We start from the raw sequence: 57334 nt of genomic DNA, 5'->3' as shown, positions 1-57334 counted from the left end.
TTTATAAATCTGATTTTTTCCGCCTATATATACGATAGGCTGGCTGCCGCTGTATCCGTGAATCGTCAAAACGGACATGCTTTGTTGAGCCATTCCTCTAGCAGTCGGTTCATCAAAATTTTCTGAGGTTATGTGTAGAACTCCGTTGTTAGTGGACTTGATGCCTTCAAATAAATAATAAGAAGCGGAAAAGCGATCAGCAAGTTCTTTGGCAACTTCTGATGTGCCCGGTTCAATTCCTCCGCCGTGAATGGCCATAATGGATAGGTAGCTAAAGCGCTGTTCGTAGCGAATATCGTAGTCTTGATGGAGAATCTCGTGCTGTTGCAGTTCTGCATAGGAAGAGTAAGAGTCACCGCTTGCATAAGAGGGAGGGAGAATCAAAAAGCAGCACATCAAAGGCAACAAAATGCTTGTACTCCATTTGAATAAACGGTTCATTAATAATCACCTCTATTTATCCTATGATAGGTAGAGGTGATTATTAATATTTTCGCTTTTTGATAAAGTGCCAGTTTGTTTGAAATTCAATGGGCTCGCGTTCTAATCGTCCTCACTCAAGAAATATGCTGTAATAACTGATAATTTTATCTAATTTGATTAGCCTCCACTTCAAAAATTGGTTATAGTAAATTATAACAAAAATAGAAATAGTTAATAGGTCCATTTATAAAAAAGTGAAGAGAAAGGAGGGGGGAAATGACCGCAGCTTTTATTAGTCGTCTCGCGCTATCAGGTTTGTTAGGAGCTTTGGTTGGTTTAGAAAGAGAGTTTAGAGCAAAAGAAGCGGGTTTTCGCACTCATTTTTTAGTTGCTGTCGGTAGTACGCTCATTATGTTAATTTCCAAATATGGCTTTTCAGATGTGCTTCATCAAGATCATATGGCTCTTGATCCGAGCCGAGTTGCCGCACAAGTAGTAAGCGGTATTGGTTTTTTAGGAGCAGGTATGATTATTATTCAAAAGCAGCATGTTAGAGGGCTCACAACAGCCGCAGGCGTATGGGCAACGTCGGGAATTGGTTTAACCATTGGGGCGGGTATGTATACAGTCGGCATTAGCGCAACTATACTGGTGCTGATTGGCTTAGAAATATTGAACGTAATGTTTACATCTCTTTCTACTCATTCCCTTTTAATTAAGTTTCGTGCAGCGAATCAAGAGGATATTTATGAGCTCCTTGATAAGATTGAAAGGGAAAATATTATGATTTCATCCTATGAAATTCACCAGGATCATCATCAAGGTGAACTGCTTTATTTTGTTGAAATAAAAGGAAAAGCAAAAAAGAAAGGGAATAAAGTAGAATTGATTAAATCCATTCACTCTATGGCTCACGTGTTATTTATTGAAATTGAATAAGCACTTATTTATTTTTTCAAAAGAAACTGGAAGAAACATATTTTAGTTGAAGGAAGAGCAGGGCCGAACGATGAATGGAGGACGTAGATTTCGTGTATGTAGGTGCTTCTAGCGGTTGATTGGAGGGTAAGGCGAAGACTCCTGCGGGAAAAGCGGAACAGGTGAGACCCCGCAGGAGCGCAAGCGACTAGGAGGCTCAGCGGCCGCCCGCGGAAAGCGAAGCCCTGCACGGAAATCAACCGCGGTGTTAAAAGTAATCCATACTAACTCATTTATCCAATTTGTTCTCTCTATCTTGCTTAAACCGTTTTGCTGTGTTTTATCATAGCAAAAAAAGGCTATTACCTAAATATAGAGAATTTTACTGGAGGTTATAAAATGAAAATTGGAGTCGTAGGTGCTACAGGAAAAGCAGGAAGTTTTATCGTGAAAGAAGCTTTAAATCGCGGCCATGATGTAACGGCAATCGTACGTGATGCGAGCAAAGTAGACGAACGAGATGTTCGTACACTGGAAAAAGACATCTTTGATATCACGGCAAAAGATATCGAAGGCTTGGATGCAGTAGTGAATGCGTTTGGAGCTCCTGAAGGAAAAGAACATCTGCATGTAGAAGCGGGACAGTCGTTAATTCGTGTATTTAAACAAGCTCCGGACGTTCGTCTTCTTGTTGTAGGAGGGGCAGGCAGTTTGTTTGTCGATGAAGAGAAAACGACGCGTCTAGCAGATACGCCTGATTTTCCAAAAGAGTATAAAGCGACAGCTGACAATCAAGCTCAAAATTTAAAAGATTTAGAAAGTACAAGCGATATTAATTGGACGTTTATTAGCCCAGCAGCATTTTTTAATCCTTCAGGAAAACGAACGGATGCTTATAAAACTGGGAAAGATCATGTTATTTTAAACTCAGAAGGAAACAGCCATGTCAGCTATGCTGATTATGCCATTGCTGTCATTGATGAAATTGAGCGAGGAGAGCATGTAAACGAACGCTTTACCGTTGTATCCGACGCTAGATAAAGGAAAAGCCGCTTTATGCGGCTTTTTTTGTGCATGTTATACTATGGGAAAAGGAGTAAGGTATAGAATGGATAATACAGTAAACGTAGAACTAGCGTTTTATAGTGAAGCCTACGAGTCATCTATACATAGCTATACGCTGCCTGAAGCGCAGCTCATTTATACGGCACTTCCCGCTGAAGCCTTAGCTAAGTGTGAGCGGGAAAAGGACAGAACGCCTGTTTTGATTTTGGCAGAAAACAAACTAGCCGGCTTTTTCGTGCTCGACGCAGGGAAAGCTGTTAAAGAATATACTAAAAGCTCCGGCGCGCTTTTAATACGGTCGTATTCCATTCATCCTGATTATCAAGGAAAGGGAGTTGGCAAAAAGTCATTGAAACTTCTTCTTTCTTTTATCAACCAGCACTTTCCGACTAAAAATGAAGTGGTGCTAGGCGTGAACTATAAAAACACGGCCGCGCAGCAGCTGTACAAAAGAAGCGGCTTTATCGACACAGGCGGGCATATTTTTGGAAGCCAAGGAAAGCAGTTTGTTTATGAGATGGACATAAAAAAAGCTTGAACAAGAGTTCAAGCTTTTTTCTTATATAACAAGTAGGAAGCTAGAGCAAATAGGCAGTGCTACAAGGGACGTTTTTAATACGGGAGCAGGGACGCGATTTGTGAATTTTGCTCCAATATATGAACCGACCATTGTGCCGACTACTACTTGGATCAACAGTGGAATATCTAAAAAGCCCTGCTGATAATAGCCCATTCCTCCGCCGATGGCAATCGGAATAATAACGAGCATTGTCGTTCCGGCTGACTGACGAATAGACAAGCCTAACACCATCATAAGGCCAAGCTGAATAAATGGAGTTGATCCAATTCCAAACATTCCTGATAGAGCGCCGGTTATTAAGCCAATTAGTAAAGAATAGACGACAAATTTAGCTCCTGTTGGAACAGTACGTTCTTTTTGCTGACGGGAAAATAAAAACATACGCAGCCAAAGTAAAACACCAGATAATAAAAGCATACCGGCTGTTAGCCATTTTAGCTCGCCTTCTGGGATAAAGGATGAAAGGTTAGACCCAATCCAAGCGCCTAATGCACCGAGGATACCAACAGAGATACCGGATTTTAAAGATACGTTACCTTCGCGGTAATGACTGACGGCGCCAGATAAAGAAGAGAAAATCATTGCGGTAAGAGCCGTTGCGAGTGCAACGTGTACAGATACGCCGTACAGCAGCGTTAAAATCGAAATAATAAAACCTGATCCGCCTGCTCCGACAAATCCTAAGATTAGTCCGACGGCTAACATTGTTAAAACAATTGAAACATCCATAAACTAATTCCTTCTTTCAACACTTATTCTATGCAGACACATAACATTTTTAGCAAGTGCTACGTTCTTCATTTAAACATGAATTTTTTATGACGTCCAATGTATAATTTATATGAAATTGATAGTATTATGTAATAAGTAAAGGATGTGAAAAAATGGAATGGCAGCAGCTTGAATATTTTAATATTGTAGCTCAAACGGAACATTTCACAAAGGCAGCGGAAAAATTATCAATCGCACAGCCTACGCTCAGCCGCTCAATTTCTAAATTAGAATCAGAGCTTGGCGTGCCACTATTTGAACGAAAAGGAAGGCAAGTTATTTTAAATCGATACGGACGGCTTTTTTACGAACGAACGGCTAAAGTATTAAACGAAATGGAAGAAGCTAAACGTGAGCTTTCAGATTTAATCCACCCTCACCGGGGCAGTATTTCGTTTGCTTTTTTAAAATCATTAGGCGCTTCGTCCGTCCCAAAACTAGTTCATGCTTTTTTACAAGAGTATCCGAACGTTCAATTTCAAATTTTTGAGAACGCCACGAACATCATGCTCGATCAGCTTCAAACAGGGGAAATTGATTTTTGTATGTCTTCCGTAACGGAATCTAGGGCAGGAATTCAGTGGGAATATTTATGGAAAGACGAGCTGTACGCGTATGTTCCTGATACGCATTCTTTTGCTTCAAGACAAGTGCTTTCGATTTCAGAGTTGGCTCATGAATCGTTTATCGCGTTAAAAAAAGGATACGGAAGCCGAACAATTTTTGATCAGCTGTTTGAAGAAGCTGAGATTGTCCCAAATATTACGTTTGAAGGAGAAGAATTTTTAACGGTGATTGGTTTTGTAGCGGCTCATTTAGGGGTTGCCTTGCTTCCTGAAATAAAGGGAGTGGACTTGCGAGGCATTAAAAAAATAAAAATTAAAGAAGACACAGCTTCAAGGGTAATTGGGATTGCGTGGAACAAGGATAAATATTTAACTCCTGTTGCGAAAAAGTTCCAGGAATTTTTAATTCAGTATTTCAAAGACCATCATACGGGAGGAAAACAATGAAGAAAATTGCTTGCCTGCACGCTCATCATTCGAACATCTCTTATATAGAAAAAGCGCTGCCGTTTGCGAACTGTATGCATTTCGTAGACCCCGGCCTTGTACATCGGGTAACAATCGACCCTAAGTTTGCAGCGGAGTCAGCAGCTGCAAAAGTAGAGAAGCAGTTAAAGTGGATGGAAGAATGTTCAGCGGATGCCATTTTACTTACGTGTACGAACTACATTGCTCTTTTACCAGAAGCATTTACAAGCGATATTCCAATTATTAAAATTGATGAGCCTTATTTTCGCCGAATATGTGAAATAGAAGAACCGCAGCTTATCGTGTTTACAAATCCGGAGACCGTAGAAGGAACAATGAAGCGCCTAGACGAATTTGCATTTCATCAAAATGTAAAGATAAAGGTTCGTCCTGTTGTGATAGAAGGTGCTTTTGAACTAGTAATGACTGGGAACCTAGAGAAGTATAAACAGAAGGTAAAACATGTCTTACATGAGCTAGTAAAAGAGCGTAACACTGTTGTTTCAGTAGCGCAGCTCTCGATGGTAGAAGCGGCGGAGGAGGTAAGCGACCGTATTATTACGCCTCTTCAACCGTTAGCGGAAGAAGTAAGAAAAACAATTATTAGGTCATAAGAAATGAAAAAAAGAAAAAATAAATGGTAAAATATTCACTTTATTTTGACAAAAATTTCATTTCCTTATATGATAAGTAGTGTTATAGAAACCACTTATTATATAGGGGAGGCATCGTTTTGTGAAGAAAGCAAATGCACGCGATAAGATTTTAGAAACAGCATCGCGGCTTTTTCAGCTGCAAGGCTATCATGCAACAGGATTAAATCAAATTATTAAAGAGAGTGGGTCGCCAAAAGGGTCTCTTTATTATTATTTTCCAAAAGGGAAAGAAGAACTGGCGATTCACGCTGTTCAATATACGAATAAATACGTCCAAATCCAAATTAAAGAAAGTTTAAATAAATCTTCTGACGCAGCCCAGGCTATTCAGTATTTTATTGAAGAATTGTCCAAGCAGTTTGAACACGAAGAAAGTATTGCTGGTATGCCTGTTGGACTGCTGGCTGGAGAAACGGCGCTTATTAATGAACCGCTGCGAGAAGTCTGCTACGCAGCGTTTCAAGATTGGGAAAAACTTTTTAGAGAAAAAATGATAGAGAGCGGATTTCAAGAAAAGCAGGCAGGAGAGCTTGCAGTTGTGATTAACTGTATGATCGAAGGAGGAATCTTGCGTTCGTTAACCGAGAAAACAAGCGCTCCTTTGCAGCAGATTCAGCAGCAGGTTCCAGTTCTTGTTCGTAAATAAAAAGTGAGGCTGGGACATCACAAAATGAATCTAAAGACTAACAATCGGGATACATGAGCTGGACTGCTTGTGACCCTGCTGTTGATTTCCGTGCAAGGCTTTGCTTTCGGCGGGAGGCCGCTGAGCCTCCTCGTCGCTTGTGCTATTGCGGCGTCTCATCTGTGCCGTTTTTCCCACAGGAGTCTTCGCCTTGTCCTCCAATCAACAGCTAGAAGTAGCTACCTACATAAAACCTACGTTCACCATAATCATAAAAAACACGAACTATTCATCCTTTGTGATAGATAGTTCGTGTTTCACTTTAACTAGACTACTTTGTCCTCGACTCTTTTTTATAGATTGACGGAATTTGGCATATATTGATAAAATTTAAAGTATATTTTCCGAAAATTCTATTTCTTGCGAAGAGAAAGAAAGGAGTAGCTTGTGATTTTTACTATTATTCAAGCTGATGATACGTGGGCACTATGGGGAATTCTAGCGATTTGGGCTTCTGTTAGTATTTTTCTCGAACAAAAGTATAAGTGGGCTTCTTTTCTGTCAGGAGCTATTATTGCGCTAGCAGGAGCGCTTATCCTATCAAATTTAAAAATCATTCCAACAGAGTCTCCGGTTTATGATGCGGTTTGGGCGTATCTAGTACCGCTTGCTATTCCATTATTGTTATTTCAAGTCAATATGAAAGAATTATTTCAAGAAAGCCGGAAACTTCTTTTTATTTTCTTAATCTGTGCAGTAGGAACGGTTATAGGGAGCACGGCAGGCTTCTTGTTATTAAAAGATTATATTCCGGAACTAGCAAAAATTGCAGCAGCTATCGGCGCTTCTTATGTAGGCGGAGGGGTTAACTTTGCTACCGTTACGGCTAAATTTGAACCATCAAGTCAAATGGTTTCGGCGACGGTAGTTGCTGATAATATGGTCATGGCTTTACTGTTTGCCGTGTATATGTTCGTTCCTTCTATGAAGTTTTTTAGAAAACATTTTAAGACGCCTCATATTCAAGAAGTAGAGGCTGGGCAATATGGAGAAAATGATCGTCATACGCTTGCAGAAAAATATTGGGCAAAAAAAGAAATTTCGTTAAAAGACGTTGCGGCTTCAATTGGTACATCATTTTTTCTAGTGGTTGCATCGTTTAAATTAGCCGAATGGTTTGGAACAATCATTCCAACCGGTCCAAATGTTTCGGTAGTTCAAACATTATTACATACTATTTTGAGCGAAAAATACTTATTGCTTTCCACACTTACGTTTCTTGTCATTTATCTGTTCCCTTCTTATTTTAAAAACATTAGCGGAAGCCAAGAAATCGGCACGTACTTCATTTATATTTTCTTTGTTGTCATTGGAGTACCGGCGTCTATTCCATTAATTGTTGAAAAAGCACCTCTTTTGATTCTATTTGTGCTCATTGTGGGAATGAGTAATTTAATAGTGGGACTTATTCTAGGAAAAGTATTTAAAATTGATTTAGAACATATTTTACTAGCGAGCAATGCAACGGTAGGAGGGCCTACGACAGCAAGTGCAATGGCGATTGCTAAAGGATGGGGAAGTTTGGTTGGTCCTATCTTGGTAGTAGGAACGCTTGGCTATATTATTGGTAACTATATCGGTTTTGCACTTGGCTATTGGTACTTAACATTTTAAATAAAAAAGCGCCTCCTCTGATGACTCGGAGGAGGCGTTTTTTTATTTAGCATGCTTGGCTGCTGAAGATTGATAAAAGCGGCCTTTAAAGATATACGTAGCTGTAATAAATAAATAGATAGCTAGTGTAATAGTCGTAATAACAATGGAGGTTGTGCAGATAACGCCAATTAAAATAGCGCTTAGTGCAATTAGGGCAGCCCACGTCGTATAAGGAAACCATTTAACAGAGTAGCTGCTCGATGCTTCTGGCTGAACTTTGCGGGACTTTAAGTGTGCGATCGCAATAATCAACCAAATAAACAACACGGTATATCCTAAGGATCCCATCAAATAATCAAATGTTTTACTTCCTGCAAATAAGGAAATCAACACGCCCACATAAAGAGATGATGTACACATTAAGATTGCATAGACAGGAACTTTGTTAACAGAAAGTTTCGAAAATATCTTCGGCACTCGACCGTCTACTGCTTGCGTATACAAAATACGTGATGAACCGTAAAGCCCTGAGTTCATTGAAGAAATGACGGCTAACAAGATCACGGCATTCATAATATGATCTGCTCCGGGAATTCCAATCATTTTAAATACCATTACAAAAGGGCTTTGAGAAACGCCGTTCACTTCATTCCAAGGAATCAAGCTCACGATGATAAAAAATGGGAACAGATAAAAAGCAATGATGCGCGTTAATGTGCTGCGCACGGCTTTTGGTACTACTTTTTCAGGGTTTTTTGTTTCAGCTAGCGTTACCCCGATGATTTCAGTTCCACCGTAAGAGTAGATGACAACTAGCATCGCTGTAATTAACCCAGTTGGTCCTTTAGGGAAGAAACCGCCGTGATCGCTCAAGTTTGAAAAGCCCGCTGCGGTATGGTGACCAAATGATACAAATAGTAACAGAAGTCCAGCGATGATAAAGATTACAATGACCGTAATTTTAATTAATGCTAGCCAGTATTCCGTTTCAGCAAATGCTTTGACCGAAAGCAAGTTAATAACTGTGACAATAACGGATACGCCTAAAGCAAGCATCCAAATTGGATAATCAGGAAGCCAGTACTGAATAAAAATAGCTGCTACAACAGCTTCAGCTGCAATGTTTAACACCCACATTTTCCAGTAAATCCAGTCTAAAAAATAAGCGGGGTAGCTTCCTAAAATCGACTGAACTAAATCACGAAACGTTCGTGCGTCACTGTTTCGAACCGCCATTTCAGCAAGACCTTGCATAATGAATAGTAAAATAATTCCGCCAATTAAATAAGCAATGATAACTGATGGTCCTGCCATATCAATAGCTGAGCTGCTTCCTTTAAATAAACCAGCGCCAATTGCTCCACCTAGCGCCATCATCATAATGTGACGTGAAGTCATTGTTCGCTGCAAACCTTGGTTGTCCTTCTTCATGACTTTTCCCTCCACTTTTTTATAAAATAAAAAAAGCTTATCGTCTCCTACCTCATTATCAAATGAGAGAAGAGACGATAAGCTTTAGCTAACCGCGGTACCACTCTTGTTGGCTCTTAAAGAACCCTGCTTAAAACCTGATAACGAAGGTTAGACGTTAAAACTTAGAGAATACTTCTGCATTCTTTCTGAATTACCACTCCTGGGCGAGTTCAAAGTATTATTGGACTACGTTACACCAACCCGTAGCTCTCTTGACCGAATAATAAGCTTCTACTACTCCCAATCGCTGTGTTTTTGATTAAAATCTGAAAGTTCTTGATGAATAACCATTACTATACGTGCTTCTTTTTTCTTTGTCAACAGCTATTTTCTAAAAAATAAAATGATGGAACTTTGTTTTTTATAGAACTCAGGACTGGTTATTTTGGTAAAAAAACCAGTCGTTTCACCTAATTTTCACCAACTCTGCTTACATTAAGAAATATGAAAAAGAGGTTGTTTTGACAAATACATAGCTGAGGAGAATGAATAGAGTGAAAAAGATGATGTACGTCCGATTCGGACTGGATCTTTTAATGGCCGTTACGTTTGTTTTATTTTTTAACAAACAAGTATTGGGAGGGTTAACGTTTCATGAAATTGCGGGGCTAGCGATTGCCGTCGCGTTTTTTACCCACGTGCTGCTAAACTGGCAGTGGGTAAAGAAAGTTACGGTTAAATTATTTGACCGCAAGCTTCCGCGCAGAACAAAGTTCGGTTACTTTTTAAACATCATGCTGTTGATTACGATGTCATTTATTATGATTAGCGGTATTTTTATTTCAAGAGTAGTATTTCCGAATATTAATGTTGGCAATGAACAATGGTTTAAGGTTTCACATATTTCGGTATCGTTTTTAGTGTTAATTTTAGTAGCCGCTCACATAGGCCTTCATTGGCAATGGGTTATAAATGTATGTAAAAACATAACGAGATTCAAAAAGTCAAAGAAAAGTTTAAGCATAGCAGCTAAGCTCGCAACCGTTGCCCTGTTAGTCGTTGGTATATACGAAATAAATGAGACGAGTTTTCTTGGAAAGCTTGGAGGAGTAGTGAGAGTGCTGAATTTAAGTTCCTCAGATATACCGCAAAAAGGCGGTGGAAAGCCGGATTTTGATCGCCATTCATTTAGCGAAAACAAATCTCCTGCGACGGCATCTGCTGGTCACAAACGCCCGAACTTTGATCATGATGGCGAAGGTTTTGAAAGAGGGATGAAAGGAAAAGAAGGCGGTTTTGAAAGTCCGAATCCTTTTATTGTAATCGGTACTTATTTTGCTATTATGTCGGTTTTTATTATTGTTATTTATTATATTGAAAAAATATTGTCAGGAGTAAAAAGACGTAAAAAAATGGCGGGTCCGGCTGCGGAAATTTAAAATAAAAAAACTCTCTATTTCACTGTTTTTTCATCGTACAGAAGTAAAATCATTTATGTAAAAGCGAATGCTTTGCAAAATTAAAATGAGATAAACTTAGGTGGTGGAAATGGTGAAACAACACACACAGCCTGAAACGGAACATAAGAAAAATTGGTTTATTAATGCGCTATTGAATTTTGGTATTTATAAAAAAGGAAATCGGCACCTATACGAACTGACACTTCAAGAGTTAGAAGCTCAATATGTAAAAGTAAAAGCATTCATGTATAATCAGGGACCTCTTTCGCAATGATAAAAAAGCACTCAGTATATGAGTGCTTTTTTATATGAGAAAGTCTTATTCTTTGACAGGCGAAACTGTACAGATTAAAATCACAGTATATTTTAAAGTTACAGTTTTAAATGACACATATTATTAAGAAGGAAAAACAGTTTCTACCTATAATATGCCAATATTTTTGACCGTATCATTTTTGGAGGGAAACAAAATGACAAATAAAAAGTATGAGCCGCTTTTACAGCCGTTTACTTTTTCAAATGGCATCAAATTAGATAACCGCGTTATTCTTGCGCCTATGACAAATTTTTCATCAAATGAAGATGGAACAGTATCAAATGCAGAAGTAGACTACTATGTACGACGTTCAAACGGTGTTAGCATGGTCATTACAGCATGTACATACGGAACGCCGAACGGCAAAGGATTTCACGGAGAGTTTGCTGCAGACAGCGATGAAATGATTCCTAGCCTGCGCCGCTTAGCAACAGCCATTAAAGATCAAGGAGCAAAAGCAGTTCTTCAAATTTTTCACGGAGGCCGCATGTGTCCGTCTGAGCTTGTTCCAAATGGAGAGGTTGTTAGCGCAAGTGCTGTTGCTGCAGAACAAGAAGGAGCACCGGTGCCTCGAGAGTTAACAAATGAAGAAATCGACGGCATTATTCATGATTTTGGTGAGATGACGCGCCGTGCTATTGAAGCAGGATTTGACGGAGTTGAAATCCACGGAGCAAATAACTATTTAATTCAGCAGTTCTTTTCTCCGCATTCTAATCGCCGCGAAGATAAATGGGGTGGCAGCGTAGAAAAACGATTAACATTCCCGCTAGCAATCGTAGACGAAGTAAAGCAAGCCGTTTCTAAACATGCAAAAGAGCCATTTTTAGTAGGCTATCGCTTCTCGCCAGAAGAGCCTGAAACGCCTGGAATTACAATGGCTGATACGTTGAAGTTAGTTGATGCACTAGCAGAAAAAGACCTTGATTACCTTCACGTATCGCTAATGGAATTCTGGTCAAAACCTCGCCGAGGCGTGGAAGATACTCGTTCACGTATTGAGATTATTCAAGAGCGCGTAGGAAGCCGCGTACCTGTGATGGGCGTAGGTTCTATTCATACAGCAGACGAAGCAGCAGCAGCTCTTGAAACCGGCATTCCACTGCTTGCGATTGGCCGTGAATTAATTATGGATCCAGACTGGGTTCAAAAAGTCAAAGAAGGCCGTGAAAATGAAATTGTGACAACATTAAGCAAAAAAGATCAGGAAAAGCTTGTGATTCCTGACCCGCTGTGGCAAGCCGTTATTAACACACCAGGCTGGTTTCCGGTTGAAGATTAAAAGAAAGACAGAAAAGCGCAAAGACGATGGGACTGACCCCGTGTCTTTGCGCTTTTTGCTTATTCATGGAACAGAGCTTATGAACCATTAATTTACAAATAGACTTCTTTATGTTTGAATAGTAATAGTTTTCTGAAAGTGAGGTGGAAAAATGAAAGCAGGCCCAATGGTAAAAATGATGGTTTCAATGAGTATTTTTGGTTCAATTGGCTTTTTCTCCACACAAACTGGACTTCCTTCTTTTGATTTAGTATTTGTTCGCTGTATTTGTGCAACGCTTTTTCTCGGAATGTGCTGGTTTGTAACCGGTGAATATAAAAGAGAGAAATGGAATGCCAAAGAAATAAAGCAGATTTTACTGTGCGGCATATTCCTTGTGTTTAACTGGGTTTTTCTATTTAAAGCATTTGAAATGATGTCCGTTACGGTAGCTATTTCTATTTATCATCTTGCACCCGTCTTAGTATTGCTTCTGGGAAGCTTTATCTTTAAGGAGAAATTAACAGTTCTTGGCGTTATGTCTATTTTCACTTGTTTTGTGGGAACACTTCTGATTATTGGGGTGAAGGAACTTACGATTGATGGCTTCATGTCTTCAGGAATACTGTGGGCGCTTTTAGCCGCTTTGTTTTATGCATGCACAACGCTGCTTGGCAAAGGAATTATTCATACGAGTGCTTACGCTGTTACATTTATTCAGACTTTTGTAGGGATTTTTCTATTATTGCCGTTTGTTCATTTTAGTGATTTTCATTTCTTAACAGCGGCCAATTGGACAGCTATTTTGGTAACGGGCTTTGTACATACTGGTTTAGTGTATTATTTGTTTTTCGACAGCCTGCGCTATTTAAAAACTCAGGTGATTTCGGTTCTAGTGTTTTTAGATCCAGCCGTTGCTATTTTATTAGATACAGCATTCACGGGATTTCGCCCGACGCTTTTTCAGCTGGCAGGCATTGTTTTGATCTTTTTAGGAATGCTTTTTACTTTGAAGCCAAAACCTTCATCTAAAAAAAGTATTTCCAATAGCAAGATTAAAAAAATCACATAGAATTTCTATTTCAACTGCAGGTCTTCATTTATTAGAAAAAGGGGAGCTAGTCATGAAAGTCAGTAAGCAAAACGCAGAACACTACGTGTGGGGAGGAAAATGCGATGGGTGGCACCTAGTGAAAAATAAAGACGTAAGTATTATTCATGAGCGCATGCCTCCTCATACGAAAGAGGTAAGGCATTATCACACGAGAGCACAGCAATTTTTCTTTGTGCTAAAAGGAACAGCTGCTCTAGAAGTAGACGGAATTATTTATGATGTAAAAGCACATGAAGGAATAGAAGTGCTTCCGTTCATTCTTCATCAAATGATGAATCGTTCGAGCGAAGAGATTGAGTTTCTAGTTATTTCACAGCCCTTTGCACACGGAGACCGCATAGCTGTTGATGAAGATAAAGACTAAGCATAGATCAGTCTATTTTTACTAGTCCTAACAGTAAGCGAAGAATAACGTCCAGTACAATAGTACCTTTTCATTCAGTATGTGAAATATTATGCCTAATAAAATAAAAATACTTTTATTGCAGAGCAGAAATGTGGTAAATTAATATGTATGCAATATAGGGAGAACAAAATTTACAAATTAACAATTGTGTAATATTAACATCACGATAAAAAATAAGAGATTACAAGTTGAAATGTAAATTTTGTAGATGACTAAAAAAAGAGATGAAGATGATATTGTTTGACAAATTGAATCATTTTCAGGTAATCTTTTGCAGGACGTAACCGTTACGATTTAATGTAGGGGACTTTCCTGAGGTTAGCTGAACATGAAATCTCTACTTTTTAGTGAAAGGAATTTGAAAATGAAAAAACTATTTTCAAAGCCGTTGTTTTACTTTTTTATAGCGGTTTTATTCATGTGGATCAAGTCTTACATGTCTTACAAAGTGGAGTTCAACTTAGATATAAGTGACTCAATGCAAAAAACGTTATTGTTTATTAATCCAATTAGTTCAACTTTGATCTTTTTAGGGTTAGCATTGTTTGCAAAAGGGAAAAGAGCCATCGTTTGGACGCTTATCCTTAGTACAATCATGACGGTCATTTTGTACAGCAATATTTTATATTATCGATTCTTCAATGACTTTGTGACATTGCCTACTTTAACGCAAACAAGCAATGCGGGTCATTTAGGAGGCAGTATCGCTGATTTAGTAAAAGCTCACGATATTTTTTACTTTGTAGATATCGTTTTACTGATTGCGCTATTGTTTGTTAGAAAAATCGAATGGCCAAAAGCACGCCTTAAATTCCGCTATACGTTCATGGTACTAGCGGCAGGAGCTATCGCTTTTGCAATTAACTTGCACTATGCTGAAAAAGATCGCCCTGAATTACTAACAAGAACATTTGATCGCAACTACCTAGTGAAATATTTAGGAGCATACAACTACACGGTGTATGATGCAGTTCAAACGTTTAAAAACTCAAAGCAGCGAGCATTCGCAAGCAGTGATGACTTAACAACAGTGAAAAACTTCAGTACAAGTCACTATGCAGCTCCAAATATTGAGTATGCCGGTAAAGCAAAAGGAAAAAACATTATTAAAATTCATCTAGAATCATTTCAGTCATTCCTGATTAACTACAAGTTAAACGGGCAAGAAGTAACGCCGTTTTTAAACTCATTAGCAAATGGAAATGAATTTATGTATTTTGATAACTTCTTCCATCAAACAGGACAAGGTAAAACAGCTGATGCAGAGCTTATGATGGATACATCATTATACGGCTTGCCTCAAGGATCAGCATTTAGCTTAAAAGGCCGCAACACGTACCAAGCAGCACCAGCGATCTTAGATCAAGAGGGCGGCTATACAAGTGCCGTTTTACACGGAGACTATAAAACGTTCTGGAACCGTAATGAAATTTATAAACAGTTCGGTGTGGATAAATTCTTTGACGCAAGTTATTACAATATGACTGGTGATAACAAAGTAAACTATGGATTAAAAGATAAGCCATTCTTCAAAGAATCTATGCCAATGCTACAGTCATTGAAGCAGCCTTTCTATGCGCATATGATTACATTAACAAACCATTTCCCATTTGTCCTTGATAAGGGCGATGCTAGCATTGAGCCGGCAAACACAGGAGATGGAACGGTAGACCGTTATTTCCAAACGGCTCGTTATTTGGATGAATCACTGCAAGAATTCTTTACAGAGCTAAAAGCTTCAGGCTTATATGACAACTCAGTTATTATGATTTACGGTGACCACTACGGTATTTCTGAAAATCATAACAAAGCAATGGAAAAAGTTCTTGGCGAGAAAATTACGCCATATAAAAACGCTCAGCTTCAACGCGTACCGTTCTTCCTTCACGTACCAGGCGTAAAAGGTGGAGTGAACCATACGTACGGCGGTGAAATTGACGTAGTACCTACGCTTCTTCACTTAGTAGGAATTGATAGTAAAGAGTATGTTCAATTCGGTACAGATTTATTATCAAAAGACCATGATCAGGTAGTAGCATTTAGAAACGGTGATTATGTTTCTCCGAAATACACGTCAATTGACGGCAAGTATTACGATACAAACACGGGAGAAAGAATCACAGCAACAGACGAAGCGAAAGCTTATAAAAAGAAAGTTGGAAGAGAGCTAGAACTTTCTGATAAAGTGTTATACGGTGATTTATTACGATTTAATAAATTAGATGACTTCAAACCGGTCGATCCATCAAAATACATGTATGGAAAAGACCAAGAAACAGAAAAGTAATGTAAGCTTTCACACCATACAATCCAAACAAGCAAGTAGAGGAGCTTTTTAAAAGCTTAGCTACTTGCTTGTTTTATGAGAACTTCATTGAAAAAGAAAGCTGGTGACAGAAACGTGGAGCGAACAAGACGCAAAAGAAGAAGAAGAGTTCGATGGGGCAGAGTGTTCTTTGCTTTGTTGTTTCTTTTTCTTATCATTGGAGGCATATACAGCTATTTCCAATATAAGCAAGGGCTATCGATGGCAAGCGATGGTAAATTTGCGGATGACGGCACGACATTTGAACAGTTTCAAGGCAGTCTCCCAAATAACGGAGAAGTAAATATGCTGCTGTTAGGAAGTGACTCGCGCGGGGAAAAGCATTCTCGTACAGACTCTATTTTAATTGCCCACTACGATTCTAAAAGCAAACACCCGAAAATTGTTTCCCTTATGAGGGATATGTACGTGGATATTCCAGGACACGGCAAGCAAAAGCTGAATGCTGCTTACGCGTTCGGAGGTCCTGAGCTGCTGCGTCAAACGATCAAACAAAATTTTGATATCGATATTAACTATTATGCAGTTGTGGACTTCGAAGGGTTTTCAAAAATTGTAGATACGATTGCACCTGATGGCATTGAAGTAACCGTGCCTCACGATATGTCTTCAGGAATTGGTATGACGCTTCACAAAGGTACCCAAGTTTTACACGGTGAACAACTGCTTGGCTACGTGCGTTTTCGCCATGATAACATGAGTGATTTTGGACGCGTTCAACGTCAGCAAGAAGTCGTTTTAAAGCTTAAAGATGAAGTAGCAAGCATAAACAGCGTGTTTAAAATACCGAAGCTTCTCGGCGTAATGGATCCTTACATCGATACAAATTTAGATACAAAAAGCATGATGCTTCTAGCTAAAGATGTGGTAACAGGAAACATGAAAGATGTTCAAAGCCTGCGACTGCCGTTAGACGGATCGTTTGAAAACAAAACGTATAGCGGTGTTGGTATGGTCCTTGATATTGATTTAGATAAAAATAAAGAAGCGCTGCAAGAATTCTTAAATGACAAATAAAGAAAAGCCTCGAGATGCGTGTCTCGAGGCTTTTTCCTTATACATAGACGATGATGCGTTTGAATGACGTAATTAAACTGGTCACTATACCGGAGCATACAACAATAAATAATGAATAAATAGCTGTATCATTTTGAAGCAGTAAAATACCTGAAATAATAATAGATGCGTCAATCACTAAAATGATGATGCCGGGGTTTAAAGATAACCATTTCGCAAGTATCAGAGAAAATAAGTCGACCCCACCTTGACTTGCGTGCTGCCGGAGCATGATGCCGGTTCCGATTCCGTTAAAAACACCTCCAAGGCAAGCGCTTAAGATAATGGGAAGGTGAAAAATCCCGTGAAGCGGAAACAGCAAATCAATCATAACGGCTGAGAGAACCATGCCATAGATAGCATTTAAAAAATAAGAGCGGTTAAAACCCAGGGCGAGAAGGTAAATCGGCAAGTTCAAGCAAAAAATCATCACACCTACTTTATAGCCGAGTAAATAATTAAGAATTAAGCTAATTCCCGTAATGCCTCCTGTTACAAGCTGAAGCGGAAGAATAAAAACGTTAATTCCGATACTAACAAACACACTGCCAATTCCAATTGCAATCAATTTTTTATACATGCTGTCTCATCCTTGTCTATGAATCTCTTTATATGTATATGAAGACAAGCAGAGTTTCAGCACAAAGACCGCTTCAGAAACCATAATGAACGGATTAAATATATGCAAAGGAAGCTGTTTGAAAATGCAAATGTGTTGCATAAACATGGTTCACCATAGACAATAAGAACTAACGAAGAAGGTAAATGGAGGAGAAAAAATTGATCGTTCGAAAAGCTAGAGAAGAAGAAACATCATTTATTGAAACAGTGACGCTTGCTGCTTATGAGCAGTATGCAGCTGTAAAATCAGAAGCACACTGGAAAAGATATCGAAAGGGAATTTTACATACCCTGAGTGAAGAAAAGAAATTTGAGTGCATTGTAGCTGAAATCGATGGAGAAATGGCAGGAAGCGTTTTGTTTTATCCGCCGAATACGGATGTATACGGAGGATTGTTAAAGCCATTTCCATGGGCCGAAATTCGTCTGCTGGCAGTTGCTCCGTCTCATCGCCGAAAAGGAGTCGCCAACGCGCTTCTTGAAGCGTGTGAAAAAAAATCTCGGGAGCTAGGGTGTTCTTATTTAGGTTTACATACAGATCATTCAATGGAACATGCCATTAAGCTGTACACTAAAAGAGGTTACGTTCGCTTTCCTGATAACGATTTTTATCCGGTAAAAGATTTGCACGTTATGGCATTTAGAAAATCCGTTTAATAAAAAAGCCTTTGAAATCATTGATTTCAAAGGCTTTTTTGAGATTCTGAATTTAAAATGACAAAAGCGAGAAAAAGAATAGCAGAAGCTAGCCAAACTGCTTTTGTCCCCAGGGTAAAAGTAGAAATAGAACCTAACAATGCACCGCTCAAAAAAGAGAGGATAATGGCGGTAAAACGAAGGCACTGATAAGCAGCGTTTTCATCGTGTTTGAATATAGCATAGTATGCTGCTTGAGAAGCAGTACGAAGGTTTCCGGTTGTCATGGTTGTATTATATGACCATTTTATCAAAGTTCTAAATGAAGAAACTTGAAGAGCAGCAACAAATGAAATTGTTACTGTAACCAACATATTAGAAACACTAGACGGTAAAAAACCAACGATAATGAGTACGACAATTTCTAAAAGCAATACGATACGAGAAGTATCAGGGAGTACAGATACAAATCGCGGCTGCTTAAATGTTTCGGTTACAGCAACACCTAGGATAAAGGCTACAATAGGGGGGATATGAAGAAAAGCTTCTGTCCATTGACCTTGCGCTGCCTTTACACCTAATAAGACGATATTTCCACTTTGTGCATTTGCGAATACTCCGTTTCTGCTTATATACGTATAAGCATCAAGAAAACCTCCCACAATAGCTAACAAAATTCCAAGGATAACTGAATTTGCCGTTGCAGCTTTTTTGAATCGTTTCGTTAATTGTAAAAAGTAAGATGATTTATTTGTGAGCATGTCTTCTTTCTGCCTCCTGAAAATCTAAGGTGCATTATCTAGTATAAGCAAAAGAGAAGCTTTTCTTCAATTACTGCGATTTCATAGAAAAAAGATAGGGTAGGTCCCTATCTTTTTTGTTATTTATATAACGTGACGATTCCAGTGGCGGTGAGCTGAAATAGCTTCAATAAATTCATCTGTAAAGCGTGTAGTTTCTCCAGTTACGACACCGGGACTGCTATCTAAACCAGCAGCTTTTAGCCACTTAACACCTTCATCCGTCGCGCCAATTGGTTTAAAATGCTCGAATGCTTCTTGAGCAAACGTCAGTGCTTCTTTACGAAACTTCTCATCAGCCGAGGCGCTTCCGACAACATAAATCGCATCGAATAAAACAGAATCACTTGTTAAGAACGTGTGCTGTACTTCAAGTTCTGACCCGTCTGTTCCTTTTACGTTTTGGAGGGTTGTGCTTACAATTTCAGGCTGAATGCCCTGTTGTTTTAAACTGTTTAACACTTGTGGTAGGTCACTGCTAAAGTCATTCGCTACAATGACAGCTACTTTACGCGTATTCGGCTTTTTAATCGTCTGTTCCTGACTAAGAGCCGGAGATGACTTGGTCACTGGCGCGTCTGTTCCTGATGGAGGCGTTGCACCAATCGCTTGTGCTACTTGTTTAGCTAGCACTGTACTGACGTTGGCAAACATATCAACAACTTGCTGCTGAACAGACTTGCTTTTCACTTTTCCAAGCTCAAAGCTAAAAGCACTGATAATATGCTCTTTTTCAGTGTCGCTCATGCTATTCCAAAATAGCGTTGCCTGTGAAAAGTGGTCTTTAAAACTTTCGCTTCGGCTTCGAACTTTTCTTCCTTCCACTTTTTCTTGATAGTGAGCATAACCGCCCTCTGACTCTGGTACAGGAGCCGGGGTATTGGCTGCTAGAGAGTTTCTGTGATAGCTGACAGGCCCTTTGTTAATCGTTTGACGTCCGTAACCGTCTCGTTGATTGTTATGAAACGGGCATACTGGACGGTTGATTGGAAGTTCGTGAAAATTCGGACCGCCAAGACGAATAAGCTGGGTATCCGTGTATGAAAACAATCTTCCTTGTAAGAGAGGGTCATTGGAAAAATCAATTCCCGGTACCACATGCCCCGGATGGAATGCGACTTGTTCCGTTTCGGCAAATACGTTGTCTACATTTCGATTTAAGGTCATTTTTCCAACCAATTTGACGGGAATGTCTTCTTCTGGCCAAAGCTTAGTTGGATCGAGAATGTCAAAGTCGAACTTAAATTCATCTTCTTCATCTATGATTTGAATGCCTAGCTCATATTCAGGATAGTCTCCGTTTTCAATCGATTCCCATAAATCGCGGCGATGAAAATCAGGATCTTTCCCAGAAATTGTTTGAGCCTCGTCCCAAACAAGGGAATGCGTTCCGAGCACAGGCTTCCAGTGGAATTTGACAAAATGAGCTTTTCCTTCTGCATTAACTAAGCGAAAAGTATGTACGCCGAAGCCTTCCATCATACGCAAACTGCGTGGAATTGCACGGTCTGACATTGACCACATGACCATGTGAGCAGACTCTTGGTTATTGGCGACAAAATCCCAAAACGTATCATGTGCTGAAGCTGCCTGCGGCATTTCATTGTGTGGCTCAGGCTTAACAGCGTGAATTAAATCTGGGAATTTGATCGCATCTTGGATAAAGAACACGGGAATGTTATTTCCAACTAAGTCATAGTTTCCTTCTTCTGTATAAAATTTTGTTGCAAAACCACGGGCGTCGCGCACCGTTTCAGCTGAACCTTTAGAACCTGCTACAGTAGAAAAACGGACAAATACAGGTGTTTTTACAGACGGATTCTGTAAAAATTTAGCTTTTGTATATTCACTGAGCGAGTGATACAGTTCAAATTCTCCGTGAGCAGCAAAGCCTCGTGCATGAACGATGCGTTCAGGAATGCGCTCGTGGTCAAAATGCGTCATTTTTTCACGGAAATGAAAGTCTTCCATAAGGGTTGGACCGCGTTCACCTGCTTTTAAAGAAAATTCATCTTCGGAAAGCTTTAACCCTTGATTGGTTGTGAGCGCTTGGTTTCGATCATCTGTTTTAAACTGCTCGAGCTGTTCTTGCTTGCTTTTTTCATTTACAGGGTGCTTTTTTGTCATACATGTCTTCCTCCTTGATCTTCAGTTAATAATCATTACAAAATGTGTACCCTATCAAAAGTTGAAGCAAACAGAAATGTTGGAATTTTTTCGTAGGAAATCCGTTATTTTCTTGTTATGATTATGAATAAGTATTCATAAATACAAAAATAAAAGGAGAGGGGATACATAGATGAAAACACGGGTAACAGATTTATTAGGGATTCAATATCCAATTGTACAAGGAGGTCTTGCGTATTTAGCGTACGCAGAACTTGCGGCTGCTGTCTCAAATGCAGGCGGGCTTGGACAAATTACGGCTATGACGCTCCGAACACCTGAGAAACTTCGAGCTGAAATTAAAAAAGTACGTTCTTTAACTTCGCGTCCTTTTGGCGTTAATTTTGCTGTTGGAGGTCAAACAGAAGGTTCTTATAAAGAACTTCTCGATGTAGCAGTAGAAGAAAGTGTGCCGGTTGTTTCCATAACAGGAGCAAATCCCGCACCTATTTTTGAGAGATTAAAAGGAACGGGAATTAAAACGCTCGTACTGGTAGCCAACGTGCGTCAAGCTCAAAAAGCTGAGAAGCTGGGAGCAGATGCTGTCATGGCAGTGGGGCAAGAAGCAGGAGGACATATCGGACGTGAGGATCTAGGCACAATGGTATTAATTCCTCGAGTAGCTGCGGCTGTGTCAATTCCGGTCCTAGCAAGCGGAGGGATTGGAAACGGACAAGGATTATTGGCAGCGCTATCATTAGGCGCTGAAGGGATAGAAATGGGAACACGTTTTATTGCGACAAAAGAATGTGTAGATGCCCATGATGCGTATAAACAAGCCATTATAGAAGCGAAAGAAACCGATACTGTGGTTATTAAACGTTCGTTCGGAGCACCTGGACGCGTATTGAAGTCCCACTACACTCTTGACATTATTAAGCGTGAGGAACAAGGAGAGAGGTACGAAGAGTTAAAAGACGTCATTAGCGGAGGGGCAAACTGCAGGTATATTTATGAAAATAAAATTGATGAAGGCTATGGATGGGCAGGCCAAGTCGTTGGACTGATTGATAGTATTCCAACGGTGCAAGAGCTCTTTGACAGTATGAGAGAAGAAGTAGAAGCCGGTTCTGAACGACTGCTGAGTATCGTAGAAAAGAAGTAGAGATACAAGCCGTCATACTGCAGCAATTATTCGCATATTTATAATCTATATCTCTAAATGAGGTGAGAGAATGAAAAGGATGCGAGCATTTGCTATTATGACGTTTTTAGTAGTAGGTTCAGGGTATGCAGTTTTCACTAAAAAAGAAGAAGTTTTCAAGACTCAGCAAGCACAAGTGTACGAAGAAGCAAAGCCTGTTATTAAACAAATGGACAAACTGGATATTTGGCATAAAATCAGCAGCGGTTTAACTGAAGCGGGCTATGAATCAAGGGGCGTGAATTCTTCCCTTTATTCAAAAGACAGAGTAGAGCTGGATGTGTATATGGAGCCTTCCGTTTCAGCTGATGCCAAAACGCAAGAAACGATTAAACAAATGGTATATAAAATACTCGAAGAAAATAAGTTTCAGCAAAAGGCCTTTCATGTAACAATTAAATTCCTGCCCGAAAAACAAGAAAAATAGACTTGTCTCGGCCAGGAAATTTTTTTGTTAAATTGCTTTTTCATTGGCGGCTGGAATACTCTCTGGGAGAGAAATTTCAGCATTTTTGGGCTGATACGCAATTTTTCCGTCCAGCACATCATTTGCTTTTTGTAGATCTAATAAATTTTCCCATTGTGCGATAATAAAAGCAGCTACTGCATAACCAATAATATTAACTGTGGTCCGGTAATTACCCATAAAGCGATCAGGAGCGAGCATCAGAGCAACGGCTGCTACGGGAATGGATCCGGTTGCTGCTGCAGTAGCAGAGAGAGCAACAAAGGCTGAGCCTGGAATGCCAGCCATTCCTTTAGATGTAAGAAGAAGAACACCAAGCATTAAAAGCTGATCAGTGAGGCTCAAATCCACGCCCGTTGCTTGTGCTAAAAAGACGAGGGCGAGAGACAAGTAAATGGAAGCACCGTCTAGATTAAACGAATAGCCCGTAGGTACAACAAGGCCAACGACTGCTTTGTTGCATCCTGCTTGTTCGAATTTATCCATGAGCTGCGGCATAACGGCTTCAGTGGAACCCGTAGCAAATGCCAGCATAATTTCTTCTCGTATATATAGAATGACTTTCCACAAACTTAATTTTAAATAGATTCGTAAAATAACAGCTAAAACGAGAACAAATGCGAGACAAGCAATTGTCATAGCGATAAATAGCTTTCCGAATGCAGCAAGTGTTCCAAGACCGTACTGACTAACTGCAAATGCCATGGCACTAAACGTGGCAAGAGCCGTTAATTTCATAATGTATCCCATAATTTTAAACAACACATCATTTACTTTTTCCAATACATTTAAAAGGGTCTCTGCTGTTTTTCCACCTATATGGACAAGCGCGATGCCAAACAAACAAGAAATTAAAAGTACTTGAAGCATGGAGTTGCTTGAAAAAGCACCAACTGCACTGTCTGGAATCATATTAAGAAAAAAATCACCTTCACTTGGAAGTTCGGAGCCGTTAGTCTTCGCGTCTACTTCGCTTGTGCTTAAGCTTGAAGGATCAACATTCATACCGGTGCCGGGATTCATTACGTTTGCTACTAATAGACCGATCAATAGAGCGAATGTTGTGACAATTTCGAAGTAAAGAATGGTTTTTCCGCCGATACGCCCAACTGTTTTAATGTTTCCAACCTTGGCAATTCCAACAACGACTACTCCAAAAATAAGAGGAGCAATCAGCATTTTGATAAGCTTAATAAAACCGTCTCCAATCGGTTTCACAGCATTTCCAAAGCTTGGCCACAGATATCCTACGGCTATTCCAAGTACAATTGCCATCATAATTTGAAAGAAAAGACCTTTATAAAAAGGTTTTTGCTTACTTTTTGCCGCTGCTTGTGTCATGTGTTCTCCCTTCGTCGTACAATTTTTAAAATATCACAATAGATGTTATGTTTTTTTACATTTTAACGTAAGGTTGTTTGGAGTGTCATTGGTCTCTTTGACTAAAATTCAATAAAAATATTAGTTGAAGTGTATAAGAAGGGAAAGGAAGTGGTTTAAAACACTATTATTTTTAATGCAGATCTTTAAAAAAACTAATAAAAAGCACATGCAAAGGCATGTGCTTTTTATTAGTTAAATTAATTTAATTCCGCTAATTAGAATGATGGTTGCCATAATGGCTTGAAGCGGTCTTGAAGGCACTTTCGTTGATAAACGGCTTCCGATTAACACACCTGGAATAGATCCAGTTAATAGGTTAGCAGTCAACATGTAATCCACGCTTCCAAAGCTTGCATTTAAAATACCAGCCACCGTAACGAGAAGAAACGCGTGTGCAATATCAGTTCCAACCAGCTCAGATGTTTTGAGCTTAAATAAGTACAGCATCGCAATCGCAAATAATGAGCCCGACCCAATCGATGTTAGTCCGACAATGAATCCAAAGACTACGCCAATTCCGATTGTTAATCCTTTTTTCTGATTTAAGTCCATTTCCTGAAACCGATTTGGACGAATTAATTTATCAAAAAAGACGCGAAAGATAATTGAAATGGCAACCAGTGTCATGACGTATCCAAGAGCGTGCTTAATAATCGTTTCTTGATGCTCGTGAAAAGATGGAAATGCATGAAGTGTGACAATAGCCAGCACAGCGCTCGGAATACTTCCGAAAGCTAAATATTTTGCTAATTTAAAGTTAATGGTTCGCTGTTTGTAGTGCTGAGCGACTCCGAATAATTTTGTGATAGAATTGTAGACAAGATCTGTTCCTACGGCAATGGAAGGGTTAATGCCGAGAACAATCAGTAAAGGTGTTAATAAAGCGGCACCTCCAACCCCCGTTAAGCCTACAAGGGTTCCAACGAATAATCCCATTAAGGTAATTGATAGTTCCATATTTCGTCCTCCTACTCTCAAAACCAAGTACATTGATCTGATTATAGAGCATTGTAGATCATATGTAAATAAAATTCTGAATATTTTTAGTGAAGTTGAAAAGGTTTTCTTAGCCTTCACTATTTTAGGGAACGGACGATAAAGTGATAGGAAGTTGTAAAAAAGTAAATAGAATACGTTTATTTATCTATGATTACGCTCTAATTTGTGTTACAAATGTAAATGCAATAAAAGAGTTTATTTTTATCTCATTTGAAAGACCGGTGAATGCATGAGTTTTGTCACGAAAGATTTGTTAATTAATTTTTTATTTATTTTATTGGCGCTGTTTTTAGTACAGATGTTTTATTTAATCAAGTATGCTAAAAAAATTCATTGGTGGAAAGATCGTTATATCGCGGTATTTCCGATTTTAGCTATTACCTTCTGCCTTTTGTTTCCGGTTAACGGAGCTTATGTCCCGGATGACTATCGAATGGATCTTCGAAGAATTCCTTATATTTTAGGAGCGTTATATGGAGGCTGGCCGCTAGGAAGCTTGCTTTTTGTCTTTATTTTACTGCTGCGCTTGCTAATTGGCGGGTATGATGTAGGGTTTTTATCAACATTAATTGCTCTTCCGATTTTATCCATTCCTTTATTTTTCCTAACAAAATACTTTTTACATTTCTCATTAAAAAATAGAATTATCGTGAGCACCTGTCTTAGTATAATCGGTTCTTTATTAGCTATGCTTGTATCTATTTTTGTCTTGCACGTCACAAGCATTCCTATTAGCGTGTGGGTTCAATTCGCGATTTTAGATGTAGCAGGCATGTTTGTAATTACCATACTGTGGGAAGCGATACGGGCAAATTTACTAGTGCTGCAGCGCCTGATGAAAGCAGAGAAACTAGAAATTGTCAGTCATTTAGCTGCCAGCATCTCTCATGAAGTGCGAAATCCTCTAACGGCAAGCAGAGGATTTATGCAAATGCTGCAAGAAGATGAAAAAGAACCTGCTAAAAAACGCTACATTTCCATTGCGATTAATGAACTAGACCGCGCAAAAGAAATCATTGATGATTACTTGCTGTTTGCCAATTCTGCACCAGAACGAAATGAAAAAATGAATATTTCAGAAGAGATTCATCACGTCACCCATATTATGACTCCTCTTGCTAATATGAATGGAGTCGCGATTGATTTTACATTTGATGAAGAAGTGAAGTGCTTCGTAATGGGAGAAAGAAGAAAGCTTCAGCAGTGTTTAATCAATTTATTTAAAAATAGTATTGAAGCGATGCAAGATGGAGGCACGTTAACTATTAAAGTAGGAAAAGAAGGCGGAGCTGTTATTGTGGATATTATTGATACGGGCTGCGGCATGACGCAAGAACAAATCAACCGGCTAGGTGAACCGTATTTTACAACAAAAGAAAAAGGTACGGGACTTGGAACGATGGTATCTTTCAGCATTATTCATTATATGAAGGGAAAAGTGAGTGTGTCTAGCGTAAAAGGAAAAGAAACGTGCTTTTCACTTGAGTTTCCACTTTGTGAATAAAAAGGTCGGGACAAAAGTTATTTAGTTGAAGGAAGATCCGAATGCGTTTGATTCTTGAGGGAGAATCAAACGCATTCGGATTTTTTCATTGGCAGGGTAAATGTAGGTTTCATCTATTTAGTCGCTTCTAGCGGTTGATGGGAGGGCAAGGCGAAGACTCCTGCAGGAAAAGCGGCACAGGTGAGAGCCCACAGGAGCGTACGCGACGAGGAGGCTTACCGGCCGCCCGCAGAAAGCGAAGTCTTGCACGGAAATTAACTGCGATTTCTCAAGCGATTCAGCTCATGTAGCCCATTTATTCGACTTTAAATTGGAATGATTTAGTTACGTCTTAACCTCTTTTTAATGAAGTTCACTCACATACTGATCAATCATCGTCGGTAAATCCTCTAGCGTTGTCTTACTTTTGTTGACAGACAGCTGCTGTAACGAATGAAGAGCACTATCAACAACAAACTTGCGGGGATTTGATTGTTTAAACAGCTCTTCTTCAATAAAACTAATAAGCTCTATGCATTTTTGACGTTCGAATTCATCCGTAACTTGTTTGTGAACCTGTTTTTTTAAATCGATAAGTGCTGCAGAAATGTCCTGCTCTATTTGATTTTTAGTATTCGGGCAAGATGGAAGCCATTCTTTAATCGTTTGCGGATCGAGCAAAATGTCTCCTGAATTTGCTACTTCGTCTACAAGAGGAAGCAAGCGCTTGACACTGTAGCTTATGATCTCATGGGGGTCAGTATTTGTGCCATTAACCATAAAATTATAGTGAAAGTTGCGATGAAGCATGCCAAGAAACATAATTGCACAATCTAGCAGGTACGGTTTCTTTTCTTGTCCAAATAAATCAATGAACCGCTTGTAAACCCAGTTTACTTCGATAAACTGGGTTTTTTTTATGTACGCTTTTAAATCAGGATCATTGGAAACAAATACTTCTTCAAGTAATGTGAAAAATTTATGTTTATGATGGTTTTTCATCTGTGCATCAATCTGTTTAACAAATACATCTACATCGGTCAGGCTTTTACCAACCAGCAGCTGATTCCGCTCTTGTTCAATTGTTGTATGAAGCCAGGTAAAAACAGCGATTAATAATTCGTTTTTTGAAGAAAAATAGTTGTAGAATGTTCCTTTTGAAATGCCGCTATAATCAATGATGTCTTGAATAGATGTAGCTTGAAATCCTTTTTCAACGAAGAGATGGTGTGCATTTTTTACAACTTGCTGTTTTCGGTTATTCATTATTATCACCTAAATATAAAATTAGACTCATGGTCCAACTTTATGATACATGATTTAAAGCGTTTACACAAATATTCTTTTCAAAAAATGGACGATATCACGACAATATATTGATATAAAAGGATTATAGAACTGAAAAAGTCGATAAAATAAAGGACATGAACGCAAGATTTTTCACTTGCATAAATTGAACTCACAGTATAATATACTCTATGTAGAACATGTGTCTAAAAAAATGAACTTAAAGTATAAGGAGGTACAATAATGAGTCAATCGATAAATCAAATGGAAAAGCCGCCTTATGGCATAATTGCTATTTTGTTAATTGGCGCTTTTATCTCATTATTGAATGAAACGTTATTAAATGTGGCGCTTCCATCTATTATGAAAGACTTAGATGTGACAACGTCAACTGTCCAGTGGCTTTCTACTGGTTATATGTTAGTGAATGGTATTATGATTCCAACTACCGCTTTTTTAATTCAGCGCTATTCTGTGAGAGGCTTATTTTTAACGGCGATGACTTTATTTACAGCGGGAACAATACTTGCCGGTGCTTCGCCCGTATTTTCGGTTTTGTTAACCGCTCGTATTATTCAAGCATCAGGCGCAGCCATTATGATGCCGCTTTTAATGAACGTATTGCTCACAAGTTTTCCATTAGAAAAACGCGGAGCTGCGATGGGGATTTTCGGTTTAGTTATGATTTTTGCTCCGGCAATTGGTCCTACTTTATCAGGGTGGCTAATTGAACACTATGAGTGGAGAATGCTGTTCCACCTTGTTACGCCAATCGCGGCAATTGTGTTAATAGGCTCTTTCTTCCTATTAAAAGACAAAAAAGAAAAAGTGGAAATCAATTTGGATTTCCTATCGCTTGTGTTATCTACGATTGGATTTGGGGGACTTCTATACGGATTTAGCTCAGCAGGAGATAAAGGCTGGGATTCTGTGGAAGTATACGGCACCATTATCATAGGAGCTGTGGCGCTGATTTTATTTATTACGCGTCAGTTCAAGCTTAAAACACCTATGCTTGAATTCCGCATTTTTAAATATCCAATGTTTGCTTTATCATCAACGATTTCAATGGTGATCACAATGGCATTATTCTCAGCCATGCTGCTAATGCCAATTTATGTTCAAACGGTACGAGGCATTTCTCCGCTTCATTCAGGATTACTAATGCTTCCGGGTGCGCTATTAATGGGTGTGATGTCACCGATTACCGGAAAATTATTTGATAAATTTGGAGCACGTGCACTGGCTGTAACGGGTCTAACGATTACAGCCGTTACGACGTATTTCTTCAGTAACTTAGAGCTTGATACGACGTATACAACGCTCATTACGCTTTACACGCTTCGCATGTTCGGAATGTCTATGGTGATGATGCCGGTTATGACAAACGGATTAAATCAGCTGCCGCAGCGCTTTAATCCGCATGGTACTGCGATGAATAACACGCTTCAACAAGTATCGGGAGCTATTGGTTCGGCTCTTTTAGTAACGGTGATGTCAAACCGTACAGCTACGCATGCAAAAGAGCTCGCTCAAGATGCAATGAGCGGAGCAGGAGCAGCGAATGCAACCGCAGCCGGGGCAGCTCAAATGAAAGAACAGATTGGGATGCAGGCAATGGTACAAGGGATTAACGATGCGTTTGCCGTCTCAGTAGTACTAGTGGTGGTTGCCTTAATTCTTTCATTGTTTATGAAACGCGCCACGCCGGCAAGTGAAGATGAAGTGATAAAGGAAAAAGCAGGACGCGAGCAGTTTGCTAAATAAAAAAATCCCCGCTGAGACAGCGGGGATTTCTTTAGCTTGTATATCTAAAGCTTAAGCCCATTTTCTTTAATAATTTCCGGTAGCCGATGGACGTTTGATCAGCCATAATATGCGCTTCCATCTGCAGATCTAAAGGCAAGTCTTCAGGCTTTTGGTTTTCAACCATTTCGCGGTCTTCGTCAAAGACGCGAAGGTTAAAGTCATACACACCTTCAACGGGAGAATCTTTGTCAAAGTTTCGAGCGATTGGTGCGAATAAACGTGTTTCGCGGGCTGAAATAGGAGAGACTGCATTCATAATCCACAGCTCTGTGCCTTCTGGGAAGTATACTTTTAGCGTAGCTGTAAACGGCGGATAAACATCAAAGACGCGAAGCCATTTAAAATCAGGTGGATTTAAATGCTGCTGTTCTTTGGAATAATTACTCACGGTGCTCGTATATTCTACATGAAGCCCATAATCTGTATCGCTTACTTTATATTTAGGCACAAAGGCGTTGGTTCGATCACCAAATGTGTCCGTGTGAACCCAGGCAAAATGAGCTACGTCTAAAAAGCCTTCCATTTGACGACCGGCCGAACCCATGATATCAAAGCTCGGACAAACAATTTGCTGAAAATCAGGGTCCTCCCACGCATCGAAGTAAGGCAGGTTATCTTGTTCTCCTGTCAGGGAAGTCCACACTAATCCAAATCGTTCAATAACTGGATAGACGGCCATACACAGGCGGGGAGAAATGTTGGCATCAGGGTGAGCTGGAATCGACGTGCATGCGCCGTCCGTTGCATAGCGGAAGCCGTGGTAAGGACAGACAATTTCATCATCTTCCACCCAGCCCATGCTAAGCGGGGTGCCTCGGTGAACGCATAAATCACGAGCCGCTACTACTTTGTGTGTGGTACGGTATAGAACTAGATTTACATCTAGCAGTTTTACGGACGTTGGTTTCTCTGTTACATCACTGCAGCGTGCGACGGGATACCAATACTTGGCGAGCGTCGTCCAATCTTCCAGGCTGAACGTGCAGTCTCTTGGGTAGGGAGTTGCCGTTTTTGATTTGGTCATGGTTGGTTGCTGTTCCATCTATTTTCTTCCTTTCTTTTGTAAGCTCTTTTACTAAGGGTAATATAAAAAAAGAAAATTCACACAATTTATGTAAGGAGTTCTAACATAAAATATGGAACTTTGTAGAAAATGCGAATTTCAGAAGACGCAAATTAGAGAATATACCAATAAAAAAATTAAAAAAGCGCTTCCTAAATGAATTTAAACGTGATATAATTTTCCAAGACGCTGGTGTAGCTCAGTAGGTAGAGCACTTGCATGGTAAGCAAGAGGTCGCAGGTTCGATCCCTGTCGCTAGCATACTAAAAAACCTTCTTTCTTGTTGAAAGAAGGTTTTTTTATTTGTGTCGGCTTCAAAATTATTCTCCGAATTATTCTTTCCCGCCTTGTGAAAACTTTAACAGTTTGATAGCCTTATTAGGAAGCTGTGAGAAACTATGTGTATCTTTTCCCCTATGTCTTATGCATCATATTTAGAAATATTCTTAAAAGAATGTTTATTGCCTCTAAGTATTGGGTACACGAAATTAGGGGTTAAATTTCAACAGGGAGTGTGAACGATAATTTGATTACGTTTAAGAATGTGTCAAAGCAATATCCAGACGGTACGACCGCCGTGAAAAATATTAATCTAGAAATTAAAGAAGGAGAGTTTTTCGTTTTAATTGGTCCGAGTGGGTGTGGGAAAACAACCACCTTAAAAATGATTAACCGTCTTCATGATATTACCGAAGGAGAACTATACATAAAAGATAAGCTCGTATCGGACCACAACATACATGAGCTGCGCTGGAACATTGGCTATGTCCTGCAGCAGATTGCTCTTTTTCCTCATATGACCATTGCTGAAAATATAGCCATTGTACCCGAGATGAAGCATTGGAAGAAAAACAAAATCAAAACGCGTATTGATGAACTGCTTACCTTGGTAGGACTAGACCCAAAGCAGTATCGAAACCGAAAGCCGTCTGAGCTCTCAGGTGGCCAGCAGCAACGTGTAGGTGTAGCACGTGCCCTCGCAGCTGATCCCCCCGTTATTTTAATGGACGAACCCTTTAGTGCCCTCGATCCGTTAAGCCGCGAACAGCTTCAGCAAGATGTTATTAGCTTAAAAGAAAAAATCAAAAAAACATTTGTGTTTGTTACGCACGATATGAGCGAAGCGATGACGCTTGGAGATCGTATCTGCCTAATGAAAGATGGGGAAATTGTTCAAGTTGGAACCCCGGAGGAATTCATTCAAAAGCCTAAAAATGAATTTGTAAAAACATTTATTGGGAATCAAGGAAATACTTTATTTGAGACATTGGATATGTTTGTCAAAGAAAGTGAACAGCCAGACGTAGAACCTACTGAAGAGTTAGCTTCAACGGCTACTGTTCAGCAGGCAATGGACGCCCTTTACGACCATGAAGCAATAGCCGTGAAAAAAGGGAGCAAACGTATTGGCGTTGTAACGCGCAAAACTCTATTAGCGTTTCTTTCTGATAAAACGAAAGAAGGAGGAACGCTGTAATGAATGCACTAAGCACATTATTAGATCAACGAGGAGATGCACTGTTTCAAGCTCTTCTTGAACACATTCAAATTTCAGTACTGGCTCTTGTTATCGCCGTATTAATTTCAGTGCCGCTCGGACTGTACTTAACGAGGCATGACCGCATTGCTGAACCGATCATTGGCGTAACAGCCGTACTGCAAACCATTCCTTCACTCGCTTTATTAGGATTACTGATTCCTCTTGTCGGAATTGGAACCTTTCCCGCGGTTATTGCACTGTTTTTATATTCGCTTCTTCCTATTGTACGAAATACATATACCGGAATTAAAGAAGTGGACCCATCTTTAATTGAAGCATCCAAAGCCATGGGGATGAACTCGTGGAGACGATTAATCAAAGTAGAACTTCCTCTAGCGCTTCCTGTCATTATGGCCGGAATTCGCACAGCGATGGTACTCATTATTGGTACAGCGACAATCGTGGCTCTTATTGGAGCGGGCGGACTCGGAAGCTTAATTTTGCTTGGTATTGACCGAAGCGATAATAGTTTGATTTTATTAGGAGCCATTCCAGCAGCATTATTAGCGCTTATTTTTGATGGAATTCTGCGAACGATTGAACACTCAGCTAAAAAAGGGTCCAAAAAACGCTCGTTTATTATGATCATCGTATTAATACTCATTCTTGTTTCTCCGTTTGCAGCGATGAGCGCAACAAAACCAGACCTTGTTATCGGAGGGAAAATTGGTGCAGAACAAGATATTTTAATTAATATGTACAAAGAATTAATTGAAGATCAAACCGATATGAAAGTAAATCTTCGTTCGTCGCTTGGGAAAACGGTATTTGTATTTGAGGCTCTGCGTAACAAGGAAATTGATTTGTACCCTGAATATACGGGTACAGCCATTGTGACGCATCTAAAGGAACAGCCGGACAGCAAAGATGAAACAGGGGTGTACAACCAGGCAAAAGAAGGATTTCAAAAGAAATTCGGCCTTGTCTATTTAGATCCAATGAAGTTTAATAATACGTACACATTGACCGTGACAAAAGAATTTGCCAAAGAAAACAATCTAACGACTGTTTCAGATTTGGCAAATGCAACAGATAAAGTAAAAGCAGGGTTTACGCTTGAGTTTAAAGATCGTGAAGACGGCTATGTAGGCATTCAAAAAGAATATGGTCTTACCTTCCCGAATATTAAAACGATGGAGCCGAAGCTTCGCTATCGCGCTGTAGAAAAAGGCGATATTAATATGCTGGATGCTTACGCAACAGATCCTGAAATCAAACAGTTTGGTTTGAAAGTCTTAAAAGACGATCAGCAGTTCTTCCCTCCGTATCAAGGAGCGCCTGTGCTTCGTGAAGATACGCTAAAAGAGCATCCTGAACTGAAAAAAATCTTAAATCAACTGGGCGGTAAAATCAGTGATGACGAAATGCGTGAAATGAACTATCAAGTAAATGCAAAAGGAAAAACGGCTGAAGAAGTTGCTCATCAATTCTTAGTGAAAAAAGGATTAATTAAAGAGTAAAAACGAAGAAACAGAGCTAGAACAACAGTATGTTAGTTGAAAGAAGATCCGAATGATGAATCGTTCGGATCTTTTTAGTTTAGTTGTTTCTAGCAGTTGATTTCCCTGCAAGAAGGGATCTATACTCGATTATTTACTCCATTCGTCCGTCTTTAGATTGGCGTGATTTTGTTATGTCTCAATCTCTTTTTAATGCGAGAGAAGCATTAATGAAAACGAGGTCTTATGAACAAGCTAAAGGTACCGAATTTGTTTTCTGATGGAAGGGAGGCGCTTTTATGAATTCATTTTTTACGTGTCATCCTGTACAACATTCCTTTCAGCTTTTTTCAGTTGAACATCTTGTAACTTTAGCTATTATCGTGATCATAGGAGCATTTATTTTTTTGTGTCGAAAGCAGCTGCGAAAAAAGAGGTTTGTGTTTATTTTGCTTTCACTTATTCTAATTGCTTCAGAAACAGCCTACCAGGCTTGGGAAATCGGATGTCATCAGTGGTCTACTGAAACTTCCTTGCCTCTTCAGCTCAGTGATATAGTCGTGCTGCTGGCTGCTGTTATGCTGATAACCAAAAGCAGGTTTCTTTTTTATTTTGTGTACTTCGCCGGAATCAGCAGCTCTGTTCAAGCGATGATTACCCCAGACCTTGGCGGCTATGCGTATGCCCAGTTTCGCTATGTGCAGTTTTATGTATCGCATGGCGGTGTGGTACTTGCTTGCTGTATGCTAATTGCTGTCTGCAAATATGAGCCAACGTTTCGTTCTTTATGGGTAAGCGTAGTAGTTGTTAATCTGTACGGAGGTTTTATCTATGTCATGAATCGTTTACTCGGGGCGAATTATTTATACATGATGAAAAAGCCAGAGCACGCTTCCTTGCTGGATGTTCTTGGACCTCATCCTTGGTATTTAGTATGGATTGAGGGAATTATGATTCTTAGCTTTCTTGTCCTTTATCTGCCGTTTTGGGTACATAAAAAAATTAAAGGTGATAAAAGCAAAGTCAATTTTGTTGAAGCAAAATGATAATACTGGTAGTTTATAAGTGTAAACTAACTCGGATTTCCTGAAGGAAAAGGAAAGAATGACTGAGCAAGCCGTGAGAGGCAAGCGTAAAAAATAGAAAAGAAAAAAGCAAGCACAGACATTAGAAGGAGAGTATCAAAATGAAAACACTGGTTATTTTAGCGCACCCAAACTTAGCATCTTCTCGCATTAATAAAGCGTGGGCAGAGCGAGTGAAAAAAGAAGAGAATGTGTACGTTCATGATTTATACGCAAACTACCCCGATTTCAAAATTGATGTAGAAAAAGAGCAGGAGTTAGCTGTTCAATTCGATCGTATTGTTTTTCAATTTCCATTTTACTGGTACAGCTCACCGGCACTCTTAAAAGAGTGGCAAGATGTTGTCTTAACATACGGGTGGGCTTATGGAAGCAAAGGTACTAAACTTCAGGGAAAAGAGTTTGTCGTAGCTACTTCGACAGGAGGCCCTGCGGAAGCTTATCAAGAAGGGGGATACAACCGCTACCCAATGAATCATCTGCTTCTTCCGTTTCAAGCTACGGCAAATTTAACAGGTATGAAGTTCCAAACGCCATTTCTATTTCAAGGAGCAGGCGGTGAGCTGAGCGACAAAGTCATTCAAGATAGTGCTGAAAGCTACGCTCAATTACTAAGGTAATAAAAAAAGCCGCGTTAACGCGGCTTTTAATTTACATTTGTTCGTGAAAAAGAAGTAAGCAGCTTTTGAGGAGCGATATCTAATCCTTCAATGAGTAATCCTGTCATAGCCGTTAGACTCCCGACTTCAAATGATTCCCCCGCTCTCCAAAATGCGGATTCACCTTGTTTGATATAAATTTTCAGTCCATTATCGCCAGCTACCCAGCCTTCCCCGTGAACGACTAATAGAAGCTGTGGAATCGTAGCTTCTTGACGAGGGGTATAATCATTTTCTTGAAAAGATAAAAAGCTAATTTTGACATCTCCAGTATGAGAAAGCAATGGGTTTACTTTATAGGTAGAATGAAGAAAGGAACGCTCTTCTTCAGATTGAAAACCATATAATTTCATACGTTCATCTCCTTGAATCAAAAATATAAAAAAGAAGTCCTTCTCCTTTCATATACGCATGTAACAGCAAAAATAGAACTTCAAAGAAATAGCTGTTTCCTGGAAAATGACTTCATTTTTTGTCGAAGCTGAAAATTTTTTGAAGGATAGGGAGGAAAAACAGAAGTTTTTTTGAATAGTATAAAAAAAGGTGTCCGCTAATGGACACCTTTTCCTAATTTAAAAATGACTGTAACGCTTGTTTGTTTTCTTCAAGGTCGATGCTTAAAACAGCACCAATACCGGATACTCGTTCATTTGAATAGGAACCTTCGACCGGTAAACGAAGAGATTTTAAATCTGGCTGATTCCCAACTAAGAAATCTTTTCCTATCACGATAAATGTTTTTGGCGGAATATTTGTATCCACATATGGATCAATGACGCCCCATAGCTTAGGAGCTTTCGCCAGCGTCTTTACTTGAAGAGCTTCATCCATTAATTTACCTATTACTTCTTGTTGACGCTTCACGCGCCCGAAATCACTTTGGCTATCATGTCGGAATCGCACGTATCCTAGTAATTTATCTCCGTGAAGAGTTTGTTTTCCAGGTTTTAGCGTCATGCCAATTCCTGATGACATTTCGTGCGGCACGGTAACCGTAATTCCCTCAGGGGCAATCGTATCGGCAACTTTAGAAAAACCTTTAAAATCAACAACGGCATAATAGTTTACATCTACGCCGAAATTTTCTTTAATTGTCTTACGCATTAATTCAGGCCCGCCAAATGCATAGGCTGAATTTAATTTGTTTTTGCCATGTCCAGGAATATCCACATATGAATCACGCATCAAAGAAATAATTTTAGGCTGATTGCTGTCTTTGTCATAATGAGCAATCATGATTGTATCGGCACGCGAATGTTCTTCACCTCGAGAGTCAATTCCAAGAAGCAGTACATTCATGCTATCTAAATTGGCACTTGCACCATTAAAATCAAATTGTCCATCTTTCCCAAAAGCTCCGTCTGCTTCTGCTAACCCTTGTTGGTATTGATAATACACATACGCACCAGCGGCGATTACAAGAATGAGAAAGAAAAGAAGTAGCTTTCTAAAGCGTTTCTTTTTTCTTTGCTTTTTTCTTTTATGTTGTTTACGTTCTGTACGTTCTTCCAAATGTCTCACCATCGCATTCAAAAATATTAATACTTTTTTGTTTGAAACCAATTATGCAAAAAATTATAAAACGACATAATAAAATTACCACTAAGGAATTAGATTAGCAAGTACGTTCACTAGTAAATCTGCGAAGACAGCTAAAATGAGAGAAGTGTACAAATAGAAGAAAGAGGAAATAAAGGTTATTTTTTTCGAGGATATTTGTTATAATCTATCATAGTTAGGGAAAAAGTTCTGCCTTTTAAGAATGGAATAAGAGGAAAGTCTCTGTTTGTGGAGAATCAAATATAGGTCTAAATGTAGAAAAAAGGAGTGAAGCGAATGAGTATATATGTGTCATCTTCGAACCTTGTGCTGATTCCAGAAGCGGCGTTAAGTCATTGGAAACCTTATGGCGCGGGGGAATTGACCGGAGCTATTATTTCAGGTAAAGATAGTGCTGAAATAATTAAAGAGCTTAATCAATCGTCTATTCTGCCTTTTACAAGTTTTTTCTATCGAAAGCATTTTGTTATTCTGTTTGATAAAGAACAAGTAAAAAATCATTTTGAACAGCTGCTTTTATTATATAAATCTCAGGGTTATATTTTTTATTCTTCTACTTTATACGATGATCACTGGTCCCAGGTCCTTGAAGGAACGAAGCAGCTGCTAACGGTAAATGGACAAGTGGTGCCGGTGCTCGAGCTTGAACAAAACGGTGAATTTGATGTTGTGCGTGATGAATGCGGTCTGCACATTGTGATAGATGAGGACGAAGACGAAGAGAAGCAGCTAGAAAAAAAAGTTCATGAGCTTCCGCTTGAAGAAGGTACCTATTTTATTGGCGATCCGGGATTTGTTGAAAACCGGGACATGCTGGTAAAAGAATATTTTTCTAAAGGTACGTACGAATTTATTTATAGATACGGAGAAAATGGCTGGCTGATGAAAGTAAGTATTCAGCGAAAAGCGATTAAAGAGCAGCTTACTACTCTTCACGCGGCTTTGTCTTAACCTCTATTCATTGTACAATATTGCTAAATAACTATGTTATAATAGTAATATTGCACAATGAAAGGGGTTTTTTTAATGGAAGCACGTTTAGAAAAAGTTGTATCGTGGCTGGAAGAAAAGAATGTAGAAACGGCCTTTATTTCGTCAACCGAAAACGTATTTTATTTAACTGGATTTCATACGGATCCGCATGAGCGTTTACTTGGCTTATTTCTGTTTAACGAAGCAGAGCCGATGCTTATTTGTCCATCAATGGAAGTGGGACAAGCAAAAGAAGCCGGCTGGAAGTTTGATGTGATTGGATATGAAGATCATCAAAATCCTTGGGAACTGATTAAAGAAGCTTTACATAAACGAAACGTAATAGATGTGAAAAAGGTTGCTGTAGAGAAAGAGCAGCTGCTGTATGCGAGAGCCGAAGAACTGCTTAGCCTATATCCAAACGCTGAGCTAGTCGGAGCAGAAGAGAAATTAAATCAGCTGCGTTTAATTAAAGATGAGCGTGAAGTTGAGATTCTGCAAAAGGCAGCTGATTTAGCTGATTTTGGTGTAGAAGTAGGCGTAGCGGCTTTAAAAGAAGGCGTTACGGAAATGGATGTTCTGGCTAAAATTGAATACGAGTTAAAGCGAAAAGGAATTCGTGAGATGTCGTTTTCAACGATGGTTTTATTTGGTGAAAAAACGGGAGAAGCGCACGGGAACCCAGGTCTTCGCACGTTAAAGCCAGGAGATATGGTTCTGTTCGATTTAGGTGTAGTGCTAGACGGATACTGTTCAGATATTACGCGTACAGTCGCTTACAAGTCTATTAATGATAAGCAAAAAGAAATTTATGAAACGGTACAGCGCGCTGAGCAGGCAGCTCTTGAAGCTTCCAAGCCCGGCACTCGCATTGGCGACTTGGACATGGTAGCACGCAATATTATTACAGAAGCAGGGTATGGAGAGTATTTCTTGCATCGTCTTGGTCATGGTCTTGGTATTAGCGTGCATGAGTTTCCTTCAATGAGCCGCAACAATGATGATGTGCTTCAAGAAGGCATGGTATATACAATTGAACCGGGTATCTATATTCCAGGACTTGGAGGCGTGCGTATCGAAGATGATGTAATCATTACAAAAGATGGATACGAAACGTTAACGAAGTACCCAAAAGAATTACAAATTATTTCATAATAATGTCATAAAAAATAGAGGCTGCCATGGTGCAGGCTCTATTTTTATGGGAAAAGAAAAAATTGGCCAAGGTTTCTTGTTTGCTTCTTGATACAATTTCATAGTATGTTACGAAACGATAACATTTCTATCACATTTTCTAAAAACTATATCGTAAGCGAGTGCAGTAGTATATGCTGTACAGTAGGGAGCTTTTTAAGGTCGCAAGCAAGGAGGTTTTTTATGAGTAATTTTACAAAAGATGAAGAATTAATTATACATAAAGCAATAGATGTATTTGGTCAAAAGGATCGAATTGAAGATTATTCAGATGAAAGAAAAAAGCATGGTATTCACGTTGTGGCGTGTGAAAATCATCCGCGTCAAGACGTAACCGCGTATGCAACGCTCGGTGGTCATCAATGTCCGACAGGCTATACAGTTGGGGGGATCCCGCTTCGAATTGAAATCGTTGGGGCTTGTCATGAGGAATTCGGTATTTATTCTGCTATTTTAGCAAACTGTATTTTCCATATGATGAAATCTCATGTGTCCATCTTCCCAGGAGCTATTTATAAAGACGTTATTGCAGTGCTTGATGACAGCTTTCATATGCAGCACATTTTGCTGATTCCGCCGTTTTTATGGGATAATTTTTCAACGATTGAACTATCTGATAAAAAAGTAACGTTCCTGCAGGCCGTTCCGATTTCAGAAAATGAACGTGCTTTTGCACTTGAGTATGGAGTAGATTCGTTGCTAAGCCGCTTTGATGCTGAGCAGGTGAATGTCTTCAATTTAGAAAGAAGATCTGTTGTATAAACAAAAAGAGCGCCGACTAAGACGCTCTTTTTTGTTATTAATTAATAGGTCAATTCTTTTTGCGGTATAGCTTTTTTATGACTTGTTTGGTAGCTGTGAAGTACCATGCCTGCTATGATAACTCCCATTCCAACCCAAGAAAGAATCGATGGCAAAGGACTTGATAGAAGGAAGACCTCTCCTAGCAGGGCAAATAAAACTTCCATCGATTGTGTAGCTTCAACTGCACCTAGCTTTTGAGAATCTTTTTTAACAAGGTCGGTTGCTGCAAAAAATAGAACTGTTGCACATACTCCTGAAAGTAAAGCAACTAAACTGCTTTGATAAATCTGAGTTGTTTTTGGTAGTCCACCGGTCACGCAGGCATAGAAAGAAAGAATAATCCAAAACGGCAGGCTTGAAAGCGTCATTCCAAGCACGCGCTGAAACGTATTAAGTGACGACACTTCCATCATTTTACGGTTGCCAAGCGGGTACGCAAAAGAGGCAATTAAAATGGGAATGGTACAAAGCAAGGCAGTAGCGGCTGACAGTTCAGTCGCATGCTCAAGCTGCATGAGTACAACTCCTATTAAAATAATAAACGAAAAACCTAGCTGCTTGAAGGGAATGCCTCCTCGCTTCTTTCCTTCCTTGTAAAACAAAGGAGCTAGGAGAGACCCTGATAAAATTGTGATTTGCCAAGTTCCTGCAATAAGCCAGCCGGGACCGTAGGCTGAAGCAAAACAAAGAGGAGCGTAAAATAACCCAAATCCAACAGTGCTCCAAAGCAGCCATTTTTGAGGCTGGGCTTTTATTTCTGCCACCACAGGTTTAATACCACCCCAAAAATAAACGAGCACAAGTAAAAGAGGTACCATAAAAAAATAGCGCAGCGACGCGCTCCACGCCCAGCTGCCTCCGGATAAATCCATCGCTCTATTTAAAACGAATGTAAAAGCAAAAAAGAATGAGGCAGCAATGCCTAATAAAAGAGGCTTCACTTGGATTCCTCCTCACTTGTCAGCGCTTCACCTAGCGTCAGCCAGTTCGTTTCGACAAGCTGCGTTGTCAGTGCGGCATCTTTTTGACGACAAGCGTTTATGATTTCTTTGTGCTGATCAACGGAAGCAAGACTAGAAAGAGAAGAAAAGCGAGCTATTTCTAAACGCTGAATTTTGGCGCTTGTTTGTTTTACAACACGCTCTAGCTCTATATTGTTCGCCCGTTTTAAAAAGACGGAATGAAATGCTTCATCCGCTTCAATCGCTTTAAGGACATTTCTTGTTTTGATTGCATGTTCTAGAGATTGATTGTGTTTGATTAGTTCGCCCATATCTTCTTCTTGTAACGAAGTACAAGCCAGCTTAGCAGCAAGTGCATGAAGAGCTGCGACGACAATAAAAGATTGTTTTGCCTCCTCAAGGTTTAATGGAGCCACTTTTGTAGAAGAGCCAGGTGTCGTTTGGACAAGGCCTTCATCTTCAAGTCTTTTTAATGCTTCTCGAACAGGAGTGCGGCTAACTCCAAATTGCTCAGCCAATTCTTTATCCTGAAGCTTTTGTTCGGGCTGAAATTCAAGCATGACAATATTATGTTTAAGTGTTTGATAGACTTCTTCTCTTAAAGAAAGTCGTTTGAGAGGTTGAATGTTATTTTTCATAAAACCAATATATCGCATATTACATTAAATAACAATGTGAAAACTAAAAAAACTTCGTCTAAAAAGCAGCTGTCTGCTTTTTAGATGAAGAGCTTAATTACTGCTGCGCAAAGATTTAGATAAAATGCTCGCAATCGCTTTGCTGTGCTCAACCTGCGTTTTTTTGGACTCTTTTCGTTCAAGAGCTACTTTTTGAAGACTTTTTTCTTCTTCAGTTTGAGCAATAACTTGAGGAACGGGGGCAGGTTTCCCGTTTTCTAATGCAACAAAGGTAAGAAAAGAAGTAGCTGCAATACGCTTAATACCCGTTAACAAATTTTCGGCAATCACTTTAACAAAAATAATCATGGAGCTTTTTCCTGTAACAACAACGAATGCTTCATATGAAATAAAATCTTCTTCGGTGACGGGTTCGATAAAATCAACGTGATCAATGGAAGCCGTAACACACGTCTTTCGTGAATGTTTAGCTGCTGAAAGAGAAGCCGTCATGTCCATGTCAGCGACAATTTTTCCTCCAAAAAGGGTGTGGTGATTGTTTAGGTCATTTGGAAAAATGTGCTGTGATTTGACTACTCGTGAGACGCTGCAAAGTACTGCTTTTTCACTCATTGAAAACACTCCTTCAAACTGTTTATATGGTTTAATGTATGTTGACTACTTGTTCTTATGTATACAAGTTATAGAGAGCCCTTTCGTAAAAAGCTCTTCAAAAGCTTCTATATGGTAAAATAGAACAAATATGAAAGAGAGGATGAGAGCATGAACTTAACTCAATTTTCTAGAAGAAAATATACAGATTCCCCTACACCTTTAGAAAAGCTATCGGTTTTATCTCAGCAGTTAAATGGACCTTCAATTTATATGAAGCGAGATGATATGCTTGGACTGACAGGGGGCGGAAATAAGACGCGCAAGCTTGAATATTTAGTAGCTGATGCAAAGGCGCAAGGAGCAGACGTGCTTGTAACGTGCGGTGCGATACAATCCAATCACTGTCGTTTGACGCTCGCTGCGGCTGTAAAAGAACAAATGAAATGCGTGCTCGTATTAGAAGAAGGGGAAAATAAAGCAAGTGATCAGCCGACAGGGAACTATTTTCTTTATCATTTATTAGGCGCTCATGACATGCGGTTTGTCGCTGAAGGTTCTGATTTGACAGCCGAAATGAAAACAGTAGAGCGAGAGCTAATTGAAAAAGGTCATAAACCGTATTTAATTCCAGTAGGAGGTTCGAATGTTATCGGTGCAACCGGATACGCTGCCTGTGCACAAGAGCTGCTTATGCAAAGCTATGAGCAGCAAATAAAGCTTAGCCACGTGGTTTGCACAAGCGGCAGCGGAGGCATGCACGCAGGATTAGTGGCAGGCTTTCAAGGTCTTCAAAGTGACGTATCCGTTATTGGAATGAATGTTAGTCGTGCTAAAGAAGAACAAGAAGTAAAAGTTGCTAAGCTGACGAGTGAACTTTATGATCATTTACATAGTAAAACGCCTTTTAAAGAAGAAGAGATTGTGTGTATGGATGAATACGTAGGTCCAGGGTATGCTGTTCCGACAGAAGAGATGGTGGAAGCAGTCAAACTTGTGGCCAGTACGGAAGGGATTTTATTGGATCCTGTGTATACGGGAAAAGCGATGGCTGGTCTGATTGATTTAATTCGAAAAGGTTACTTTAATAAGGATGAAAATGTGGTGTTCGTCCACTCAGGCGGTTCACCGGCTCTTTATGCCTATACCTCAATTTTTTCATAAAAAAGCAAGGGATTCGGCTCCCTTGCTTTTTTAGTTTATATAGGAATAGTAAGTGAAAACGTTACTCCAGTGTCTGTATTTTCAGCCGTAATCGCTCCATCGTGCATCGTAACAATACGCTTTACGATACTTAAGCCGATACCGAATTCACCGTTTGCTCCTTTTTTAAACGGTTCAAACAAGTGTTGAAGCACGCTTTGATCAATGGGCAGACCATCGTTGCTGATTGTACATTGAACGTTCGTTTGGTGTTTAGCAAGTGAAAGTGAAACCTTCGTCTCGGCATAGCGCAGCTGGTTGTCGAGTACATTTTCAAGAACTTTTGTCCACAGCTCTTTGTCTCCTTTAATCGTTGCGTTTGCGTCGTCAAATTCCCACTGTATTTCAGGGCGCCTCCACCGCAAGCGATCCACTACTTCATGAAGTAGTGCAGTAAAATCAAAGTCATCTTGTGCAAGCTGATGAGTGGACATATAGTCAAGCTTGGTTAAGTAAAGCAAATCGCGGATTTTTTTCTCGAGATTTTTGGATTCATCTTCAATAACTTTTACCGTTTGCGATAAATCACCTTTTGGATAAATGCCGTCTTGAATCGACTGAGCGTAGCTTTGAATCACCATAACCGGTGTTTTTAAATCATGTGAAATATTTTGAAGCAGCGTTTGCTGTGCTTCATCTTTAGATACGAGCCTTTTGCGCATTTGCTCGATGGACGCGCCTAGCTTGCCAATTTCATCTGAACGGTTCACTGTAACGGGCTCATGCCAATTTTGTTCGGCAATTTTTTTCACATCTTTTTCAAGCGATACAAGCGGCTTGCTTAAATATCTTGATAGCCAAATAGATGGAAGCCAGCTGAATAGAAATACAATTGAAATTACAAGAAGCAGCTGTTTAAACAGAGTAGAAGTGAGCGCGTTGCGATACGTATCCCACGAAAATGAAAGTAAAAAAGCAGGCTGTCCGTTTACACTTACTTTTCGTATTACATAAAAAAGCGTCCGGTTGCCAAGATCTTTTTCATAGCGAGCGACGATTTTTCGCTGATTGATTGCATCTTCCTGTGCTTTTCTCAAAAAGTCTTGAGGCAACACCCGTGATGAAAAATAAGAGATATCCGCATGTTCAGGCAATAAAATATGATCCACGGTTCGATTGCCAAGTGTTGGTTCACTGTCTTCATTGCTAAAGTAGTATTCACCTGAGCGGCTTGGCAGGCCGTATTCTTTTAAAATATGCTGTTCATTTTCAATAGTGGTATAAATTTCATTCGTGAAAAACTGCCTGAGCGTCGTTGGGAATAAAATAGCGAGCAAAATTGAAATAAGCAGTAAAATACCGGAGATGACGAGCCAAATTTGAAATGCAAGCGACTTGTTTTTCATGCTTTCATCATCCGGTATCCATATCCGTAAATCGTTTCAATTCGTGCTTGCGGCATTTTTTTACGCACGCGCCTTACTAAATCATCCACCACTCGGTCTGTGCCAAAATAATCTTCTCCCCAAATGAGATTCAGCAGCTGCTCCCGTGAAAAAGCCTGTCCAAGGTCTTTTGAGATAGTGACAAGAAAATCAAATTCTTTAGACGTTAAATCAATTGGCTTTCCATCTTCACTGACTGTACGGGTATGTAAATCGATCTCATAAGGAGTCAGCGTAATGGTATCGGTTTTCTTTTGATTGGAACCATATACGCGGTTTAGCAGTTTGTTTGCTCGAATAACTAGTTCACGAGGCAAAAAAGGCTTTGATAAATAGTCGTCGCTGCCCATTTCAAGCCCAAGAACCCGGTCAATATCGGCATCGCGGGCTGAGATAAAAATAACAGGCACTTGCGGCGTTTGCTGCTTGATTTCGCGAATGAGCTGATACCCGTCAATGTCAGGCAGCATAATATCTAAAATCCACAGATGCGGAGGAGTTGCAATCATTTCTTTGGCTTCCGTGCCGTTAAAAAATGAGCGAACGTCCCAGCCTTCTTTTTGAAGGTAAAGGGTTAAAACTTCGTTTAAATTTTGTTCATCCTCTACTAAATATAGTGTAAAGCTCAAATTTGACACCTTCCTCTGAATATATGAAAATTAAGGTAAATAAAGCATATTGCGCCATCCATGCGCGTGTCTTTAAAGGTCTATGTACCCGCTATTATACTACGTGTTTGCTGTTATAAAGAAATTTTTCACAATTTCACACATTGTTTTGATACTTATCCCAAACTTTTATTTTATAGTATAGATAACATAAAATTTGCTACGTTAAAAGGAGTGTTTTTCATGGATCCACGTGATTATGAAAGAGAGCAAGAACGAAAAGAAGAATACGAAAATCGCCAGCAGCGCTACGATCAGTATCAGCCTGCGTCATCATCACAGCCTCCAAGAAGACGCTTATTTCCAGTGATTGCATCTTCTATCGCCGGAGCAGTACTTGGAGGAGGAATTGTGTTATACGGTGCTCCCCAGCTGGGGTTAATGGATTCAGCTGATACGCAAACAGCGAATCAAACAACGCAGACTCAAACGGCAACAACAACGAGCACAACGCCTCGAACAGTAAGCACAACCGTCAATCAGTCAGATCTTGTTTCAGTTGTAAATAAAGTATCAGCTGCTGTTGTAGGCGTGAACAATATTCAGCAGCAAACAAATCCATTTTCTGGAGATACCCAAACGCAAGAAGCAGGAACGGGTTCCGGTGTTATTTTCAAAAAAGAAAATGGAAAAGCATACGTTGTGACCAATAACCACGTTATTGACGGCGCAAGCGAAGTAGAAGTGTCACTTTCAAATGGACAAAAAGAAAAAGCTAAAATTGTCGGAGCTGACGCGCTAACGGATTTAGCGGTGCTTGAGATGTCTGACAAAAATGTTGAACAAGTGGCGAAGTTCGGGAAATCATCGGATTTAGTAGCGGGTGAAACGGTGCTTGCAATCGGAAATCCTCTTGGTGAACAATTTTCTCGTACGGTCACACAAGGTATTGTGAGCGCAGCAAAACGCTCTGTCCCTATTTCAGAAAATTGGAACGTAGATGCAATTCAAACGGATGCGGCGATTAATCCAGGAAACAGCGGCGGTGCACTTATCAATTCTTCCGGTGAAGTAGTCGGCATCAACAGTATGAAAATTTCAGAAGACAATGTAGAAGGCATCGGCTTTGCTCTTCCAAGTGATGAAGTGCAGCCGACGATTGAACAGCTGATGAAAAACGGAAAAATAACGCGTCCATATATGGGGGTAGGTCTTCAAGATGTAGGTCAGCTTTCAGCTGCAACAAAACAAAACCAGCTAGGCCTAACAAGCGATACGTCTGAAGGAGTTGTCGTAACGACGGTTGAACCATTCTCTTCTGCTTCTGATGCAGGTTTACAATCAAAAGACGTGATTGTTGCCATCGATGGAAATGAAGTCAAAACATCCAGTGATTTACGTCAATATCTATACACAAAACGTAAAGTAGGAGACACAGTGAAATTAGACGTGTATCGAAATGGAAAAAAACAAACCATTTCTCTAAAGCTTTCAGAGCAGCAGGATAACAATGGATGAGTTCAACACCGTTAAAGCTGCTGCTAGCAGTATTAACAGCGTTCGGATTTTTAACCGGCTGCGGAGGGAAGCATTCAAATACGATGTTTCCTTCTGTAGAAATTAGTCAGCTATCTTCTACCAAAGAACTGGCAGCATATGGGGGAGGCAAGGTGACAGGAGCTGAATTCAACCGTTTTTTAGCCGTTGAAGGGTTCTTGAATCCAGACGCTCCGTTAAATGATACAAGCTACCGCAAAGAGTTATTGCGGCAGCTTGTTATGCAAAAAATCTTAATTTCGCATCTAAAGACAAGCGATGAAGTACAAACACAAGTCGAGGATATGTGGAAGCAAATTAAACGCTCATATGACGAGGATACAAGAAAACAAGGTTATGAAGTGTTAAATATTCGTTCCAGTGATGTAACCAACCAGCTAACGAATCAGTTTAAATTAGAAGAATATTTCCGTAAACAAATTACGTCTGATGAACTAACTGCTTACTATAAACGTATTGAAAACGATCTAACGCGCGTATCTTTTACGCAGCTGGCTTTTTCCACTTTACATGATGCCGATGCCGCTGCGGCTGAACTGCAAAAGGGAACATCGCTTCAGGACGTTCAAAAAAAATATGCTGAATTCCAGACAGTGAGCAAAATAGAGAATGCTGATAATCTAAAGCTTTCAAGTCTATCTCCTTCTTTTATAGATGTGTTAAAAAAACAGCACATCGGAGAGAGTAGTGAGCCCATTAAAATGGGTAAAGTCTATTACATTCTCATTTTAAAACAAAAAGATAAAAAAACGGAATTAGAAGTCAAAGAAGAAATGATGAAAGAACTTGTTTTGAATCATATCAACCGGTATATCCAGGATGAACTGCCAAGGTTTCACGTGACTTTCAACCTTAGGTAGTTCCCTTTTATATAGATTGATTGTTTTCAAAAAACAAGCAGGTAAAAGAGCTTTCTATTAATAGAGAGCTCTTTTACATTTTTAAGTAGACAGAAATGTCGGCACCTGTTAAAATGAAGTTGTAAAACTTTCATTATTCGGAAAATTTATACCCTCCAGCTTTGGAGGGTTATTTTTTATGCTGTTGGACGAATAAAAAGAGCTTGGGACAAAAGTAGTTTAGTGGAAAGAAGATCCGAACGATTCATCGTTCGGATTTTTTCGTTACGTTTCAATCACTTTTCATCTTTTAAATGACTCAATAATGCAGGAGCCATCTCTACGTGAGAAAGGGCGATGTGTGAAATCGTTTTGGCATAAGGTGTAATTTCGTTAATAAATTGTTCGAGTATGTGCAGGTGAGGAAGCTGAAGCTTTGTAATAAAGCAGGCTTGCCCGGCGATGCGTTCACAGAATAAAGCGTAGGGATACTGAGAAATAAATCGTTTAAAACGCTCGTGCTCTCCGTTTTTCATCGTTACTTCAATAAAACACGACACGGGCAAATGCAGCTTTTCATAATCAATATCAATCGTATACCCTTTTATAACGCCAAAGCTCTCTAGCTGCCTTACTCGCTCTGCCACCGAAGGAGGAGACAAATTAATTTGTTTTCCTAGCTCTCGTAAGGAAAGGCGGCTGTTTTGCTGCAGCGCCTGCAAAATCGATAAATCAATTTCATCAATTTTCAATTGAAAACCTTCTTTCTCATTAACGTTTCATTTGATTAGTAATAGTCGATAAGATGTTTTATATGTAATCTAAAATTCCCATTTTTCTTACTATAATAATTAAAAAGGAGTGAGTGAAAAATGGCAAGAGTTTTGTTAGCAAACGAAGAGGGAACAAATTTTGAAAAAGCATTGAATTTAATTCCGCATGTAAAAAGACTGTATGATGAGCTTTACAACACGCTTTGGAACAGCGATATAGTAGAAAAAGAGACTAAGGAAAAAATAAGGCTTTATCTAGCAGGTGTTAACGGCTGTGAGACGTGTATGAGCATGTCATATGTAGGCGATGAGACGCTTAATCAAAAAGTGTTAAGAGAAAAAGAGCTGGAAAAAAAAGATCGACTGCTGTTTCGATTTATTGATGTATACCGAGTGCGTCCAAGGGAGTTGACCGATGCTGATATGGATCAATTAAAGAAATTTTACAGTGATATACAGCTGTTAGAGCTTTTGGCTGTTATTAATTTATTTGATCAATTTCACAAAATGATTGTCAGTTTAGATTTATATGATTTTTGCAGCTTGCAGCGCAAGTGAGGTCTTTGCTAAAAATATCTTGACAGACAAAATTCACAGGAGTAAGATAGCTTTCGTGAAGTGAAACGTATCATGAATCGAATCGATTATTCTAAAAAATAGATCATAGATATTTGAATAAAAATCGCTTAATCCATTACGGAGCGGAGGACCCATTATTTACGCACATATTGTGCTCTGGGGTGAATCCTTAAAAAGGTAGGGTTACTCTTAAAACCCGAACCCGACAGCTAACTTCGCAAGCGTTTTGAGGGGGAAGAGTGTGAAAAAACACAGGAGCCTTCCTGTGTTTTTTTGCGCTTTTTTTAAGAAAAATATGTAATTTTTTAGAAAAAGTATAAGCTAAGAGAACACACAGCAGTTGAAGAAAGGAATAAATACATTATGAAAAAACAGTTTGCTGTATTGGGATTAGGTCGTTTTGGAGGCAGTTTGGTTGAAGAGTTTGCTAATCTGGATGTGGATGTGCTCGCTATTGACCGCAATCAGGAGGTAGTAAATAAATTTAGCAATTCAGCTACATATGTTGTGCAAGCAAACGCGATTGATGAAGCTAGCTTAAAGGGGCTAGGTATCCGCAATGTTGATCATGCTCTTATTTCGTTTGGGGATGATATCGAAGCAAGCGTTCTCGCAACGATGCTTTTAAAAGATATGGGCGTTAAGCAAGTATGGGTAAAAGCAGTGAATATGTATCATCAAAAAGTGCTGGAGAAAATAGGAGCAGACAAAGTCATTCATCCTGAGCGTGATATTGCTAAACGTATTGCTCATCACGTAGTGTCAGAAAAAATCATTGATTACATTGAATTATCAAAGGATTATAGTATTGTCGAAATTGTCGCCTCTAAGAAACTTCATAATAAAACGCTGTTTGATTTAAACATTCGTGCCAAGTACGGCTGCAACATTATCGGCTTTCAGCGAAAAGACGGGGAAATGGTGATTTCGCCTACCGCGCATGAAATAATTGAACAAGGAGATATGCTGATTGTTATCGGACATAACCGCGATTTGAACCGTTTTGAAGAAGAAGGAGTTTAACTCATGAAAAAACAAATCATTAAACTCACCCCTCCGCAGCTGCTTGTCTCCATTTTTGGCGGAGGAATTATTATGGGTGCTCTTCTATTGATGATGCCTTTTTCTACTACTGAGCCAATCCGATGGGTAGACGCCCTTTTTACATCTACTTCCGCTATGACAGTGACCGGCTTAGCCGTCGTAGATACAGGTACACGTTTTACCGTCATCGGTCAAACGATCATTATGCTGTTAATTCAAATAGGCGGTCTTGGCATTATGTCATTTGCCGTGTTGATTTTTATGATGCTAGGTAAAAAAATTGGATTTAAAGAGCGTATGCTCGTTCAGCAGGCATTAAATCAAACAAGCGTCGGCGGAGTTGTCCTGCTAGTTAAAAGGCTGTTTATCTTTTCATTTTTAATTGAGTTTATTGCACTTATCTTTTTAGCGATACGCTGGGTTCCGGAATTCGGATGGTCTAAGGGGCTGTTCTTTAGCTTGTTTCATTCAATTTCAGCTTTTAATAACGCAGGGTTTGGACTACTGTCTGATAACTTAGTACAGTATGTTGGAGATCCTATTATTAACATAACGATTTCTTTTTTGTTCATCATTGGCGGGTTAGGGTTTACCGTTCTTGCTGATATGTGGGTGAAAAAATCGTATAAAAAACTAACGTTGCATTCAAAAATTATGATTATCAGCACGTTTGCGATTAATGTGATTGCCATGCTTTTTATTTTTTTCTTAGAGTACAGCAATTCGCATACGCTCGGAAATTTATCATTAGGAGACAAAGTATGGGCTTCTTATTTTCAAGCGGTAACGACAAGAACCGCTGGATTTAATACAATTGATTTAGCTCACCTGCATGATGCAACGGTCTTTTTAATGGTCTTATTAATGTTTATTGGTGCAGGAAGTGCGTCAACAGGAGGCGGTATTAAACTAACAACGTTTGTGGTGATTGTTTTTTCTGTATGGGCATTTTTACGAAGCCGGGAAGATATTGTGCTGTTAAAGAGACGACTTCTTCCTCTTCACGTGTTTAAGGCACTAGCCATCACGATGATTTCAATTATGTTTGTATTTGGGGCCATTTTCCTGTTAAATATTTCGGAAAACCTTCCGTTTGTAAAAATTATGTTTGAAGTTGTTTCAGCGTTTGGAACAGTAGGTTTATCAATGGGAGCAACTCCTGAACTTTCGTACTTTGGACGCGTAATTATTATCTTTATCATGTTTTTAGGAAAAGTGGGGCCATTAACGCTTGCGTTTTCATTATCTAAGCAAAAGCGCGAAGCTGTTCGTTATCCAAATGAAGATATAATGCTAGGGTAGAAAAATCGCCTTCGATAAGGCGATTTTTTTATATTATTTATACGTTCAAGACATATAAGAGGTTACGCACAAAACAGTTGCGATGAATAAAAAGAAGGCAAAGACAAGAACAATGGGCAATTTGGAATGTCGGCGCATTAAAGGTCCCCCTTTTTTATAGTAGAAAATCTCTTACTATATATAACGAAAGAAATAAAAATATGATTCACTTTTTTTGGCGAAATTTGAAGGTTTTTCTCATTGGAAAAATCCGCACCCCTGTCCTAAACATTTTGCCAAGCTGTTGCATACACTAAAAGCAGATAATAGGAAGTGAGGGATGGTACGTGGGAAAACAAAATTTTGCGTTAATCGTTGTGTTATTTGTTTTACTTGTTATTGTAGGTGCGTCTGGCTTTCGCTTTTAAACGTTAACTTTATTTACGCATAGCTCCCGTCAAAAAGGGCATACTAGGCGGAAGTAAAAACCAAAAATTTCTTCAATATTGCCGAACAATGAGTTCCTCTACTCATTCATCTAATCGGTATGTAGCCATGCGAAAGCATGGTTTTTTTTGAAATAGGAGAGGATGAATGATGTTCATCCCCTCTAGAAATTAGTAGTAGCAAGAACACCCTACGATTACTAATAGAATAAATAAAACAACGATAAATGAAAAACCAAAACCGCCTTTTGCGCCCATATGTGTAACCTCCTTTAGTAAAAGTCTCTATATCCTATGTACTAATTGGGTTAAGTGATTGAGAAATTTGCCTATTTTTTAACGGTAACGATCTTTTGAGAAGAATGAAGAACACTTACTTTTTTCATTTGTGCAGAAATCCTTTATGATAAAGAGGAAAAGGAGGGCAAAGTGGTGGGAATACATGTAGAATACGTCATGAATCAGCTAGAAGAGGGAAAGTGGAGAGAGGTCAAACGCGAAATTCAACAAGAAATGAAGAAAAAACCTCAAGCATCTGATTTGTACTGTTACTTAGCGGTTTGTTTAGCAAAGCAAATCGAAGAATCAATTATCTTTGAAAAAATGGTATTAAATTTAGAAATGGACCGAGCTCTTCATCAGGCACTAACATTAAATCCATCTTCAAGCTTGGCGCACTTCGTTCGAGGAATAAAATACCGGGAAACTCCGCTTATGTTTGGAGGGAATTACGAAAAATCGCTGTCTTATTTGCAGCGGGCGCAAGATCTTGGTTTTGAAGGGATTATGCTGCCGCTCGAACTCGCCAAAACCTATATTCAATTAAAAGAAATGGAAAAAGCGAAAGAACAAATCGCCTATGCCCGAGAAATCAATCCTACTCACGGAGATATTAAAAAAGTCGAAAACATGCTGCAAACAGGACGGTGAATCAAAAGTCCTGTTTTATTTTTGGTTTTGAGGAAACATATGCTGATTTTCATAAAGAATTGCTTTTTATATAACAATAAGAATATTTATAAAAATTTTAAGAAATGCATGTAAGTCCAACGACTTCTTAACTGCTAGATTTTCTACATTATTAGAGCGTTCAGTCTACATAATTCCAAAAATAGTAAGAAACTATCAGCCTATGGATAAATTGTTGGAAAATATAGATAATTGTAAATGAATAGAGAAAAAGGTAAACATGCAATTAACTAAAAAAGCAAAGGTCTGATTTACTTTGCTTTTTATTTATACACATATGTAAAAAATATCATAATAAACCAATTTATTCTTTGTGAAATCCATCGTTTCAGACGATGTGAAATAATGTATTTGAAGGAGGAGACCCAGATGAAGGTTATGAAGATGTTGGTTATTGCATTATTTAGTTTAAGTTTAGTTGTCACACCAGCTGCTGCTGAAGTTCCGGGTGTCGACCATTCAATGAAACGAGGTGCTACACAAGGAATTGTAGCGGCATCTCACCCACTGGCTGCTGAAGCGGGAAGGAAAGTTTTAGCTGAAGGCGGAAACGCTGTAGATGCGGCAGCTGCCATTCAATTATCTCTAAACGTTGTGGAACCGATGATGTCAGGTATCGGCGGCGGCGGCTTTATGATGATTTATGAAAAAAAGAAAGATAAAATTACGATGTTAGACAGCCGTGAAATGGCACCAGCTGATGTCACGCCTAAGCTGTTTTTAGATTCAAAAGGAAAAGTCATCCCTTTCAGTAAGCGTCACATAACAGGAAAGGCAGTTGGAGTTCCTGGTACGCTAAAAGGAGTAGAAACAGCCCTTAAAGATTATGGAACCATGGACTTATCAGATGTTATTAAACCAGCTATTGCTCAAGCAGAACAAGGAATCAAAGTAAATTGGTCGATGGCTCAGTACATTGATGAAAATGTGGACAAGCTTGAAAGATACCAAACGGCCGGTAATGTATTCGTGCCGAATGGCAAGCCGTTAAAAGAAGGAGATAAGCTTGTTCAGCCGGATCTTGCTAAAACATTAAAGCTTATTCAAAAAGAAGGATCAGACGCTCTTTATAAAGGAGAAATTGGAAAAGCGCTTGTTAAAGAAGTTCAAAAACGCGATGGAAGCATGACCATGGATGATTTGAAAAATTACGTTGTAAAAGAACGTGAGCCGGTTAAAACAACTTACCGAGGCTACGATGTGGTTAGTGCGGCTCCTCCTAGCTCCGGCGGATTAACCGTTCAGCAGATTTTAAAGCTAATGGAAGGTTATGATGTAGAAAAAATGGGTTCCAATACGCCTCAGTATTTGCAGCATTTAACGGAAGCGATGCACTTAGCTTTCGCGGACCGCGCGGCGTATATGGCAGATGAAGACTTTTACGAAGTGCCGAAAAAAGGACTGTTAGATGAAGATTATATTAAAGAACGTCGTAAATTAATTAATCCAAACAAAGCAACGCCTAATGTCAAAGAAGGAGACCCTTGGAAATATGAAGGAAAAGAAAATCCAAATAAAGCAACAGTAAAGGAAGAAAATCCAATCGGCCAAACGACTCATTTCTCTGTTGTAGACAAATGGGGAAACATGGTTTCTTACACGACTACCATTGAACAAGTTTTTGGTTCAGGAATTATGGTTCCTGACTACGGATTTATGCTCAACAATGAAATGACGGATTTCGATGCCACTCCGGGAGGCGTGAACGAGGTTGAGCCTAAAAAACGTCCTCGAAGCAGCATGTCTCCAACGATCCTGTTAAAAGACGGAAAGCCGTTTATGGCAATTGGTTCACCGGGAGGCCCCACCATCATTGCGTCTGTAGCAGAAACAATTATGAATGTTATTGACCATAAGATGCCGATTCAAAAAGCGATTTTAACACCTCGTATTTATTCAGGCGGCTATCCAACCGTAAGATGGGAACCAGGCTTTAGCCAAGATACAATTCTTGAAATGATGGCTAAAGGACATGCGTTTGAAGAAAAGCCTGAGCATATCGGAAACGTTCAAGCGGTCATCTATGACTATGAAACAGGGAAAATGTACGGAGGCGCTGATAATACGCGCCAAGGCACGGTATTAGGAGTAGACGCAATTAAATATGTATCCAAACAGCCAAAACCAATTAAAGAAGAGAAAAAAGGAGAGTTTACGGTTGAAGTCAACCGTGCCGTTTATCCATTTACTGATAAGCAAGTGAAGCTGATTGATGGAAAGCCTTACGTTCAGTCCGACCGCCTGCTGTTAGGCTTAGGCGTCATTGATTCGAGTGACTTAAAGCTGTATAAACCAAATCATCACTCGTATTTATCAGTTATCAAAGTAGCAAAATCCCTTGGCTACAAAGTGAAATGGGATGAAGAAAAGAAAGTGGTCTCATTAGAAAAAGATCCTGGTGAAGACGATACCGGCGATGATGAAGACGGAGACGTTATTACAAATTAAAAAAGAGACTGGGACAAAAGTAGTTTAGGTGAAGAAAAATCCGAACGATGAATTGAGATTCTTGATGGAGAATCCAACTTGTTCGGATTTTTTTATTGGTATGGCAAACGTAGGTTTTCAGTGTGTAGTTACTTCTAGCTGTTGCACGTAAATCAACAGCGGTGTAACGAGCGATCCATACTCGCTCCTTTATTCCATTTGTTCATCTTTAAATTGAATGGAGTTTGTTATGTCGCAATCTCTTTTTTATGAAAGCAAATAAAATTGGCGATTTTAAACCAAACGACAAAAAAATTTGCGTGGTTTGCCAAAAAGTTGTAGAAATCGACAGTTTTTTTGGCATGTGTAAGAAAACCCGTGATAAAAAGACTGATAGAATGCTACAAACAAAGTTGGCATCATTTTTGCATAAGAAATAGATGAGGGGCTGTATCAATGAAAAAAATACATAGTTACATAAACACCTATGTTTACTTCACACAGAATAAAATGCAACGGAGGTATAGAAAATGAAAAAAGACATTTCAATTATCGGTGTACCAATGGATTACGGACAAACAAGAAGGGGTGTAGACATGGGGCCGAGCGCGATCCGCTATGCAGGCATGAATACACGCTTAGAAGCTCTTGGCTATACCGTACACGATGAAGGCGATATTAAAGTAGAAATTAAAGAGCGGGCAGACGTAGATAAAAATACGAATTTGAAAAACTTAGCGGCTGTAGCCAGCGGAAATGAACAGCTTGCTGCACGAGTTGAAGAAGTGAGAGAGCAAGACCGTTTTCCGTTAATATTAGGCGGAGACCACAGCATTGCAATTGGAACGCTTGCAGGAGTCGCAAAAGGTTCAGAAAATTTAGGCGTTATTTGGTATGATGCTCACGGTGATTTAAACACCGCTGAAACATCTCCATCAGGCAATATTCACGGCATGCCGTTAGCGGTGAGCCTTGGTATTGGACATCCTGTACTTTTAAATATTGGAGGGTATACCCCGAAAATTAAACCTGAAAATCTAGTTATTATCGGTGCACGCTCATTGGATGATGGTGAAAAAGAGTTAATTAAAGAAAAAGGAATTAAAGTGTATACCATGCATGAAATTGATCGTTTAGGTATGACGCAAGTGATGAAAGAAACGATTGATTATTTAAGCGGTACAGACGGCGTGCACCTGTCGCTGGACTTAGACGGCTTAGATCCGGATGATGCACCAGGCGTAGGTACACCTGTAAAAGGCGGCATCAGCTACCGAGAAAGTCATTTAGCAATGGAAATGCTAGCGGAAGCAGATATGGTGACATCTGCTGAATTTGTAGAAGTGAACCCTATTTTAGATCAGCATAACAAAACTGCAGAAGTAGCGGTTGCGTTAATGAGTTCATTGTTTGGCGATAAGCTTTTATAAGAAAGAGCTACTTAATAGGTATCGTGTAGAAGAAAATCTTTTATGATCCAATAAACGTTTATGCAGGGCTAAGCGGCTGCCATCCTCGCTACGGGGCTGGCGCCATTTGAAAAACATCCGGCATTAATGGACTTGAGCCATGAAGAGCTACCTAGTAAGCGGCTATAAAAACAAAATAAACCTAAAAAAATGAAAGCGATTTCATTTTTGTGCAGCAAAGGGAGGAAATGGGATGAATATTCCACAGGGACAGCCAGGAGAATTAAAAAGAACGATGAAAACAAGGCATCTTTTTATGATATCACTAGGAGGATGTATTGGTACCGGTTTTTTTCTGGGTTCAGGTTATACCATCAATGAAGCAGGTCCGATGGGAGCAATGATTTCCTACTTAGTAGGAGGGATCATTATG

The 57334-nt window shown here is 39.4% G+C and carries 57 protein-coding genes, 1 tRNA gene, 1 pseudogene, 1 riboswitch and 1 other annotated feature (2 of these 61 cut by a window edge); of the genes and pseudogenes, 40 read left to right on the top strand and 19 right to left on the bottom strand.

Features of this window, described 5'->3' with window-relative positions:
- Nucleotides 1-441 carry the 5' portion of a poly-gamma-glutamate hydrolase family protein gene (locus AC1D0Y_RS00925; RefSeq protein ID WP_477707296.1) on the bottom strand. Its footprint begins 279 nt before the window's first position, so only the first 441 of its 720 coding nucleotides appear in the window; the start codon lies at nt 439-441; its stop codon lies off the left edge, out of view.
- Between the two features lie 258 nt (nt 442-699).
- Here AC1D0Y_RS00925 and AC1D0Y_RS00920 point away from each other — a divergent pair, with 258 nt between their 5' ends.
- From AC1D0Y_RS00920 to AC1D0Y_RS00905, 4 genes and pseudogenes are all read left to right on the top strand, one after another.
- Nucleotides 700-1362: an MgtC/SapB family protein gene (locus AC1D0Y_RS00920; RefSeq protein ID WP_217598295.1), complete on the top strand. Its 663-nt coding sequence runs from the start codon at nt 700-702 to the stop codon at nt 1360-1362.
- A 130-nt stretch (nt 1363-1492) separates the two neighbouring features.
- Nucleotides 1493-1690: pseudogene (locus AC1D0Y_RS00915) on the top strand (hypothetical protein); the annotation flags it as partial.
- A 50-nt stretch (nt 1691-1740) separates the two neighbouring features.
- Nucleotides 1741-2382 carry an NAD(P)-dependent oxidoreductase gene (locus AC1D0Y_RS00910; RefSeq protein ID WP_060747138.1) on the top strand — a complete coding sequence of 214 codons (642 nt, stop codon included), beginning with the start codon at nt 1741-1743 and terminating at the stop codon, nt 2380-2382.
- A 67-nt stretch (nt 2383-2449) separates the two neighbouring features.
- Complete coding sequence (locus tag AC1D0Y_RS00905; protein ID WP_060747139.1) at nt 2450-2944, top strand: GNAT family N-acetyltransferase; 495 nt, start codon at nt 2450-2452, stop codon at nt 2942-2944.
- Between the two features lie 21 nt (nt 2945-2965).
- Here AC1D0Y_RS00905 and AC1D0Y_RS00900 read toward each other — a convergent pair whose 3' ends face one another.
- On the bottom strand, nt 2966-3715 hold the full coding sequence (locus AC1D0Y_RS00900; RefSeq protein WP_016765247.1) for a sulfite exporter TauE/SafE family protein: 750 nt from the start codon (nt 3713-3715) through the stop codon (nt 2966-2968).
- A gap of 155 nt (nt 3716-3870) precedes the next feature.
- Here AC1D0Y_RS00900 and AC1D0Y_RS00895 point away from each other — a divergent pair, with 155 nt between their 5' ends.
- The 4 genes from AC1D0Y_RS00895 to AC1D0Y_RS00880 all read left to right on the top strand — a co-directional run bounded on the left by AC1D0Y_RS00895 (nt 3871) and on the right by AC1D0Y_RS00880 (nt 7746).
- The gene (locus tag AC1D0Y_RS00895) at nt 3871-4770 is read left to right on the top strand and encodes a LysR family transcriptional regulator (RefSeq protein WP_477707295.1); all 900 of its coding nucleotides are present in this window, start codon (nt 3871-3873) and stop codon (nt 4768-4770) included.
- Nucleotides 4767-5405 (top strand): hypothetical protein, encoded by a 639-nt coding sequence (locus AC1D0Y_RS00890; protein ID WP_477707294.1) that lies wholly within the window; start codon nt 4767-4769, stop codon nt 5403-5405. The genes AC1D0Y_RS00895 and AC1D0Y_RS00890 overlap by 4 nt, the downstream gene beginning before the upstream one ends.
- A gap of 121 nt (nt 5406-5526) precedes the next feature.
- Nucleotides 5527-6093, top strand: a complete 567-nt coding sequence (locus tag AC1D0Y_RS00885) for a TetR/AcrR family transcriptional regulator (protein WP_098331967.1) — start codon at nt 5527-5529, stop codon at nt 6091-6093.
- A gap of 426 nt (nt 6094-6519) precedes the next feature.
- Nucleotides 6520-7746 (top strand): DUF819 family protein, encoded by a 1227-nt coding sequence (locus tag AC1D0Y_RS00880; protein ID WP_060747143.1) that lies wholly within the window; start codon nt 6520-6522, stop codon nt 7744-7746.
- A 42-nt stretch (nt 7747-7788) separates the two neighbouring features.
- Here the strand turns inward: AC1D0Y_RS00880 and AC1D0Y_RS00875 are convergent, their stop codons facing one another.
- On the bottom strand, nt 7789-9159 hold the full coding sequence (locus tag AC1D0Y_RS00875) for an amino acid permease (protein WP_477707293.1): 1371 nt from the start codon (nt 9157-9159) through the stop codon (nt 7789-7791).
- Between the two features lie 67 nt (nt 9160-9226).
- Nucleotides 9227-9458: a binding site (T-box leader), on the bottom strand.
- 237 nt (nt 9459-9695) lie between these two features.
- Between AC1D0Y_RS00875 and AC1D0Y_RS00870 the strand changes: the two genes are divergently transcribed.
- The 7 genes from AC1D0Y_RS00870 to AC1D0Y_RS00840 all read left to right on the top strand — a co-directional run bounded on the left by AC1D0Y_RS00870 (nt 9696) and on the right by AC1D0Y_RS00840 (nt 17041).
- Entirely contained in the window at nt 9696-10580 is an 885-nt protein-coding gene (locus AC1D0Y_RS00870; protein WP_098792036.1) for a DUF4405 domain-containing protein, read from the top strand.
- Between the two features lie 109 nt (nt 10581-10689).
- A complete protein-coding gene (locus tag AC1D0Y_RS00865) occupies nt 10690-10875 on the top strand; it encodes a Fur-regulated basic protein FbpA (protein WP_057234040.1) in 186 nt (61 codons plus the stop codon).
- Nucleotides 10876-11071: 196 nt separating this feature from the next.
- Nucleotides 11072-12199 (top strand): NADH-dependent flavin oxidoreductase, encoded by a 1128-nt coding sequence (locus AC1D0Y_RS00860; RefSeq protein WP_477707292.1) that lies wholly within the window; start codon nt 11072-11074, stop codon nt 12197-12199.
- A gap of 151 nt (nt 12200-12350) precedes the next feature.
- On the top strand, nt 12351-13250 hold the full coding sequence (locus AC1D0Y_RS00855; RefSeq protein WP_060747147.1) for a DMT family transporter: 900 nt from the start codon (nt 12351-12353) through the stop codon (nt 13248-13250).
- 52 nt (nt 13251-13302) lie between these two features.
- Nucleotides 13303-13656 carry a cupin domain-containing protein gene (locus AC1D0Y_RS00850; RefSeq protein ID WP_060747148.1) on the top strand — a complete coding sequence of 118 codons (354 nt, stop codon included), beginning with the start codon at nt 13303-13305 and terminating at the stop codon, nt 13654-13656.
- 406 nt (nt 13657-14062) lie between these two features.
- Nucleotides 14063-15985, top strand: a complete 1923-nt coding sequence (ltaS, locus tag AC1D0Y_RS00845; protein ID WP_028410968.1) for a lipoteichoic acid synthase — start codon at nt 14063-14065, stop codon at nt 15983-15985.
- 75 nt (nt 15986-16060) lie between these two features.
- Nucleotides 16061-17041, top strand: coding sequence for an LCP family protein (locus AC1D0Y_RS00840; RefSeq protein ID WP_176528175.1), 981 nt, complete (start codon nt 16061-16063; stop codon nt 17039-17041).
- Nucleotides 17042-17078: 37 nt separating this feature from the next.
- Here the strand turns inward: AC1D0Y_RS00840 and AC1D0Y_RS00835 are convergent, their stop codons facing one another.
- Entirely contained in the window at nt 17079-17660 is a 582-nt protein-coding gene (locus AC1D0Y_RS00835) for a YitT family protein (RefSeq protein WP_050688297.1), read from the bottom strand.
- Between the two features lie 200 nt (nt 17661-17860).
- Here AC1D0Y_RS00835 and AC1D0Y_RS00830 point away from each other — a divergent pair, with 200 nt between their 5' ends.
- Nucleotides 17861-18358: a GNAT family N-acetyltransferase gene (locus AC1D0Y_RS00830; protein WP_028410970.1), complete on the top strand. Its 498-nt coding sequence runs from the start codon at nt 17861-17863 to the stop codon at nt 18356-18358.
- 26 nt (nt 18359-18384) lie between these two features.
- On the opposite strand, the gene AC1D0Y_RS00825 is transcribed toward AC1D0Y_RS00830, so the two are convergent.
- Both AC1D0Y_RS00825 and AC1D0Y_RS00820 read right to left on the bottom strand, forming a co-directional pair.
- Complete coding sequence (locus tag AC1D0Y_RS00825; protein ID WP_328240106.1) at nt 18385-19098, bottom strand: YoaK family protein; 714 nt, start codon at nt 19096-19098, stop codon at nt 18385-18387.
- Between the two features lie 123 nt (nt 19099-19221).
- Complete coding sequence (locus AC1D0Y_RS00820) at nt 19222-21264, bottom strand: catalase (protein ID WP_328240107.1); 2043 nt, start codon at nt 21262-21264, stop codon at nt 19222-19224.
- Nucleotides 21265-21436: 172 nt separating this feature from the next.
- On the opposite strand from AC1D0Y_RS00820, the gene AC1D0Y_RS00815 reads away from it, so the two are divergent.
- A complete protein-coding gene (locus tag AC1D0Y_RS00815) occupies nt 21437-22408 on the top strand; it encodes an NAD(P)H-dependent flavin oxidoreductase (protein WP_028410973.1) in 972 nt (323 codons plus the stop codon).
- A gap of 70 nt (nt 22409-22478) precedes the next feature.
- Complete coding sequence (locus AC1D0Y_RS00810) at nt 22479-22874, top strand: hypothetical protein (RefSeq protein ID WP_253351751.1); 396 nt, start codon at nt 22479-22481, stop codon at nt 22872-22874.
- A 27-nt stretch (nt 22875-22901) separates the two neighbouring features.
- On the opposite strand, the gene AC1D0Y_RS00805 is transcribed toward AC1D0Y_RS00810, so the two are convergent.
- Both AC1D0Y_RS00805 and AC1D0Y_RS00800 read right to left on the bottom strand, forming a co-directional pair.
- Complete coding sequence (locus AC1D0Y_RS00805) at nt 22902-24254, bottom strand: cation:dicarboxylate symporter family transporter (RefSeq protein WP_028410974.1); 1353 nt, start codon at nt 24252-24254, stop codon at nt 22902-22904.
- A gap of 234 nt (nt 24255-24488) precedes the next feature.
- Entirely contained in the window at nt 24489-25253 is a 765-nt protein-coding gene (locus tag AC1D0Y_RS00800; RefSeq protein ID WP_025750122.1) for a sulfite exporter TauE/SafE family protein, read from the bottom strand.
- 271 nt (nt 25254-25524) lie between these two features.
- Between AC1D0Y_RS00800 and AC1D0Y_RS00795 the strand changes: the two genes are divergently transcribed.
- Both AC1D0Y_RS00795 and AC1D0Y_RS00790 read left to right on the top strand, forming a co-directional pair.
- Nucleotides 25525-26799 (top strand): ATP-binding protein, encoded by a 1275-nt coding sequence (locus AC1D0Y_RS00795; RefSeq protein WP_217598285.1) that lies wholly within the window; start codon nt 25525-25527, stop codon nt 26797-26799.
- A 134-nt stretch (nt 26800-26933) separates the two neighbouring features.
- Nucleotides 26934-27089, top strand: a complete 156-nt coding sequence (locus tag AC1D0Y_RS00790) for a hypothetical protein (RefSeq protein ID WP_477707291.1) — start codon at nt 26934-26936, stop codon at nt 27087-27089.
- Nucleotides 27090-27141: 52 nt separating this feature from the next.
- Here the strand turns inward: AC1D0Y_RS00790 and AC1D0Y_RS00785 are convergent, their stop codons facing one another.
- Nucleotides 27142-28044: a TetR/AcrR family transcriptional regulator gene (locus AC1D0Y_RS00785; RefSeq protein WP_253351749.1), complete on the bottom strand. Its 903-nt coding sequence runs from the start codon at nt 28042-28044 to the stop codon at nt 27142-27144.
- Between the two features lie 264 nt (nt 28045-28308).
- On the opposite strand from AC1D0Y_RS00785, the gene AC1D0Y_RS00780 reads away from it, so the two are divergent.
- Nucleotides 28309-29832 carry a DHA2 family efflux MFS transporter permease subunit gene (locus AC1D0Y_RS00780; protein WP_060747162.1) on the top strand — a complete coding sequence of 508 codons (1524 nt, stop codon included), beginning with the start codon at nt 28309-28311 and terminating at the stop codon, nt 29830-29832.
- 31 nt (nt 29833-29863) lie between these two features.
- Here the strand turns inward: AC1D0Y_RS00780 and AC1D0Y_RS00775 are convergent, their stop codons facing one another.
- Nucleotides 29864-30916 (bottom strand): aromatic ring-hydroxylating oxygenase subunit alpha, encoded by a 1053-nt coding sequence (locus tag AC1D0Y_RS00775; RefSeq protein ID WP_060747163.1) that lies wholly within the window; start codon nt 30914-30916, stop codon nt 29864-29866.
- A gap of 209 nt (nt 30917-31125) precedes the next feature.
- On the opposite strand from AC1D0Y_RS00775, the gene AC1D0Y_RS00770 reads away from it, so the two are divergent.
- From AC1D0Y_RS00770 to AC1D0Y_RS00750, 5 genes are all read left to right on the top strand, one after another.
- Nucleotides 31126-31198 (top strand) — tRNA-Thr (locus AC1D0Y_RS00770).
- A gap of 265 nt (nt 31199-31463) precedes the next feature.
- Complete coding sequence (locus tag AC1D0Y_RS00765) at nt 31464-32414, top strand: ABC transporter ATP-binding protein (RefSeq protein ID WP_028410979.1); 951 nt, start codon at nt 31464-31466, stop codon at nt 32412-32414.
- Nucleotides 32414-33937 (top strand): ABC transporter permease/substrate-binding protein, encoded by a 1524-nt coding sequence (locus AC1D0Y_RS00760; RefSeq protein WP_477707290.1) that lies wholly within the window; start codon nt 32414-32416, stop codon nt 33935-33937. Before AC1D0Y_RS00765 ends, AC1D0Y_RS00760 begins: the two co-directional genes overlap by 1 nt.
- A 278-nt stretch (nt 33938-34215) precedes the next feature.
- The gene (locus tag AC1D0Y_RS00755; RefSeq protein ID WP_028410981.1) at nt 34216-34962 is read left to right on the top strand and encodes a YwaF family protein; all 747 of its coding nucleotides are present in this window, start codon (nt 34216-34218) and stop codon (nt 34960-34962) included.
- A 140-nt stretch (nt 34963-35102) separates the two neighbouring features.
- Nucleotides 35103-35621, top strand: a complete 519-nt coding sequence (locus AC1D0Y_RS00750) for an NAD(P)H-dependent oxidoreductase (RefSeq protein ID WP_028410982.1) — start codon at nt 35103-35105, stop codon at nt 35619-35621.
- A gap of 26 nt (nt 35622-35647) precedes the next feature.
- On the opposite strand, the gene AC1D0Y_RS00745 is transcribed toward AC1D0Y_RS00750, so the two are convergent.
- Nucleotides 35648-36013, bottom strand: a complete 366-nt coding sequence (locus AC1D0Y_RS00745; RefSeq protein WP_014458652.1) for a hypothetical protein — start codon at nt 36011-36013, stop codon at nt 35648-35650.
- A 214-nt stretch (nt 36014-36227) separates the two neighbouring features.
- The gene (locus AC1D0Y_RS00740; protein ID WP_371400142.1) at nt 36228-36959 is read right to left on the bottom strand and encodes an LCP family protein; all 732 of its coding nucleotides are present in this window, start codon (nt 36957-36959) and stop codon (nt 36228-36230) included.
- A 537-nt stretch (nt 36960-37496) separates the two neighbouring features.
- Here AC1D0Y_RS00740 and AC1D0Y_RS00735 point away from each other — a divergent pair.
- The 3 genes from AC1D0Y_RS00735 (at nt 37497) to AC1D0Y_RS00725 (ending at nt 40148) form a co-directional block, all read left to right on the top strand.
- A complete protein-coding gene (locus AC1D0Y_RS00735) occupies nt 37497-38171 on the top strand; it encodes a hypothetical protein (RefSeq protein WP_028410983.1) in 675 nt (224 codons plus the stop codon).
- Between the two features lie 75 nt (nt 38172-38246).
- A complete protein-coding gene (locus tag AC1D0Y_RS00730; RefSeq protein WP_253351748.1) occupies nt 38247-39347 on the top strand; it encodes a M24 family metallopeptidase in 1101 nt (366 codons plus the stop codon).
- A gap of 222 nt (nt 39348-39569) precedes the next feature.
- The gene (locus AC1D0Y_RS00725; RefSeq protein ID WP_013084584.1) at nt 39570-40148 is read left to right on the top strand and encodes a suppressor of fused domain protein; all 579 of its coding nucleotides are present in this window, start codon (nt 39570-39572) and stop codon (nt 40146-40148) included.
- Nucleotides 40149-40189: 41 nt separating this feature from the next.
- Here AC1D0Y_RS00725 and AC1D0Y_RS00720 read toward each other — a convergent pair whose 3' ends face one another.
- From AC1D0Y_RS00720 to AC1D0Y_RS00710, 3 genes are all read right to left on the bottom strand, one after another.
- Nucleotides 40190-41131 (bottom strand): DMT family transporter, encoded by a 942-nt coding sequence (locus AC1D0Y_RS00720; protein WP_253351747.1) that lies wholly within the window; start codon nt 41129-41131, stop codon nt 40190-40192.
- Complete coding sequence (locus tag AC1D0Y_RS00715; protein WP_013058601.1) at nt 41128-41808, bottom strand: GntR family transcriptional regulator; 681 nt, start codon at nt 41806-41808, stop codon at nt 41128-41130. Before AC1D0Y_RS00715 ends, AC1D0Y_RS00720 begins: the two co-directional genes overlap by 4 nt.
- Before the next feature lie 75 nt (nt 41809-41883).
- Nucleotides 41884-42402, bottom strand: coding sequence for an acyl-CoA thioesterase (locus AC1D0Y_RS00710; protein WP_025750103.1), 519 nt, complete (start codon nt 42400-42402; stop codon nt 41884-41886).
- Between the two features lie 150 nt (nt 42403-42552).
- Between AC1D0Y_RS00710 and cuyA the strand changes: the two genes are divergently transcribed.
- Complete coding sequence (cuyA, locus tag AC1D0Y_RS00705) at nt 42553-43545, top strand: D-cysteate sulfo-lyase (RefSeq protein ID WP_028410988.1); 993 nt, start codon at nt 42553-42555, stop codon at nt 43543-43545.
- A 35-nt stretch (nt 43546-43580) separates the two neighbouring features.
- Here the strand turns inward: cuyA and AC1D0Y_RS00700 are convergent, their stop codons facing one another.
- Both AC1D0Y_RS00700 and AC1D0Y_RS00695 read right to left on the bottom strand, forming a co-directional pair.
- A complete protein-coding gene (locus tag AC1D0Y_RS00700; RefSeq protein WP_060747169.1) occupies nt 43581-44930 on the bottom strand; it encodes a sensor histidine kinase in 1350 nt (449 codons plus the stop codon).
- The gene (locus AC1D0Y_RS00695) at nt 44927-45598 is read right to left on the bottom strand and encodes a response regulator transcription factor (RefSeq protein WP_028410990.1); all 672 of its coding nucleotides are present in this window, start codon (nt 45596-45598) and stop codon (nt 44927-44929) included. The genes AC1D0Y_RS00700 and AC1D0Y_RS00695 overlap by 4 nt, the downstream gene beginning before the upstream one ends.
- 222 nt (nt 45599-45820) lie before the next feature.
- Here AC1D0Y_RS00695 and AC1D0Y_RS00690 point away from each other — a divergent pair, with 222 nt between their 5' ends.
- Nucleotides 45821-47095 carry a S1C family serine protease gene (locus tag AC1D0Y_RS00690; protein ID WP_013084577.1) on the top strand — a complete coding sequence of 425 codons (1275 nt, stop codon included), beginning with the start codon at nt 45821-45823 and terminating at the stop codon, nt 47093-47095.
- The gene (locus AC1D0Y_RS00685) at nt 47092-47994 is read left to right on the top strand and encodes a peptidyl-prolyl cis-trans isomerase (protein ID WP_477707289.1); all 903 of its coding nucleotides are present in this window, start codon (nt 47092-47094) and stop codon (nt 47992-47994) included. Before AC1D0Y_RS00690 ends, AC1D0Y_RS00685 begins: the two co-directional genes overlap by 4 nt.
- Before the next feature lie 275 nt (nt 47995-48269).
- Here the strand turns inward: AC1D0Y_RS00685 and AC1D0Y_RS00680 are convergent, their stop codons facing one another.
- Nucleotides 48270-48725: an Lrp/AsnC family transcriptional regulator gene (locus tag AC1D0Y_RS00680; protein WP_043978416.1), complete on the bottom strand. Its 456-nt coding sequence runs from the start codon at nt 48723-48725 to the stop codon at nt 48270-48272.
- A gap of 120 nt (nt 48726-48845) precedes the next feature.
- On the opposite strand from AC1D0Y_RS00680, the gene AC1D0Y_RS00675 reads away from it, so the two are divergent.
- The 4 genes from AC1D0Y_RS00675 to AC1D0Y_RS00660 all read left to right on the top strand — a co-directional run bounded on the left by AC1D0Y_RS00675 (nt 48846) and on the right by AC1D0Y_RS00660 (nt 52078).
- Entirely contained in the window at nt 48846-49304 is a 459-nt protein-coding gene (locus tag AC1D0Y_RS00675; RefSeq protein ID WP_328240111.1) for a carboxymuconolactone decarboxylase family protein, read from the top strand.
- 115 nt (nt 49305-49419) lie between these two features.
- Nucleotides 49420-49564: riboswitch (cyclic di-AMP (ydaO/yuaA leader) on the top strand.
- A gap of 124 nt (nt 49565-49688) precedes the next feature.
- Nucleotides 49689-50348 (top strand): potassium channel family protein, encoded by a 660-nt coding sequence (locus AC1D0Y_RS00670; RefSeq protein ID WP_013058591.1) that lies wholly within the window; start codon nt 49689-49691, stop codon nt 50346-50348.
- A 3-nt stretch (nt 50349-50351) separates the two neighbouring features.
- Nucleotides 50352-51671: a TrkH family potassium uptake protein gene (locus tag AC1D0Y_RS00665; protein ID WP_028410995.1), complete on the top strand. Its 1320-nt coding sequence runs from the start codon at nt 50352-50354 to the stop codon at nt 51669-51671.
- A gap of 326 nt (nt 51672-51997) precedes the next feature.
- Entirely contained in the window at nt 51998-52078 is an 81-nt protein-coding gene (locus AC1D0Y_RS00660; protein ID WP_016765202.1) for a YjcZ family sporulation protein, read from the top strand.
- Between the two features lie 189 nt (nt 52079-52267).
- Here the strand turns inward: AC1D0Y_RS00660 and AC1D0Y_RS00655 are convergent, their stop codons facing one another.
- Nucleotides 52268-52354: a YjcZ family sporulation protein gene (locus tag AC1D0Y_RS00655; RefSeq protein ID WP_016765201.1), complete on the bottom strand. Its 87-nt coding sequence runs from the start codon at nt 52352-52354 to the stop codon at nt 52268-52270.
- A gap of 174 nt (nt 52355-52528) precedes the next feature.
- On the opposite strand from AC1D0Y_RS00655, the gene AC1D0Y_RS00650 reads away from it, so the two are divergent.
- The 4 genes from AC1D0Y_RS00650 to AC1D0Y_RS00635 all read left to right on the top strand — a co-directional run.
- Entirely contained in the window at nt 52529-53026 is a 498-nt protein-coding gene (locus AC1D0Y_RS00650) for a tetratricopeptide repeat protein (RefSeq protein ID WP_251626445.1), read from the top strand.
- Nucleotides 53027-53434: 408 nt separating this feature from the next.
- Nucleotides 53435-55513, top strand: coding sequence for a gamma-glutamyltransferase (gene ggt / locus AC1D0Y_RS00645; RefSeq protein WP_028410997.1), 2079 nt, complete (start codon nt 53435-53437; stop codon nt 55511-55513).
- A gap of 509 nt (nt 55514-56022) precedes the next feature.
- Entirely contained in the window at nt 56023-56922 is a 900-nt protein-coding gene (gene rocF, locus AC1D0Y_RS00640; RefSeq protein WP_013058586.1) for an arginase, read from the top strand.
- A gap of 232 nt (nt 56923-57154) precedes the next feature.
- A protein-coding gene (locus AC1D0Y_RS00635) for an amino acid permease (protein WP_043978423.1) crosses the window boundary here: on the top strand, nt 57155-57334 show its 5' portion. Its footprint extends 1254 nt past the window's final position; 180 of the gene's 1434 nt are visible here — the first part of the coding sequence; its start codon is at nt 57155-57157; its stop codon lies off the right edge, out of view.

The sequence above is a fragment of the Priestia sp. P1_B12_1 genome, assembly GCF_056406695.1.
This window is presented reverse-complemented; position numbering and strand designations above follow the sequence as displayed.

Bases quoted from the DNA above. Each gene is read 5' to 3' on its own strand.
- ggt (WP_028410997.1), top strand. From the start codon at position 53,435: ATGAAGGTTATGAAGATGTTGGTTATTGCATTATTTAGTTTAAGTTTA.
- AC1D0Y_RS00675 (WP_328240111.1), top strand. From the start codon at position 48,846: ATGGCAAGAGTTTTGTTAGCAAACGAAGAGGGAACAAATTTTGAAAAA.
- AC1D0Y_RS00760 (WP_477707290.1), top strand. From the start codon at position 32,414: ATGAATGCACTAAGCACATTATTAGATCAACGAGGAGATGCACTGTTT.
- AC1D0Y_RS00785 (WP_253351749.1), bottom strand. From the start codon at position 28,044: ATGAATAACCGAAAACAGCAAGTTGTAAAAAATGCACACCATCTCTTC.
- AC1D0Y_RS00920 (WP_217598295.1), top strand. From the start codon at position 700: ATGACCGCAGCTTTTATTAGTCGTCTCGCGCTATCAGGTTTGTTAGGA.
- AC1D0Y_RS00795 (WP_217598285.1), top strand. From the start codon at position 25,525: ATGAGTTTTGTCACGAAAGATTTGTTAATTAATTTTTTATTTATTTTA.
- AC1D0Y_RS00875 (WP_477707293.1), bottom strand. From the start codon at position 9,159: ATGAAGAAGGACAACCAAGGTTTGCAGCGAACAATGACTTCACGTCAC.
- AC1D0Y_RS00900 (WP_016765247.1), bottom strand. From the start codon at position 3,715: ATGGATGTTTCAATTGTTTTAACAATGTTAGCCGTCGGACTAATCTTA.
- AC1D0Y_RS00755 (WP_028410981.1), top strand. From the start codon at position 34,216: ATGAATTCATTTTTTACGTGTCATCCTGTACAACATTCCTTTCAGCTT.
- AC1D0Y_RS00725 (WP_013084584.1), top strand. From the start codon at position 39,570: ATGAGTAATTTTACAAAAGATGAAGAATTAATTATACATAAAGCAATA.
- AC1D0Y_RS00750 (WP_028410982.1), top strand. From the start codon at position 35,103: ATGAAAACACTGGTTATTTTAGCGCACCCAAACTTAGCATCTTCTCGC.
- AC1D0Y_RS00910 (WP_060747138.1), top strand. From the start codon at position 1,741: ATGAAAATTGGAGTCGTAGGTGCTACAGGAAAAGCAGGAAGTTTTATC.
- AC1D0Y_RS00690 (WP_013084577.1), top strand. From the start codon at position 45,821: ATGGATCCACGTGATTATGAAAGAGAGCAAGAACGAAAAGAAGAATAC.
- rocF (WP_013058586.1), top strand. From the start codon at position 56,023: ATGAAAAAAGACATTTCAATTATCGGTGTACCAATGGATTACGGACAA.
- AC1D0Y_RS00865 (WP_057234040.1), top strand. From the start codon at position 10,690: ATGGTGAAACAACACACACAGCCTGAAACGGAACATAAGAAAAATTGG.
- AC1D0Y_RS00860 (WP_477707292.1), top strand. From the start codon at position 11,072: ATGACAAATAAAAAGTATGAGCCGCTTTTACAGCCGTTTACTTTTTCA.
- AC1D0Y_RS00740 (WP_371400142.1), bottom strand. From the start codon at position 36,959: ATGAATGTACTGCTTCTTGGAATTGACTCTCGAGGTGAAGAACATTCG.
- AC1D0Y_RS00715 (WP_013058601.1), bottom strand. From the start codon at position 41,808: ATGCGATATATTGGTTTTATGAAAAATAACATTCAACCTCTCAAACGA.
- AC1D0Y_RS00665 (WP_028410995.1), top strand. From the start codon at position 50,352: ATGAAAAAACAAATCATTAAACTCACCCCTCCGCAGCTGCTTGTCTCC.
- AC1D0Y_RS00700 (WP_060747169.1), bottom strand. From the start codon at position 44,930: ATGAAAAACAAGTCGCTTGCATTTCAAATTTGGCTCGTCATCTCCGGT.
- AC1D0Y_RS00745 (WP_014458652.1), bottom strand. From the start codon at position 36,013: ATGAAATTATATGGTTTTCAATCTGAAGAAGAGCGTTCCTTTCTTCAT.
- AC1D0Y_RS00815 (WP_028410973.1), top strand. From the start codon at position 21,437: ATGAAAACACGGGTAACAGATTTATTAGGGATTCAATATCCAATTGTA.
- AC1D0Y_RS00800 (WP_025750122.1), bottom strand. From the start codon at position 25,253: ATGGAACTATCAATTACCTTAATGGGATTATTCGTTGGAACCCTTGTA.
- AC1D0Y_RS00890 (WP_477707294.1), top strand. From the start codon at position 4,767: ATGAAGAAAATTGCTTGCCTGCACGCTCATCATTCGAACATCTCTTAT.
- AC1D0Y_RS00730 (WP_253351748.1), top strand. From the start codon at position 38,247: ATGGAAGCACGTTTAGAAAAAGTTGTATCGTGGCTGGAAGAAAAGAAT.
- AC1D0Y_RS00735 (WP_028410983.1), top strand. From the start codon at position 37,497: ATGAGTATATATGTGTCATCTTCGAACCTTGTGCTGATTCCAGAAGCG.
- AC1D0Y_RS00855 (WP_060747147.1), top strand. From the start codon at position 12,351: ATGAAAGCAGGCCCAATGGTAAAAATGATGGTTTCAATGAGTATTTTT.
- ltaS (WP_028410968.1), top strand. From the start codon at position 14,063: ATGAAAAAACTATTTTCAAAGCCGTTGTTTTACTTTTTTATAGCGGTT.
- AC1D0Y_RS00780 (WP_060747162.1), top strand. From the start codon at position 28,309: ATGAGTCAATCGATAAATCAAATGGAAAAGCCGCCTTATGGCATAATT.
- AC1D0Y_RS00850 (WP_060747148.1), top strand. From the start codon at position 13,303: ATGAAAGTCAGTAAGCAAAACGCAGAACACTACGTGTGGGGAGGAAAA.
- AC1D0Y_RS00775 (WP_060747163.1), bottom strand. From the start codon at position 30,916: ATGGAACAGCAACCAACCATGACCAAATCAAAAACGGCAACTCCCTAC.
- AC1D0Y_RS00840 (WP_176528175.1), top strand. From the start codon at position 16,061: ATGAGAACTTCATTGAAAAAGAAAGCTGGTGACAGAAACGTGGAGCGA.
- AC1D0Y_RS00655 (WP_016765201.1), bottom strand. From the start codon at position 52,354: ATGGGCGCAAAAGGCGGTTTTGGTTTTTCATTTATCGTTGTTTTATTT.
- AC1D0Y_RS00685 (WP_477707289.1), top strand. From the start codon at position 47,092: ATGAGTTCAACACCGTTAAAGCTGCTGCTAGCAGTATTAACAGCGTTC.
- AC1D0Y_RS00905 (WP_060747139.1), top strand. From the start codon at position 2,450: ATGGATAATACAGTAAACGTAGAACTAGCGTTTTATAGTGAAGCCTAC.
- AC1D0Y_RS00805 (WP_028410974.1), bottom strand. From the start codon at position 24,254: ATGACACAAGCAGCGGCAAAAAGTAAGCAAAAACCTTTTTATAAAGGT.
- cuyA (WP_028410988.1), top strand. From the start codon at position 42,553: ATGAACTTAACTCAATTTTCTAGAAGAAAATATACAGATTCCCCTACA.
- AC1D0Y_RS00820 (WP_328240107.1), bottom strand. From the start codon at position 21,264: ATGACAAAAAAGCACCCTGTAAATGAAAAAAGCAAGCAAGAACAGCTC.
- AC1D0Y_RS00835 (WP_050688297.1), bottom strand. From the start codon at position 17,660: ATGTATAAAAAATTGATTGCAATTGGAATTGGCAGTGTGTTTGTTAGT.
- AC1D0Y_RS00710 (WP_025750103.1), bottom strand. From the start codon at position 42,402: ATGAGTGAAAAAGCAGTACTTTGCAGCGTCTCACGAGTAGTCAAATCA.
- AC1D0Y_RS00895 (WP_477707295.1), top strand. From the start codon at position 3,871: ATGGAATGGCAGCAGCTTGAATATTTTAATATTGTAGCTCAAACGGAA.
- AC1D0Y_RS00825 (WP_328240106.1), bottom strand. From the start codon at position 19,098: ATGCTCACAAATAAATCATCTTACTTTTTACAATTAACGAAACGATTC.
- AC1D0Y_RS00670 (WP_013058591.1), top strand. From the start codon at position 49,689: ATGAAAAAACAGTTTGCTGTATTGGGATTAGGTCGTTTTGGAGGCAGT.
- AC1D0Y_RS00810 (WP_253351751.1), top strand. From the start codon at position 22,479: ATGAAAAGGATGCGAGCATTTGCTATTATGACGTTTTTAGTAGTAGGT.